This is a genomic window from Salinicola lusitanus (assembly GCF_003206045.1).
In the GTDB taxonomy this organism is placed as follows: Bacteria; Pseudomonadota; Gammaproteobacteria; order Pseudomonadales; family Halomonadaceae; genus Salinicola; species Salinicola lusitanus.
The window spans coordinates 1-57,671 of sequence record NZ_PZJM01000007.1; the positions used below are offsets into that span (position 1 = coordinate 1).

Here is a 57,671-nt window from a genome sequence, read left to right on the forward strand (position 1 = left end):
ATGACCATGTTCATGGGTTCGACGCCGACATCGTTGGTGAAGTTGGTGCCGATGCCGAACGCCATGCCGATACGGTCCTGGCAAAAGGCCTGGATCCGTTCGACCTTCTCCGGTGTCAGGGCGTCGGAGAAGATGATCGTCTTGCTGCGTGGATCGATGCCCAGCTTTTCGTAGTGGGCGATGGTCGAGGCCGCGAAATCGATCGGATCGGCGCTATCGTGCCTGACGCCGTCGAAGAGTTTGGCGAACTTCTTGTCGAAGCTCTCGAAGAAGGCCGAGCTGGTAAAGGTGTCGGTCAGGGCGATGCCCAGATCGCCGCGGTAGACATCGACCCAGTGCTCCAGGGCTAGGCTGTTGGCCATCTTGAAGCCGAACCGGGCACCGTGGAACATGAACCACTCGTGGGCATGGGTGCCGATGGGCTTGACGTCGTGGCGCATCGCCAACAGGACATTGCTGCTGCCACTGAACGCCTCGCCGCCGTGGTGGTGCAGCGCGCCGACCACTCGGTCGTGCACGTCGAACGAAAAACGTCGCCGGGTGCCGAATTCGGCGATTTTCAGCCCCAGCTTCTGGTACTGCTCTATCTTGGCCCGGGTGCGAGCCTCCACCGTCTCGTCGGCATCCCGCTCGACATCGCGCAAGCGGTACCAGAGTTCGCTGATCAGCGCCATCAGCGGGACTTCCCACAGAATGGTGCGATACCACAGCCCCTCGATCGTCACCGAGAGGTCGGCACCCTGCTGGCGGATGGTCACTTCCGCCGGGTCGTAGCGAAAGCCTGCCAGAAAATCGAGGTAAGTCGGATCGAGATAGGGGCAGGTGGCTTCGAGATAGCGCTTTTCGGCGTCGCTCAGGACCAGGTTGGCCATCGCATCCACCTCGCGTCGTAGCGCGTCGCCAAACCCGTCGGGAAACTCATGCTCGCCACGATTGATGAAGGCGTAGCGGGCCTGGGCGTAGGGGAAGCGCTTGATCACGGCGTTCTGCATCGTGATCTTGTAGAAGTCGTTGTCGAGAAGCGAAGTCAGCATGGGAACTCGTCATCAGCGTAGGCAGAACCCGCGGTCGTTGTTTGCCGGCGAGCGTTTCTTCAATGAAATCGGCTACAGGAAAGCCATGACACCGAACATTGTCACGATGAAGCCGCCAAACAGCAAAAGTCCCGCCAGCGACAACAGGATCAACAAATAGCCTAGTATCAAACCGGCCAGGGCCCAGCTATCGCCGGATTCCTGCTTTTGGCGAATCTGGCGTCGAGCGAGATGACCGCACACGACGCCGCCCAGCGCTGCAGGGGGGACGAAGGTGCCCAGCACGCTCAACGCGAACGCCGCCAGTGCCATGGTGTTGGTGGGGCCTGGTGGCGGTGTCGGCTGGCCGGGAGGGGAGGCAGCGGGTGTCATCGTGCTGTACATCTCGCGAGCTGGAACTGTCGGTAGAGTATCGCACGCTTGTCCGCGGCTCTCGAAGTTTTCAACATGAGCAGCGGGCGACGGGAGTTGAATGAACGACGGGAGGAAGGGAATGGCATTGCGGGTCGAGAATATCGGCAGCCTGGCTGCCGTCAGTGCGTCGCGCTGGAATGCCGTGGTCGGTGCCCGCTATCCGTTTCTTCGCTACGAGTTTCTGGCCGTGCTGGAAGCTTGCGGATGCGCCCACACCGAGACCGGTTGGGAACCGGACCATCTGATGGTTTTCGAGGGCGAGCGAGCGGTGGCGGTGCTACCGCGCTACGCCAAGTATCACTCGCGGGGAGAGTACGTGTTCGACTGGTCCTGGGCGGATGCCTGGGAGCGCGCGGGCGGCGATTACTACCCCAAGTCGCTGTCGGCGATTCCGTTCACGCCTGCGATCGGGCCGCGACTGGCGGTGGTCGAGGATGTCGACCGGCGTGCCGTCATCGCCGCACTGGCGCCGCTGATTCGCGACACCGGTCTGCAGAGCTGGCACCTGCTGTTTGCCGATAGCGACGAGGTTGACGACTGGCAGGCCGCGATCGGCGCGCCACTGCTGGAACGCCAGGCGGTGCAGTTCGCCTGGCAGGACGACGGCTTCGGCGACTTCGACGGCTTCCTGGCGCGCATGAGTTCGCGCAAGCGCAAGGAGATACGTCGAGAGCGGCGCAAGCTGTCCGATCAGGGATTCGTGTTCGAGCGCCTGACAGGAGACCGGATCGATGACCAGGTGCTGGCGCAGTTCTACCGCTGCTACTGCATGACCTACCTCGAACGAGGGCAGCGACCCTACCTGTCGCTCGAATTCTTCACTCGACTGCGTGACGGCATGGCCGACTGCCTGGTGCTGGTGCGTGCCAGCATGGCGAGTCGGGCGGTGGCCGCCGCGCTCTGTCTCCAGGGGGGCGACACCCTCTATGGCCGATACTGGGGGAGCGAGGTAGAGGCCGACTTCCTGCACTTCGAGACCTGCTACTACCAGGGGATAGAGCACTGCCTCGAGCGCGGCCTGACAAGGTTCGATCCGGGTACCCAAGGGGAGCACAAGTTGACCCGAGGGTTCGCGCCGGTCATCAGCCGATCGCTTCACTATCTCGAACATGAGGGGTTTCGCGAGGCGGTCGCCGAGTTCTGTCGCGAGGAGCGGGTCTACGTCCACACCTATCTCGAACAGTGTCGGCTACGTCTGCCGTTCAAGGACCCGCCGTCATAGCCCGGTGATCGCGATGGCTGCACCCGGTCGCAGCCCCGGTTAGTGATACTCTGCACCTGGACCCACTTGGGCGGCGCTCCGCCGCGACGAGGATAGAAGGTAGATGGACTTTCTCAATGAGGCGGCCGTTCTGCTCGGGGCGGCCATCATCGCGGTGCCCCTGTTTCAGCGCCTGGGACTAGGGTCGATTCTGGGCTATCTCTGTATCGGCCTGCTGACCGGGCCGTCGGTGACCGGGTTCGTATCCGAGCCGGAGTCCGTGCTGCATTTCTCCGAGTTCGGCGTGGTGATGTTGCTGTTCATCATCGGTCTGGAGCTGGAACCCAAGCGGTTGTGGTCGATGCGCAAGCGGCTGCTGGGACTGGGATCGTTGCAGATGGCCGGCTGCGCAGCCCTGCTGATGCCGATCGGGCTGCTGCTCAATCTACCGCTGAGTATCGCCATCTTCCTCGGCTTGACGCTGGCGCTATCGTCAACCGCCTTCGCGCTGCAGGTCCTCAACGAGCGCCGGCAGCTGGCGACGCCACATGGCCAGAGCGCCTTCGCCATGCTGCTGTTCCAGGATCTGGCAGTGATACCCCTGCTGGCGCTGCTGCCGTTCCTGGCCGGACGCGCGGACGCGGCGCCGGACGATGGCTGGGTCATTGCGCGCAGCATCGGTGTGGTGATCGCCGCCATCGCTTTCGGCCGCCTGGTCTTTCCCCGCGTGCTGGCGTTGATCGCGCGAAGCGACGTGCATGAGATATTTACCGCCGCCGCGCTGTTCCTGGTGCTGGCGATGGCCCTGGTCATGCAGTGGGCGGGCCTGTCGATGGCGCTGGGCGCCTTTCTGGGCGGTGTCATGCTGGCCGATACCCCATACCGGCATGAGCTCGAGGCCAACATCGAGCCGTTCAAGGGGCTACTGCTGGGGCTCTTTTTCATCGCCGTCGGGATGTCGGTCGATCTGTCGCTGGTGTTGGGCAACATCCTGCTGGTCATGGGGCTCGCCGTCGCCATGACCCTGGCCAAGACCGTGGTGCTGGCGATCATCGGCTGGGTGACTCGGTTGCCTCGCACGGAAATTCCCAGGCTGGCGACGATCATCGCCCAGGGCGGGGAGTTCGACTTCGTGCTGCTGACCGCGGCCGTGGCTGCCGGTGTCATCGATCAACGCATCGCCAGCCTCTGCATCGCCGCGGTGACCCTCAGCATGGCCGCGACGCCGTTTCTGTACCAGTTGGGCGAGAAGCTTGGCAACCGACTCAAGGAGAGTCGCCCTTACGACACCGACTTCGGCGATGACACGCCGCCGGTGATCATTGCCGGTCTCGGACGCTTCGGGCAGATGGTGGGGCGCATGCTGAAAATGCAGGGCATCAACTTCACCGCGCTGGATCCCAACATCACCCAGGTCGAATTCATTCGCCGCTTCGGTTCCCGCATCTTCTACGCCGACGCCACGCGTCTCGACCTGCTGCGTGCTGCGGGTATCGACAAGGCCCGGCTGCTGGTAATCGCGGTCGATAGCGAGAGCGCCGCACTGACCATCGCCCGCCTGGCCAAGACCCATTTCCCGGAGCTGTCCGTCTATGCCCGTGCCCGCAACCGCCACCACGCCTGGCAACTGATGGAGATCGGCGTCGACGGCGTGGTGCGGGAAACGTTCGCCTCGAGCATGGAAATGAGCGTCGAGGTACTCAAGGGGCTCGGCTATCCCAGCTCGAACGCCATCAATGCGGTGCGAACTTTCCGCGACTTCGACAACCAGCTGCTCAAGGATACCTATGCCCACCGCAACGACACGGAGCGGTTGATGGCGACCGAGAAGGCGGCGATGGCGGAACTGAGGTCCTTGTTCCAGCAGGAGCTCAACCGGGGCCGTGGCAACAAGGAGAGCGCGCGCGAGGAAGCCGCTGCCAACGATAGCGATGACGTGAACGAGGAGGTAGGTGATGACACAGGTGCTGAGAGAGCGGCTGGCGGCCCTGGGAATGTCCGTTGATGGCGCCGCGATCACACCACTCTCCGGTGGCGACAGTGGGGCAGCGCTATGGCGGGTCGACGGCGCGACGCCCTGTATCGTCAAGCGGGATACGCCCGAGCGTGTCGCCGGCGAGGCCGACGGCCTGCGGGCGTTGAGTGGCGCCTGCCGCAAGCTAATCGTGCCGGAGGTGCTGGCCGAAGACGACGATCTGCTGGTGATGCAGTTCCTGGAGGGCACGGGGAAGCGTGATGGCGCGGCGCTGGGTGAAGGCTTGCGCCAACTGCACCGGGATTCCCGCGACGCTGACGCCGGGCATGGCTGGCCGCGGGACAACGCCTGTGGCTTGACCCCGCAGCCCAACGCCCCGCTGGCCGACGGGCGTGCCTTTCAGCGCGACCGTCGTCTACTGCCGCTGATGAGAGGCTGCCGCGAGCGGGGGCTGCTGGATGCCGCGCTCGCCGGGCGTGTCGAGCGGGCCGCCGATTCGCTGGAGCACTGGCTCGAGCAGGCACCGCCGTCGCTGGTACACGGTGACCTCTGGTCCGGCAACGTGCTGTTCACGCCGCAGGGGCCGGCAATCATCGACCCCGCCGTCTACCGGCACTATCCCGAGGTGGACGTGGCCATGCTGACGCTCTTCGGCGGGCCGGGCGACGCCTTCTTCGAAGCCTACTGGGATGGCGACCGACCCGCGGACTGGGAGCGGCGGGAAGCGCTGTTCCAGCTCTACCCGCTGCTCAACCATCTCTATCTGTTCGGCGGCACCTATCGCCAAGGTGTGGCGCGGGCGGCCGATCGCATTCTGGCCGGCTGACGGCAGTCGCCGATCAGGCGCGTGCCGGAGCGCGAATATCGGTAGGGGCGACGGCCTCGCCGATGACGTGATGCCCTCGGGTATTGAGGGGCACTGCGTAGAGCGACGTGGTGGCGCAGACGTAGAGCCGATTGCGGCTGATGCCGCCGAAGCAGACGTTGGCCACGGTCTCCGGGATCAGGATGCGACCGAGGCGAGTGCCATCCGGGGCATAGCAGTGAACACCGTCGCCGGCGCTGGTCCACAGGTTGCCGGCGATATCCAGGCGAAAACCGTCGAAGAGACCGCAGTCCGACACGGCGAACACCTCGCCGCCCTGCAGGTGATGATTCTGGTCGACGCGGAATCTCCGGAGATGTCGGGGCCCGTCGGCGCGATGCGTCGCGCCGGTATCTGACACGTAGAGCCAGGATTCATCGGGGGAGAAGGCGAGGCCGTTGGGCTTCTCGAAATCGTCGGCCACGCGGCGCAGTTCGCCGCCGGGGGTGAGGCAGTAGACGTGGCAATCCAGCTCGGAGCGTCGCTTGCCACCTTCGTAATCGCTGTCGATGCCGTAGCTGGGATCGGTGAACCAGACCGAACCATCGGACTTGACCGCGACATCGTTGGGCGAGTTGAGCCGGTGGCCCTCGAAGGCATCCGCCAAGGTGGTGATACGGCCGTTGTGCTCGGTGCGAGTGACGCTGCGGCTGCCGTGCTCGCAGGTGATGAGGCGGCCTTCCCGGTCCAGCGTCTGGCCGTTGCTGAAGGCAGCGGGTTGGCGAAACACGGAGACGTGACCGTCATTTTCGTCGTAGCGCAGGATACGGTCGTTGGGGATGTCCGACCAGAGCAGGTAGCGCCCGGCGGCGAAGTAGGCTGGCCCCTCGCACCAGCGGCCGGCCTGCCAAAGTCGCTCGAGCTGGCCGTTGGGCAAGACCAGCGAGGAAAAGCGGTCGTCCTCGACGACTAGCCAGTCTGGATAGGTCATGATCGAAAGCCTCCGGCACAAAGACCGCCCAGTGTCGAGGGTCGAAACGGTGGTGTCTTTGCGACGAAAGTCGTGTCTTCGCCGCCGCCGGCCTGATCGATGGCGCTGCCCGCCCGCGCGGCCGGCATTCAGGAAGAAGAGTGGGGCGGCGAGGTGCAGTGGGGCGTGCATGGCGAGATGCGCTCGAAGAAGGTGTCGATCATGCGCGGGCCGATATCGCCAATATCATAGCGTGTCGGATCGCGCAGCCAGTCGTGCATCAGGCCGCCGAACATCGACATGAGCATGCGGCAGGCGATTTCCGGTTCGATGCTCGCTATCATCGTGCCGGTACGGTTTGCCTCCTCGAAGCGTTCCAGCATGGTCTCGTGGCAGTCGTCGGCGAGCCGTTGATGCAGCTCGAGAATGTCGACGTCGCTGGAGGCCTCGCAGCAGTGAAACAGGATCGTGTGCACCCGCCGGGAGCGTGGACCCTGCAGCCGCTCCAATGCGTGCAGCGCAGCCAACCGCAGACTCTCCAGCGGTGCGCGCGGACGTTCGAGGTCCTCGACATCATCCAGTAACTGACGAAGCGGCATCTTGACGCGATCCAGCATGGCGTGGAACAGGTCGGACTTGTTCTTGAAATGCCAGTAGACGGCGCCGCGGGTCATGCCCGCCTGGCGAGCGATCTGCTCGAGCGAGGTTCTCGAAACGCCGCGCTCGAGAAAAATCACTTCGGCGGCGTCGAGCAGGGCCTCTCGGGTGGCTTCGGCTTCAGCCTTGGTGCGTTTGGGCATGGTGATGTCGTCGCTGGCGTGAGTGAGTCATGGCGAATGGCTTTTCTTATGGGCGGATTAAAGTCGGCAAGATGCAGCATAACGAATTATCGGCAAGTTTACATTCATGTATGTATGCCTGTAAGCTCGCTACATTCCTTTAGGCACCCCTTTCCAGGACGGAGACTCATGCGCCCTAATTTCATGAATGGCACCCTCGGTTTCGGTGGGGCGATGTTGCTGTCGTTGGCATTGGCCGCCTGCGGTGGAGACGATCAGCAGAGTGCTCAGCAAGGTGGGGGGCAACAACAGAAGCCGCCCACCAAGGCTGAAGTGTTGGAGGTCGAGGCCCACGATGTCGCGCTCTCCAAGGAGTATCCCGCCCAGCTTCGGAGTAACCGCGAAGTCACCGTGATGGGGCGCGTGGAGGGGATTCTCGAAGCCCGCCACTATCGCGAGGGGAGCATGGTCGAAAAGGGTGACAAGCTCTTCACCATCGAGCAGGCGCCCTACGAGGCGACGGTCGCTCAGAACCAGGCCGACGTGCAGAGCGCGCAGGCGGAGGTGTATCGCGCCCAGCGCGACGCCGAGCGCTACCAGCGTCTTTACAACCAGAACTCCGTCAGCCAACAGCAGCGCGATCAGGCCCAGGCGGATCTGCGGACCGCGCAAGCCGCCCAGGCCCAGGCCCAGGCGGCGCTGGACAGTGCCCAGATCGATCTCAGCTACACCCAGGTCAATGCGCCGGTCAGCGGCATGATCAGCTTGAGCGAGGTCAATGTCGGTAACCTGGTGCAGCCGCCTCAGGAACTGGCGACCATCACGCCGCTGAATCCGATCGAGGTGCGTTTTTCGCTGCCTGCCGATGATGCGTTTTCCCTCCGTCGCCAGCGTCAACGGGGCGATGCCGAACAGGCCGACGTTGCTGTTTTGACCGCACCGGGCACCGAAAGTGCCAGTCACGAGGCGCTTCAATTGCAGGGCAAGCTCGACTTCCTCGGGTCGAGAGTCGACGAATCCACCAGCACGGTCCAAGCCGAAGCCGTGTTCCAGAACGACGACCAGCTCTTCCTGCCAGGGCAGTTCGTGCGGGTCAAGCTGCCCAACGTGATGCGTTACGACGTCTACGCCGTACCCGCCATCGCGGTGACCGAGGGACTCAAGGGACCCCAGGTCTTCGTCGTCAACGGTGAGGGCAAGGCCGAGTCACGTTTCGTGTCGCTGGGCGAGATCGCGGGAGACTGGCAGATCATTACCGACGGGTTGAATCCGGGCGACCGAGTCGTCGTGTCGGGCATCGGTAGCGTCTCCGCTGGCGACGAGATCGACGCCCAAGCCTTCAACGGCCAAGTGCCGCAGCCGCAGAACAACGCCGGCGAGAATCCCTCCCAGGAGGCCGATGCCCAGGGCGGTGAGGGCGTCGAGGGCGCCCATCGCGATGCGCAAGAGGCGAAAGACGGACAGAACGGGGCCAATTGATGAACTTTTCCAGCGTTTTCATCAGACGCCCGATCTTCGCCACCGTCCTCTCGGTCATCATCACGCTGATCGGGTTGATGGCGATGCGGACGCTGCCCATCGAGCAGTATCCGCCTGTCGTACCACCGACGATCAGCGTCTCCGCGACCTATCCCGGTGCCAGCGCACAGACGGTCTCCGACACGGTCGCCTCGGTGATCGCCCAGGAGATCAACGGTACTCAGGACATGATCTATCTGACCTCGAGCAGTTCGGATAGCGGTCAGATGTCCATGAGTGTCTATTTCAACATCGGCACCGATCCGCAGACGGCGACGATCAACGTCAATAACCGGGTCCAGCGAGCGCTGTCGCAGCTTCCCAGCGAAGTGCAGTCCCAGGGGGTCACGGTCGAGCAGCGGTCATCGAGCATCCTGCTGTTCGTCGGCATCACCTCGGACTCCGATGCCTACGACTCCCTGTATCTGACCAACTACGCCAACATCAACGTGACCGATGAGCTCTCACGCCTTCCTGGCGTGGGGCAGGCCGAAGTACTGGGTAGCCAGGAGTTCGCGATGCGCGTCTGGCTCAACCCGGACAAGCTGGCCCAGTACGATCTGACCCCGGCCGAGGTCTCCTCGGCGATACAGGCGCAGAACGCGGTCGTGGCGGGTGGCAAGCTGGGCGCCGAGCCGCAGAGCGACCCCACCCCCTACACCTATACCATTACCACCCAGGGCCGTTACGAGAGCGTCGATCAGTTTCGCGAGATCGTGCTGCGAACCAACCCGGATGGTTCTTCGCTGCGCCTGAGCGATGTGGCGCGGATCGAGTTGGGGAAAAACAGCTACGGCATTCAGGCCTACGTCAACAACAAGCCGATCGCGCCGATCGCCATCTACCTGCAGCCGGGTGCCAACGCGCTGGATGTGGCATCGGAAGTGAAGACGGCGATGGCGGATCTGAAAACGCGTTTCCCGCCGGGACTGGATTTCGATATCCCCTACGACACGACGCTGTTCATCGACGCCTCCGTGCAGTCGGTGGAGCACACCTTCATCGAGGCCCTGGTGCTCGTGGCGGTGATCGTGTTCCTGTTCCTGCAGAGCTGGCGCTCCACCCTGGTGGCGATGTCGGTGGTGCCGATTTCGGTGGTGGGGACGTTCGCCGGGATGTACCTGCTCGATTTCTCGATCAACCTGCTGTCGCTGTTCGGCATGATACTGGCAATCGGGATCGTGGTGGATGACGCCATCGTGGTCATCGAGAACGTCGAACGCATCATGGAGGAGGACGAGGAGGCTACCCCGTTCAGCGCTGCGCTCGAGGCAATGAAAGAGGTGTCGGGCGCGGTCATCGCGACCGCCTTCATCATGGCCGCGGTGTTCGTGCCGGTCGGTTTCATGAGCGGCCTGACCGGGCAGATGTACCAGCAGTTCGCGATCACCATCGCGATCTCGGTGGCGATTTCGGCCATCGTGGCGCTGTCGTTCACCCCGGCCATGAGCGCGATCTTCCTGAAGAACCAGGATCGCCTCCAGCAGTCCGGCTTCGTCCGCGCCATTCGCAAGCCGTTCGACTGGTTCAACAAGATCTTCGACAAGATCACCGATTTCTTCATGGCGATCACCAACTTCATCATCCATCAGTTGTGGCTGGTGATAGTCGGTCTTGCTGCCGCGGGCATCGTATCCTGGTTGATCTTTGCCCAGTTGCCGGCGGCGCTGCTCCCTTCCGAGGATCAGGGCGTCGCGCTGGCTGCCGTCAACCTGCCCGCAGGATCGTCGGTGGCGCGAACCGATGCCTACGTGCAGGAGCTCAGCCAGCGCCTGCGCGACGAGGTGCCCGGGATCAATTTCGTCACCGGCATACCCGGCTTCGACATCCTGTCGAGCTCGCCCAATACCGCCAAGGGCACGGTCTTCGTGACGATGAAGCCCTGGCAGGATCGTGATATCACCGTCGATCAGTTGACCCAGAAGATCATGCAGATCGGGGCCCAGATCCAGGGGGGGCAGACCGTGGCGTTCAACCTGCCCCCGATTCAGGGCTTGTCGCCGACCGGCGGTTTCACCGGCTATCTGCAATCCTTCGGCGGTGATACGTCGCAGCAGTTGTCGGAGGCCGCCGGCAAGGTGATGCAAGCCGCCGCCAAGCGTCCGGAGCTCGCGGGTGTATTCACGTCGCTCGATGTCAATGTGCCCTCCTACAAGGCCGACGTCGACACGGAAAAGGCGCGCAGCCTGGGGGTCGATATTGCCGACCTGAACACCACCATGGCGAGCACCTTCGGCAGTTCGTTCGTCAACTACTTCACCAGTTCGGGCCGTAACTTCCAGGTTTACCTGCAGTCGGAAGATGACTTCCGCCGCAACCCGGATGACCTGAGCAAGGTCTACGTGCGAGGTGGCGAGGGCCAGCGTATCCCGCTTTCCGAGCTGGTCACGCTGACGCGCGACAAGGCACCCACGGTACTGCAGCGTTACAACACCTATGCGGCCGCTCAGTTCTCGGGTGGGCCGGCACCGGGCTACAGTTCCGGGCAGGCGGTACAGGCGATGCAGGAAGTCGTCACCGATACGTTGGGCTCCAATTACGGAATGGGCTGGAGCGGCGAGGCCTATCAACAGGTCAACGTGGGCACGGCTGCGACACTGGCGCTCTCCTTCGGCGTGATCATGATGTTCCTGATCCTGGCGGCCCAGTACGAGAGCTGGACCTTGCCGCTGGCCGTCGTCTCCGCCGTCCCGTTTGCGTTCATCGGTGCAATTCTGGCCGTTTACCTGGCCGGGTTGAGCACGAGTGTCTACCTGCAGGTGGGGCTGCTGGTGGTGGTCGGCCTGGCGGCCAAGAACGCCATCCTGATCGTCGAGTTCGCCGAGCAGCAGCGCAAGCACGCCGGGTTGTCGGTGGTCGATGCGGCCAAGGTGGCGGCGCGCCAGCGGTTCCGTCCGATCGTGATGACGTCGCTGGCCTTTATCGGCGGCACCCTGCCGTTGGCGCTGGCATCCGGTGCCAGCGCGGCCAGCCGTAACCAGATCGGAACGCCGGTCGTGGGGGGCATGATCTCCATCACCTTGCTGGCCACGGTGTTCGTGCCGGCGACCTACGTGTTGATCATGAAGGTCACCCACGGGCTGCAGTCGAGGCTGGGCCGTGACAAGCGGCGCAACGATCGCCAGCCGACGCCGGACGAAAGTCACTAGCACGCTGTGTCGATGCTGCCGAGAAATCGGCTTTTCAGAGGCAACCTCCCACGGAGGTTGCCTTTTTTAATGGCCGCCGCTTCGAGGGTCGCGGCAGCGAGCCAAACAGGCTTTGACGCTATCCAGCCGGTGGCATATATGTGTAGGAGGGGGCGGCGTCAACGAGCGACGTTCGTCACCCGATCACGCCCGCGAATCATTACCCGGCATTTCGGCACGGGCGACCGACCGTCGGTCTTTGCTATTAACGTCGGTTATGGCCGTCACGGGCTCCCGAGGCGCAGGATGATGTGTCGACGCTGGTTAAACTTGACTGGTGGACTCAATGTTCAGGGAGGCTGAACATGACGCAGGCCGCAGTTCGTGGGAGGCAAAGTCATACGGCTGCGAGATATGGGGAGGACCCCCTTTGGCTCGCGTCGCTATCCGGTCGATCCTCGTCCAGGGCCCCGGCAGGGGCATTGTCACGTCCGCTTCCCTCACCGCCGATTCGTAACCGCCGGGTACTGTTCGTCACCACCGAGATCGCCGACTTCATCAAGGCGGGTGGTCTGGGCGACGTCTCCGCGGCACTGCCCCGGGCATTGAAGCCCAATTATGACGTGCGGGTGCTGATGCCCGGCTATCGCCAACTCCTGACCGCCGGGCGTCCCATCGCCCACGTGGCCAGTCTTCCCGCCCGGCACGATTTGCCGGCCTGCGAGATCGGACGTCTCGTGTGCGAAGACGGCTTGATCATCTACGTCGTGCTGTGTCCCGAACTCTACGATCGGGTCGGCAATGCCTACGGGGACGAACTGGGGGTGGGCTGGCCGGACAACGACATTCGCTTCGCCAGGCTGGCGATGGCGGCGGCCGAGATCGTCAATGACGCGACGCTGCTCGACTGGCAGGTGGAGCTGCTCCATCTCAACGACTGGGCGACCGGTTTGACGGCGGGCTATGTCCGCTGGCTCGGCAAGCGCTACGTTCCCTCGGTCTACACCATTCACAATCTTGCCTATCAAGGGGTGTTTCCACTGGAGCGCATGGCGGCGCTGGGCATTCCGGCATCCGCCTTCCACATTGACGGCGTCGAGTTTTACGGCCAGATATCGTTCATGAAGGCGGCGCTCTCCTACGCCTCCCACGTGACCACGGTCAGCAGCAACTACGCCCAGGAGATCACCACGCCAGCCCTGGGGTGCGGGCTCGAGGGATTGCTCAAGAAGCGCGCCCTGGAAGGGCGGCTCAGCGGCCTGCTCAACGGCATCGACGACCGCTGGGATCCCCGTATCGATCCCCACCTGGCGCCAAATTTCGGCATCAACGACTGGCATGGCAAACGCGCCAACATCCAGCGTGTGCGTCGCATGTTCGGACTCGCGCCCAGTGGCGGTCCGCTGTTTGCCGTGGTCTCGCGGCTGGTGGCGCAGAAGGGGCTCGATCTGACCATCGAGGTCACCGACGCCATCGTGCGGGCCGGCGGCCAGCTGGTCGTGATCGGCCAGGGCGAGCACGCCATCGAGCAGTCGCTCGTCGAGATGGCGACGCGCTACCCGGGCCAGGTGGGCGTCAACATCGGTTTCGACGAGGGCGAGGCGCGTCAGATCTACGCGGGCAGCGACTTCCTGCTGATGCCCTCGCGGTTCGAACCCTGCGGGCTCAGCCAGCTCTACGCTCAGCGCTTCGGTTCGCTGCCGATCGCCCACCGAACGGGGGGGCTGGCGGATACGATACAGGATGGAATCAATGGCTTGCTGTTCGACGACATGAGCCTGGACAGTTATCGCGCCACGGTGCTGCGTGCCTTCGATCTCTTTCGGGCCACCGACCTGTTCTACGCCATGCGCCGCGCGGCGATGGCCGGGCGGCTGCATTGGCGCCAGGCCGTGGTCCCCTATCGCCGGCTCTACGCCGACCTGCTGACCGAGACGTTCGTCCATTCCAAAGAGCAGGTGACTAGCCGATGAAGTACTCCGCAGGAACCAACGGGGCCGGCGCTGGCATGAACTCGATGCCACGAGTGAGCCTCGGGGTTGCAGGCGCTCGCACGAACGATCAGGACGGGACGCTGCCCCGCGCGGCGTCAGGTGTCGGGGGCGCCGCCGATGAGGGGGAGACGGAAGACGCGTGGCCCTGGGACGACGGGGAGTGGATGCGATCGAGAGCGGGGCGTCATGGCGGCGACATGCCATTGTCGCTCTACCGGCTGTGTGGGGCCGATTGGTACGCTTCCCGCTTCCCCCTGCCCCTGAGCTGGAATCAGCTTGCCCAGGAACTGGTGCCTTACGTCGCCGACCTGGGATTTACCCATATCGTGCTCGACGAGGGGATTGTCGCGGTGCCTTACGCGGTGGTCTGCCAGTTCGTCGAGACCTGTCATGTCGCGGGCGTGGGCGTCGTGGTCCAGCGTCCTGCGTCGTTATCGATGTCCGAGGCCGAGTTTGTCGCATGGTGTCAGCGCTGCCATCTCGATGGCATCGACGAAGGCGGCCGCGATGGCGGCTGTCGGTTGTTCGGCAGCGACACCGTCGGGTCGACGCTGACGTTGCATCGCCGACCGCGATGGCAGGTTGCCAGTGCCGACTATCTCGCGCTGGGTCCTACCGGACGCCATCTGCGACACCACGACTGGGTCGAGGCATTGACCCCGCGCGAGAGCTCGCGTGGATTGCTGGAGCAGGTGCCGGATGAGGGCTCGGCGCTAGGCCAGTGGCGACAGACAGTCCACGGAGACGACTGGCAGCGTTTCGCGGCGTTCAGGGCGTGCCTGGCGCTGATGTGGGCGCTGCCTGGTGACAAGCAGGTGGCGATGGGCGTGGAGCTGGGCCAGGTGCTGGCCGGCCCCTGGGAGGCGTCGCTGCATTGGCCACTGCTGTTCGAGACCCGGCATGCGGGGATACTGCGTCTCGTGGCCGATCTCAACCGACTGTACGTCAACGAGCCGGCGCTGCAGATCCGTGCCGACGAGTCGCTCGGATTCGAATGGCTGGTCGACGATGACAGCGACAATAGCGTTGTCGTATTCGCCCGCCATACCGAGAGCGGGCACGCCAGCATGATCTGCCTCTGCAACTTCCAGGCGTGCGTGCACTATCGCTATCGGTTTGGTGTTACCGGCGCGGGCCGGTGGCGGGAGATATTCAACAGCGACAGCGTCTTCTACGGAGGGAGCAATGTGGGTAATGGCCATGGCGCGACGACCGAAGCGATTCCCAGCCACGGCCATGCCCAGTCGCTTGCCGTGACGGTACCGCCCATGGCCGCGCTGTATCTGCGTCACGAGACCTGGTTCGAGGAGGCACCATGAGCGCCAGCACCGAGGTGACCCGTGACGAGGCGCCGACACCCTGGGCGCCTTTCTACGGCGCGACGCCAATGGCCGATGGCCGTACGTGCTTTCGGTTGTGGGCGCCCAGCGCCCGGCGGGTGATGCTGGAGTGCGAGGGCCTGGCACCGCAGCCGATGGATCCGGTTGGCGAGGGCGGATTCGAGCTCGAGCTCGAGTGTCCTTCGCAAGCGGCCTACCGCTATCGTGTCTTCGTCGGGGATGACGATGACGGGATGCCGGTGCCCGATCCCGCCTCGAGAGCACTGCGGGGTGGTGTCGACGGCGCCTCCCTCCTGGTCGACCGCAATCACGAGTGGCGCCATGACGACTGGACGGGCCGTCCTTGGGAAGAGACGGTGATCTACGAGGTCCATCTGGGCGCCTGCGGTGGCATCGATGGCCTGCGTCGGCGCCTGCCGGCACTGGTCGAGCTGGGCATCACCGCCATCGAGCTGATGCCGGTCGCCGAGTGTCCCGGGCAGCGCAACTGGGGCTACGACGGCGTCCAGCCCTATGCCGTCGCGTCCTACTACGGCTCGCCGGAAACACTGAAAGCGCTGGTTGACGAGGTTCACGGGCACGGCCTGATGATCTTTCTCGATGTGGTCTACAACCACTTCGGGCCGGACGGCAACTTCCTGCCCCACTACGCCGAGTCTTTCTTTCGTGACGACCTGCAGACACCCTGGGGCGGGGCCATCGATTTTCGTCGTCCGCAGGTGCGGCGTTTCTTCATCGACAACGCGCTGATGTGGCTGCTCGAGTACCGTTTCGACGGACTCCGGTTCGATGCCGTCCACGCCATCAGCGAACGGGATTTCCTGGTCGAGCTGGGGCAGACCCTGCGCGAGCGCGTCGGCCCGACCCGCCATTGCCACCTGATCCTGGAGAACGAGAACAATCAGGCCAGCCTGCTGGCACCGGGCCTGTTCGACGCCCAGTGGGCCGATGACTGGCATAACGTGATGCATGTGCTGCTGACCGGCGAGCACGAAGGCTATTACGCCGATTTCGTCGAGAACGCCACGACGAAGTTGGCGACGGCGATGGCGGAAGGGTTCGTCTATCAGGGCCAGCGCTCGCGCAAGGGAGAGGCCCGGGGAGAGCCCAGCGGGAACCTGCCGCCCACGGCGTTCGTCAACTTCCTCCAGAATCACGACCAGATCGGCAATCGCGCCCTTGGCGAGCGTCTGTCCCGGTTGAGCGAGCCCGACGCGCTCGATGCCGCGACGCTCCTGCTGCTGCTCTCTCCCGCCATCCCGTTGCTGTTCATGGGCGAGGAGTGGGGGTCGCGGAGACCGTTTCTCTTCTTTACCGACCATCGAGACGATCTGGCCGATGCGGTGCGTGAGGGCCGTCGTCGCGAATTCGCGGACTTCAGCGCATTCGAGGATCCGGCCCAGCGCGAGCGGATTCCCGACCCCAATGCGGCGGCCACTTTCGCGGCTTCGCAGCTCGACGATCAGGAGGCGGCCATGCCCGAGCATCGCGACTATCGGGCGCGCTTCGCAGCATGGCTGGCGCTGCGTCACCGCTTCATCGTCCCCTGCCTGGCGGGCTGCCATGCGCTCGGCGCTCGGGTCCTCGGCGACAAGGCCGTGGAGGCCGTCTGGCGGATGGGCGACGGTCAAGAACTGACCGCCGCGATCAACCTCTCGCCAGGTCCGGTTGGCTTGGGCCTTCGTGGCGACCCGCTGGCCTGCTCGCGACCAGGCGTCATCGACTCTCTCGGCGAGGGCCAATTGCCGGCCCGCGCGAGCGCGGTGTGGCTTGCCCCGGCGGATGCCAAGAGGGTAGCCGATGACGTGGCGGGAGCGCCCCATTCATGACGGACCAGGGTCAGCCTGTGATCGAACGTTCAGATTCGCTGCAACAGCTCGCCGAGTCGGTCGGGCTGCTGGTCGAGTGGACCGGTAGTGACGACCGCCGCCAGTCGCTCTCCGAGACTCGTCAGCGCCGCATGCTCGACTGCCTCGGCTGGCCGGCCGCCGATGATAAGGCGGTTGCGGCCAGCCTGGCTCGCTGGCGAGCCCGCCACCATCCGGTCGCTTTCGATCAACTGCCGCCGTTGCTAATTGCCGACCAGCACCGGCCCTTCCCGGTCCCGGTGGCCGAGGCAGGCGAGTGCGGCTTCGCTGTCCGACTCGAGAGCGGCGAAACGTTGGACGGTCATCTCGATGCCGGTGGGCAGCTGCCCGCCATTCACGAAATCGGCTACCACCGTGTGAGCTTTCTCACCGGCCGGGGCGACGACAGCGTCACCCGTCTGCTGGCGGTGACGCCAGCGCGCTGCTTCACCCTCTCCGATATCGCTGACGAGCGGGGAGAGGCGCGTCCGAGCTACTGGGGGGTTGCCGCGCAACTCTACGGGCTTCGGCGTGATGGCGATGGCGGGATTGGGGGGCTGGCCGCGCTAGATGAGCTGTGCAGCGCGGTGGCCCAGGCCGGGGCGGATGCCGTTGCCATCAGTCCCGTGCATGCGCTGTTCGCGGCGCACCCCGAACGATTTAGTCCCTATTCGCCCTCCAGCCGGCTGTTTCACAACGTCTGGCACGCCTCGCCGGAGAGCCTGTTCGACGACGAGATACTGGATCGGGCAAGAGCGCCCTTCGTCGAGAGCATGACGCGGCAGGAGTCGCTGGCACTGATCGACTGGCCCGCCAGTGCCCGTCTCAAGCTGGCGATGCTGGAGCGGTTATTCCAGTACGTCGAGCATGACGAGAGCGCACTGGAGTGGCGCTCTCGACTGGTCGCCTTCCGGCGTGACGGGGGGGAAGGGCTGGAGCGTCACTGCCGCTTCGAAGTGCTGCAGGCGCATGCCGACGAGGCCGACTGGCGCCAGTGGCCCGAGGAGTGGCGTGATCCGGACAGCGAGGCGGTCGAGGCGTTCGCCGAGCAGCACCGGGAGGCGATCACCTTCGCCGTGTTTCTGCAGTGGCTGGTGGCCGCCGGGCTCGAACGGGTACAGCAGAACGCGCGACGCGCCGGTATGGCGGTTGGATTGATCGCCGACCTGGCGGTGGGTGTCGATCCCGCCGGCAGCCAGGCCTGGAGCGATCCCGCTGAACTCCATCGGGGCTTGAGCGTCGGCTCGCCGCCGGATGCGTTCAATGCCCACGGCCAGAACTGGGGGGTGGCGGCGTTCTCTCCGGAGGGGCTGGTCGATTCCGGGTATCGTGGCTTCCTCGCCATGCTGCGGGCCAGCCTGGCCCACGCCGGCGGCCTGCGCATCGATCATGTACTGGGACTATCGCGGCTATGGCTGGTCCCCGAAGGTGAGTCGTCCCAGCAGGGGGCCTATCTACGCTACCCGCTGGATGATCTCCTGCGCCTGGTCTCGCTGGAATCCTGGCGCCACCGGGCCATCGTCATCGGCGAGGACCTGGGAACGGTCGAGGATGGGCTTCGCGACACCCTGGCGGATCGCGGCGTGCTGGGCATGAGCGTGATGTGGTTCGAACGCGAGGGGGATGCCTTCCTCCCGGCCGGTTCATGGCGCGAGGGCACGATGGCGACGACCAGCACCCATGATCTTCCCACGGTGGCGGGCTGGTGGCTCGAGAACGATCTGCAGTGGCGCGACCGCCTGGGACTGCTCGCCGAAGACGAGACGCTAGCCGAACTCAGGCAGGCGCGAGGCGAGGAGCGGCGACGGCTGGCCACTGTCTGCGGTCTTGGCGTCGACACTGACACCAGCCAGCCCCTGGGCTCCGGTGCCGTTGAGGTCAACGACGTCATCGATGCGGCGCTGGCGCACGTGGCGAGAACGCCGACGCCGCTGGCGCTGTTCCCACTGGAGGATCTGCTGGGCTTGCTGGAGCAAGCCAATTTGCCGGGTACCCTCGATGAGCATCCCAACTGGCGGCGCCGGCTACCGGTCCCGGCGCCCCAGGCGCTCGAGACTCGGACCGTACGGCAACGGCTGACGCGCATAGACCGCATCCGGCGGGGAGATCGATCATGAGAGCCGTTCGCGCCACCGTCAGATTGCAGCTGCACGCCGACTTCACCTTCGATGACGCTCGACGGCAGGTGGACTACTACGCCGCGCTGGGTGTCAGCCACTTCTATCTGTCGCCCTTCCTGACTTCGAGAAAAGGATCGACCCACGGTTACGACGGCGTCGACCCGACCCGGATCGACCCGGAGCTGGGCGGCGAGGCTGGTCTTGCCCGCCTGGTCGAGGCGCTGCATGCCGCGGAGATGGGAATCGTGGCCGATATCGTGCCCAATCATCTGGCGGTGGGGGCAGAGAACCCCTGGTGGCAGGACATGCTGGCTCTGGGGCGCGCCAGTGACTACGTCCGCTGTTTCGACATCGACTGGGAGCAGCCCGGTGCCGACGGCAAGGTCCTGCTGCCTTTTCTGGGGGATCGTTATGTACGGGTCCTGGAAGATGGCGAACTGGTGCTGGCCTGGGACGCGACCCACAGCGCCTTTTTCGTCGCCTACCACGAGCATCGGTTTCCGATCGACCCCGACCAGACCGAAGCGCTGCTGGCGGCCTCGTCAACGGACGCTCGTGAGGCAACCGCCCTCCCGCCGAGGGAGGCGCTAGCCGAGGACCATCCGCTGGTTGCGGCGGTCATTGCGGACCACGATGCCAAGACTCGGGCGGGATGCTCGCGCCTGCACGCACTGCTGGAGCGTCAGCCCTATCGGCTTCTCCACTGGCGTACCGCCAACGATGCGCTCAACTGGCGCCGATTTTTCGATATTACCGAGCTGGCGGGGGTGCGGGTCGAAGACGAGAGCGTGTTCGATCTCTCTCATGCATACATCCTGGCGCTGGTGGAGCGCGGCTGGATCGACGGACTGCGTATCGACCATATCGATGGCCTGGCCGATCCGCGCGGTTATGCGCTGCGGCTGCGCGGTCGTCTCGATGCGATCTCGGAGCGGCAGGGCGCCGGGAGCCAGCGATTGCCGATCTATGTCGAGAAGATCCTGGGGGATGGCGAACGACTCCACGCCGACTGGGGCGTCGACGGCACCACGGGCTATGAATTTCTCGATCTCGTCTCGGGTGTCCAGCACGACCTGGCAGGTCGCGAGCCGTTGACTCGGCTGTGGCGGGAGGTCAGCGGTCGCACCGCGGATTTCGCCGCCGAGGTCGAGATTGCGCGTCAGGAAATGCTGCACGGGTCGCTGACTGCCGAATTCGAGCGTTGCGTCAGGGCGATGCGGGCCCTGGCTGACGCCAGTCCCGCCACCCGCGAATTCAGCCTGCCCGCGATTCGACGTGTCGTTACGGCGCTGGCGATCGGCTATCCGGTCTATCGCAGCTATACCGATCGCAACGGTCGTCCCGAGGCGGATGTCGGCGCGTTCGATCACGCCATGCAGGCGGCGCGGTCGCGGTTATCCGCCGCCGACGCCTCGTGGCTGCCGCTGGTGGATGACTGGCTCGGCGGCAAGGCTCCCGACGCGTTCGATTCGCCACAGCGCGAGTTGCGCTTGGGTGCGATCACCCGCTTCCAACAGCTGACATCGCCACTCGCGGCGAAGGCCGTCGAGGACACTGCCGGCTATCGCTCGGCAGTACTGCTGTCGCGTAACGACGTTGGCTGCGAGGGGGCTCACTTCGCTTATCCGGTCCAGCACTTTCATCAGGAAAACCGGCAGCGTCTGGCGACATTCCCCCATGCCATGCTGACGACCGCGACACACGATCACAAACGTGGCGAGGACGTCCGTGCGCGATTGGCGGCATTGAGCGAATGGAGCGATGTGCTGGCCCCCAAACTGCGTGCCTGGGCCAGAGACTCGCGTCTTTATGACAGTCACGCCGCACCCTGCGGCGGGGACCGCCTGATGATGCTCCAGTTGCTGCTGGCGGCATGGCCATTGGAGTTGGCCCCAACGCAGGCGCGCAGCGAGGAGTCCGCTTCCCGCGAGCGAGAGGCACTACATGAGTACGCCGATCGTCTCGTCGCCTGGCAGCGCAAAGCGATGCGCGAGGCCAAGCTCGCAAGTCACTGGCTGGCCCCCGACGAGCACTACGAGCAGGCGGGCGAGGACGCCATACGGCGTGCGTTGACCGGCGATGCACTGACCCGCGAGCTGGCCTCGGCAGCGGCGGTGCTCGACATGCCCGGCGCGGTCAATGGCTTGGCGCAGACGGTTCTCAGACTCTGCTCACCGGGCATTCCCGACCTCTATCAAGGCACCGAGTTCTGGGACCTTTCCCTGGTCGATCCCGACAATCGTCGCCCGGTCCACATGGCGGCGCGCCGGGAGGCCCTGGATAACGCCGAAACGCCAGTGGCGGCCTGGCGCCACTGGCGGGACGGCGCCGTCAAGCAGGCCGTCCTGCAGCGGTTGTTGAATTTGCGCCGTGACCACCCCTCACTTTTCGACGACGGGGAATATCTGCCACTGCAGGCGACGGGGGCCCACGCCGACCGCGTCATCGCGTTTGCACGCCGAGCGCAGGGCATGACCTTGCTGGTGGTCGTCACCCGGCTCTCTGCGGAGCTGATGGACGAGACCCTCGAGGGTCGGCTCCAGTGGTCGGATACGGCGTTGTCGCTTGAAGCATTGAACCTGAAAGGTGTCGGTCAGGGCTGGCTGACGCCGGCGCCGGTAGCGGCCGAAGCGGAGCTGCCGCTGCATCGCCATTTGTCGGATTTCCCCTGCGGAGTCTGGGTGTGGGCGTCTTGAACCCGCTATCTTGAAGTGAGGCGCCGGCCCTGTCGGCGCTGGTATCGAATGAATCCGGTGGGGTAGGGATGCCCCGTCGAGCCACGCAAACAGAAAGGAGCGCATCATGATGACCGGTCGTGAACAACGTATACGGATGCTGGCTTATCGCATATGGGAGTCGGAAGGGCGCCCCGGCGGTCAGGAGGCGCGTCACTGGGAGATGGCCGAACGTATCGTCGAGGCCGAGAACGCCCGAGAGGAAGAGCAGGAGTGGCGCGCGGCGTCCGACGAACCCTCGCCGCTGGAGGGAGAGGATCCGCCCGCCGAGCCTGACGAACTGGGTATAGACGAGCCGCGTCTGCCGCTGGACGATCCCGAGACCGAGGCGCGCAAGGAGGCGGATACGGGGGTCGAGATACCGCCAAGCCAGCCTCGACCCCGGGCCCCGGCGCGGCGCAAGGCGGCGAGTAGCGACGAAAGCGCCTCGCCGGCGCGTAAACGGAGTCCGGCCAAGGCCACCGAGGGCAGTAGCAGGAAAACGGTTGCCAAGCCGCGCAAGCCCCGCGGGACGAACGGCGACAAGAGCGAATAACCGACCCACACTGGGTATCACAGGGTGACAGGGATGAACCTGGCTCGCCCGGAGGGTAGTCGATGACCGATATGCGTTGGGGACGGGATGGAACGATGGGGCAGGTCGTTCAGGAGGCAGGAACCATGCGGTCTCGGATCCGGGAGGGGCTGCCCTACCCGCTGGGGGCGACATGGGATGGGCTCGGCGTCAACTTCTCGCTGTTTTCGGCCAATGCGACTCGAGTCGAGCTCTGCCTCTTCGATGAATCCGGACAGGAGGAGCTGGAGCGGGTCGTGCTGCCGGAATACACCGATGAGATCTGGCACGGCTATCTGCCGGATGCCCGTCCAGGCCAGCTCTATGGCTATCGGGTCTACGGCCCCTACGATCCGGAAGCCGGCCATCGTTTCAATCATCACAAGCTGCTGATCGACCCCTACGCCAAGCAGCTGGTCGGCGAGTTGATCTGGGACGATGCCCTTTATGGCTACACCATCGGCCACGAGGATGGCGATCTCAGCTTCGACGAGCGAGACAGTGCGCCGTTCATGCCTCGCTGTCGTGTCATCGATCCCGCCTTCACCTGGGGGCGATCCACCGAGATCCGGGTGCCGTGGAGCGACACCGTCATCTACGAGACGCATGTGCGCGGTTACACCATGCGCCACCCGGCGGTACCGGAAGCGCTGCGTGGCACCTTCTCGGGGCTAGCCGTGCCGGAAGTGATCGACTATCTCGTCGATCTGGGCGTCTCCTCCCTCGAGCTGATGCCGATTCACGCCTTTGCCGACGACCGGCACCTGCAGGAGAAGGGGCTGCACAACTACTGGGGTTATAACACCCTGGCTTTCTTCGTGCCGCACCCGAACTACATGTCGACCGAGACCGTCAGCGAGTTCAAGCAGATGGTGGCGCGCTACCATGCTGCCGGCATCGAGGTGCTGCTGGACGTCGTCTACAACCACACGGCGGAAGGCAACGAGATGGGGCCGACGCTGTCGTTCAAGGGCATCGACAACGCCTCCTACTATCGCCTGATGCCGGATGAGCCGCGCTTCTACATCAACGACACCGGCACCGGCAATACGTTGAACCTCTCCCATCCCCGAGTCCTGCAGATGGTGACGGACTCGCTGCGCTACTGGGCCGACGAGATGCGTGTCGACGGCTTCCGTTTCGACCTGGCCACGATCCTCGGGCGCGAGGCCGATGGCTTCGACGAGGGTGGCGGGTTCCTCGACTCCTGTCGCCAGGATCCGCTGCTGTCCCAGTGCAAACTGATCGCCGAACCCTGGGACTGCGGTCCGGGTGGCTATCAGGTCGGCAAGTTTCCGCCCGGTTGGGCGGAGTGGAACGACCGTTTTCGCGACGACATGAGAGCGTTCTGGCGGGGAGACGAGGGTCGCCTGCCTGCCTTTGCCAACCGCCTGACCGCCTCGGCCGATCTGTTCAACCATCGCGGCCGCAAGGCGTTCTCGTCGATCAACTTCATTACCGCCCACGATGGATTCACGCTCCGCGACCTGGTGAGCTACAACAACAAGCACAACGAGGCCAATGGCGAAGACAACAAGGATGGCCACGACGACAACGTGTCCTGGAACCATGGCGTCGAGGGGGAGACCAGCGATACCGCCATCCGCGAGCTGCGCATGCGCCAGATGCGCAACCTGCTCGCCACGCTGATGCTGTCCCAGGGCACGCCGATGCTGCTGGCCGGAGACGAGTTCGGCCGCACGCAGGGCGGTAACAACAACGCCTACTGCCAGGATGGGAACATCGGCTGGGTCGACTGGAACCTGTCCGATGAGGGACGCGGTCTGCTCGCGTTCACTCGCCAGCTGATCCGGTTGCGGCGCCAGTATCCGATCCTGGAACGCGGACGTTTCATGACCGGCAAGCTGGACGAAAACCTGGGCATCAAGGACGTCTCCTGGCTCACGCCAAGCGCGGAGGAGATGACGGTGGACCATTGGCACGACGAGGAGGCCAAGGCGATTGGCGTCATCCTCAACGGGCATGCGCAACCCACCGGGATCTGCCGCTTCGGTTCCGATGTCACGGTGTTCCTGGCACTCAATGCCTCCGACCAGGACGTCGATTTCGTGCTGCCGGACGTCCCGGGGGGGAGCGAGTGGCTGAGACGAGTCGAAACCTTCGATCCAGCCGCCGGGGACGTGCGCTGTCCCATGGAGAGTGGCTACCGGGTCAAGTCGCGTAGCCTCTCGCTGTTCGAACTGATCGAAGAGGAGACATCGGATGATTGATCGCTCTCTCGACATCCTGCGATCGGCAGGTGGCTCATGACACCGACTCACGTTCGCGGCGCGGTCGGCGAGAACGATGCCGAGCTTCCCGTTACACCTTCGCCCAGCCTGGCGGGAGTGAGTGCCTCTCGCCTCAGCGTGGCGGATCTCGAGTCGCTCGCGCATGCGACGCACGCCAACCCTTTCGCCGTACTGGGGCCCCATGTCACGGCCGGCGGCGAGCTGGAAGTCAGCGCCTACCTGCCAGGGGCGCTGTCGGTATCGCTGGTGGAGCGCGACAGTGATCGCTTACTGGGGGAGTGTACACTCGGCGCCATCGATGGATTTTTCGTCGGAAAAATGGCAAAGCCTTGTGCCTACCGGCTGCATGTCCGGTGGCCTGACGGGGAGCAGATCGTCGCCGATCCCTACGCCTTCCCGCTGTTGCTGGGCGACACCGATCTCTACCTGATTGGCGAGGGAAGCCATCGGCGCCTGGGTGAATGCCTCGGGGCCCGCGCAATGACGGTCGAGGGTGTCGAGGGTGTACGCTTCGCGGTATGGGCGCCCAACGCGCAGCGGGTGGCAGTGGTTGGCGACTTCAACGGCTGGGATTCGCGTCGTCACGGGATGCGCTGCCGTTACCCCTCGGGGGTGTGGGAGATTTTCATCCCCGGGATCGGCGCCGGTGAGCGCTACAAGTATGCCTTGATCGACATCAACGGCGAGCGTCTGCTCAAGGCCGATCCGATTGCGCTCTCCACCGAGCCGCCGCCACTGACGGCGTCGGTGGTGGCCGACGCGACGCCGTTTGCCTGGCATGACCAGACCTGGATGGCCGAAAGGCCCGGACGCCATGCCCCCACGGCGCCGATCTCGATCTACGAGGTGCACGCTGGCTCCTGGCGCAAGCATGGCGGCGACGACGGCGGGATCTATGGCTGGCGGGACCTGACCGAATCGCTGATCCCGTACGTGCTCGAGATGGGCTTCACCCATATCGAGCTGATGCCGGTCATGGAGTATCCCTTCGGCGGCTCGTGGGGGTATCAACCGCTATCGCTGTTCGCGCCCAGTGGACGCTTCGGTTCGCCGCAGGAGTTCGCGGCGTTCATCGATGCCTGCCACATGGCGGGTATCGGCGTGATCCTCGATTGGGTCCCCGGGCATTTCCCCTCCGATCCTCACGGCCTGGCGCGTTTCGATGGCACTGCGCTCTACGAATACGCCCATCCCTTCGAGGGCTATCACCAGGATTGGAACACCTACATCTACAACCTGGGGCGGCGCGAGGTCCACGGCTTCATGCTGGCCTCCGCGTTGCACTGGTTGCGTGACTTCCATATCGACGGCCTGCGGGTCGATGCGGTCGCCTCGATGATCTATCGCAACTACTCCCGCCGCGAGGGGGAGTGGATTCCCAACCATCTCGGCGGGCAGGAGAACCTCGAGGCGGTGGCCTTTCTCCAGCATCTCAACCAGGTCGTTCAGGACGAGGTGCCTGGCGCGATCGTCATCGCCGAGGAGTCGACGGCCTGGCCCGGTGTCACGGCGCCGGTCGAGCAGCATGGCCTGGGTTTCAGCTACAAGTGGAACATGGGCTGGATGCACGACAGCCTGAGCTACATGAGTCACGATCCACTCTATCGCCGCTATCATCACGATCAATTGACGTTCGGCCTGATCTACGCCTTCAACGAACGCTTCATGCTGCCGATTTCGCATGACGAGGTGGTACACGGCAAGGGATCGCTGCTGGACAAGATGCCTGGCGATGACTGGCAGCGATTTGCCAACCTGAGGGCTTACCTCAGCTTCATGTGGTTGCATCCCGGCAAGAAACTGCTGTTCATGGGCTGCGAATTCGCCCAGGGCCGAGAGTGGAGCCATGACCGTGAACTCGACTGGTGGCTGTTGCAGGAAGCGCCCAACGCCGGCATTCGGCACCTGGTGGGTGATCTCAATGCCCTCTACCGCTCGCATCCGGCGCTTCACGCACTGGACTGCGAGGCGGATGGCTTTCAATGGGTCATCGGTGACGACAGCCACAACAGTGTCTTCGCCTGGTGGCGTCGGGACCGCCACGGTCGCGAGGCCCTGGCGGTGGCGAACATGACGCCGCAACGGCTCGGCGGCTATCGCATCGGGGTGCCTACCGCCGGGAGCTGGCAGGAGCGTTTCAACTCCGACGCGGCATGCTACGGCGGCAGTAATGCAGGCAACGGTGGCGGTTTGCAGACCGAGGCGGTCGCCGCCCACGGCGAGCCTCAGTCGCTGGTGCTGACGCTGCCGCCGCTGGGGGTGATCCTACTGATGCCCGGCGCGCTGGGCGAGTAGCGCCCGGGTGACGCCATTGGTCCAGCCGAAGCCGTCCTGAAGCGGATATTCGCCGCCGGTGGCGAAATCCGCACCAGGGTAGAGGATGTATTTTTCCACCAGCTTGCTTTCGCGGCGGTAGAGCTCCTCGACCAGGGCCAACCAGCGGTCGGCGATGGTGTCGGCGAGTTCGGTGAAGCCATAACGTCGCAGTCCCTCGATCGCCATCCACTGCAGCGGTGCCCAGCCATTGGGATGATCCCACTGCTGCTGGCTATCGGTGATCTCCGTGGTGGCAAGACCGCCCGGCGTCACGAGTCGGTTGGCGATGATGTTGGCGACACGTTCGGCCTGGGCGTCGGAGGCCGCGCCGACGAACAGCGGAGCGACGCAGGCGGCCGTCAGGTGAACGCTGCTCTGGCCGCGCACGAAGTCGTAGTCGTAATACGCGCCTCGGGTATCGCTCCAGAGATACTTGTCCATTGCCGCTTGCCGGCGCAGCGAGCGGCGGCGGAAATCTCCGGCCTTGGCGTCGTCACCCGTGGCGGTATGGAGGCGACACAGTGTCTGCTCGAGATGGAAGAGCAGCGCGTTGAGTTCCGGCGTGATGAAATGAGTCGTGCGAATGGTGCTGAGATCCGTCACATCCTCCAGCCATCGCCCGCTGAAATCCCATCCGCTCTCTGCGCCGGCGCGAAGATCCCGGAACAGCGCCTCCGCGGGGCGGGCAGCGCGCTGGGATATCTCGATGTCCTCCCGGAACGACTCTTCACGGGGCGTGGCGCGATCGTCCCAGTGCCGATTCAGCCGGTTTTCCTCGTCGAGGCGCACGCAACGTCGATGGCTCTCCCCGGGGGCCAGCGTCTTCTCTCCATCCATCCAGAAAGCGTACTCCCGCTCCAGTTGGGGTAGATAGTCGACCGCCTTGCGCAGACCCTGGCGCTCGGTCAGTTCGACCATCATCGAGAACAGCGGTAGTTGGGACCGGCTGAGATAGTAGGTGCGGTTGCCATTGGGCATATGGCCGTAGCGCATGATCAGATCGGCGCAGTTATCGGTGACCGCGCACATCAGGTGGTTCTCGCCGCTGGCGGCGAGCCCCAGCATGGTGAAGTACGAGTCCCAGTAGTAGTACTCGCGAAACCGCCCGCCGGGCACCACATAGTCGTGGCACAGGGCGAGCAACGAGGACCAGCGCGGATGCTGACGCGAATTGCGGGTCAGCACCGGCCACAGGTTGTCGATATGTTCGATCAGGTCGTGCTCGGGGCGGGCTTCGTAGCCCCTGCCCGGAACCATGTCGCTGTAGAAGTGATCGGAGACGAAGACGGCGAGATCGAATCCCACCTGCCGTCGCTGCTGTTCGTAGGCCTCCATGATCTCCTCGGGCGGCTGTCTCGGAATCGAGTCGGCGAAGGTCTTGGAGTCCTCGAAGATATGCGCCAGCGCGACCGCCTCGAACAGCTCGCCGAAGCGGTCGTGGGGGGTGATCGCCGCTTCGTCGATCGAGCAGGCGCTCCCGGATGACACCTGAAAGCTGTCGAGCATGTCGGTTTCCCTGCATAACGTGGAGCGTACCGGAGACGACATGGCCCCCTGGTTATTCTTCATATTGCCACAGTAGCCCGCCATCCACCGGTAGTGATGCGCCAGTCATGTAGGCGGCATCGTCGGATGCCAGAAATTCGACCACGCCCGCCACGTCCTCGGGCCTGCCCAGACGGTTGAGCGGAATGTTGCCGAGAAGATGGCGCAGTTTCTCCGGGTCCTCTTCGAGCGCCGAATTCATCGGGGTCTTGATGGCGCCGGGCGCCACACTGTTGACGGTGATGCCCAACGGCGCCAGTTCGATGGCCAGGTTGCGGGTCAGCATGCGCATGCCGCCCTTGCTCATGCAGTAGCTGGTGAAGCCTGGGAAGGGTAGGTCCTCGTGAACCGAACTCATGTTGATCACGCGGCCGCCACGGCCTTCGTCGCGCAGATGGCGGACGAAGGCCTGGGTAGTGAAGAAGACGCCCTTGAGATTGGTGCGCATGACGTTGTCGTAGTCGGCTTCATCGACGTCAAGGAAGGGGGAATCTATCTCGAGGCCGGCATTGTTGACGAGAATGTCCAGGCGGCCCAGCGCCTCGACGCTCTCCGCGATCAAGCGGCGATTGGTATCGATATCGCCGATGTCTCCGGTCACGATCGCAGCCCGACGGCCATGGGCGCGGACACTGCGTGCGGTCTCCTCGGCGCGCTCCGAGGGCCGGCTACCGCTGACGACGACATCGGCGCCGGCCTGGGCGAGACGCTCGGCAATGGCGCGACCAATGCCCTGGGTGCTGCCGGTCACCAGGGCGACTTTACCTGAAAGGCGCATCTGTCTCTCCTTGCGTGATTTCGCTGGCCCTGCGTGAGCGCCCGAGCGAGGTATGGGAAATGATGATGGAGTCGATGACGGCGGCGGCTGGGGTCGGTCAGACCTCCGTGCCGAGCGCGCCCGTGAGGCAACGTCTCCATTGAAGATAGAGCAGCTTCGACCTTTGGACCAAAGAGTCGAAGCGTTGTTCTGGCCTCGCGTGGATAGCATGATGTCTGGCGACAAGCCCTCGAAGGCTCGATATTGATGCGGACAGGAGTCAACGTGACGGGATTGAGAAAGCTGGGATGGATCTTGGGGCTGGTCCTGACACTGCTGGTCAGCCTGCCGGCATCGGCGCAGTCCTTGACCTCGCTGATGGGCGGCAAGCAGAGCAGCGGTACTCAGTCGGCGCCCGCCCCCACCCCGCAGGAACTGAGTAGCTCGCTCGATCAGATCATCACCACGCTCGAGAACAGCGACCAGCGCCAGTCGCTGCTGGAGCAACTCAAGCAGCTGCGTGATGCTACGGCGGCGGATGCCAGGCAGGAGGGGAGGTCGGAGGGATTGCTGGGCGCCCTCGCTCAGTCGTTCTCTTCCCTGGAAACCGACGGACTCGACAATCCGATCCGCTACTGGTCGACCCGCGCCGACCAGGCCGGAGACGATCTCTCGACGCTGGTCAGCGAACAACGGCATTGGCCTAGAGTCTTTTTCGAACTGGCTTGGGTCACCGCACTCTGGGTCGGGGTGACGTTGCTCGTGGCAACGCTCTGGCGTTGGGGTGTCCGCCAATTGGGGCTGACGTGGCATTTACCGGCGGAGCCGACGACCTGGACGCTCGTTCGCCATATCGTGCGGCGCGTGGTGCCTCTGGCAATCGGCTTCGTTGCCGCGCTGGTGACCGTACATCAGGTCACGACCGGCACGGTGGGCCTGACATTGGCCATGGTCGCGGCGTACGCCACGCTTTGCGGCGCGGTCTTCTCGGCGATCTGTGAAATCGTGTTCTCGCTTTTCGGCAGCGGACACCGTCACACCGCGCTGCGCATCCTGCGGCGGCGCGGAGCCCGCTGGCTGTTTGTGCTGGGGGCGCTGGTCGCGCTGGGCGATGCGGCCAATGCCGAGGCGATGGTCAAGCCGCTGGGCGCAGGGGTCACGACCTTCCTGTCGCTGATCGCCAATGTGTTGGCGGCATCGCTGCTGGGCGCTTTCGTTCTGGTGTTCCGGCGACCCATACGACATTTGATTCGCAACCGCCCCTATTCTCAACGTCAGCAGCGTCGCGCGACCACCGAACTGATCCGGGCGTTCAGCCGGATCTGGCACATCCCCATTCTGGTCATGGTGGCGGTATCGCTGATCGCGATGATCATGTCGGCAGAGGATTCGCGCAGTGCGTTCTTCCGGGCGGTGGTGACGGCTGGGCTCATGATAGCGACCCTGGTGGTTACCGGCCTGATACATCGGCGAGGCGCCAACGTTCGCGAGAACCCCTCCTCGGAATACTCAGCACGCCTGGCGCGCTTCGGCTTCACCCTGGCCCATCTGGCCAGTTGGATGGTATTCGCCGAGCTGGCGATGCGGGTCTGGGGCTCGTCGCTATGGGCGGTGGGCGCTTCCGCCGGCATCGGGCAGCAAATCGTCAAGGGCGTGCTCGGGCTGGGCGCGACATTCCTGTTGGCTTGGCTGGTATGGATTCTGGCGGATACCGCGATCAAGCATGCGCTACTGCGCAGTAGCCGTCGCCACGGCCGGCGGGTCAACGCCAGCGCCCGCGCCCAGACCATCACGCCGTTGCTGCGCAACACCGTGTTCGTGACCATCGCCGTGATCGCATTGATCATCGCGCTGGCCAATCTGGGCGTGAACGTGACGCCGCTGCTGGCGGGTGCCGGTGTCATTGGCCTGGCGGTCGGCTTCGGTGCGCAGACGCTGGTCCAGGATCTGATCACCGGCCTGTTCATCCTGATCGAGGACTCACTGGCGATCGACGATTTCGTCAATCTGGGAACGCACAGCGGCACGGTGGAGGCGTTGAGCATTCGCACCGTCAAGCTGCGAGATCTCGACGGCATCGTGCACATCATCCCGTTCAGTCAGATCCAGGGGATCCAGAACTACTCCCGCGAGTTCGGCATTGCCCTGCTGCGGATTCGGATCGCCCATCACATGAAGATCGACGACGCGATCGAGATCGTGCGCGAGATAGCCGACGATCTGCGCAGCGACCCGATGATGCGCCACCACATCTGGTCGGCACTGGAGGTTCAGGGCATCGAGAGCTTCGATGCCGGGGCGGCGATTCTGCGCGTGCGGATGCGTACCGCGCCGATCATGCAGTGGGACGTGGCCCGCGCCTTCAACCTGCGTCTGAAGCAGCGCTTCGACCAGGATGGGTTGGACCTGGCAATGCCGCGAATGAGTGTGGTGATGGAGCAGACGCCGGTGCCTGCCCGCGGCGAGACAACCCGTGAGTCGGTAACGGCCCCCGGCGAGCCGGACGCCCAGTAGAGTCGAGATACCGTGGGCTTCCCCGGAGGGTGAGATACAGTCGCGCATCTGGCGGCCGATAACGCTTCTAATGAACAATATCATGTGACCAACAACAACAAGAATACGGACCAGGAGCGTTACGATGAGCGAATCGGTGGCGGCGGTCGATGCGCTGTGGGTCACCCTTGGCGCCATACTGGTATTCATGATGCAGGCCGGATTCCTTTGCCTGGAAGCCGGCGTCACGCGCAGCAAGAATGCCATCAACGTGGCGATGAAGAACGTCTGCGATTTCGCGGTGGCGATGCTGGTGTTCTGGTGTGTCGGTTTCGGCGTCATGTTCGGCAGCAGCCAGAGCGGCTGGTTCGGTACGACGTTCTTCTTCCCCGAGTTCGAGGGCACCTTCTGGCTGGCGCTCTACTTTCTCTTCCAGGTCATGTTCTGCGCCACGGCGGCAACCATCGTCTCCGGTGCGGTCGCGGAGCGCATGCCGTTCCAGTCCTATCTGATCATCACCCTGATCGTCAGTGGCCTGATCTACCCGGTCTTCGGCCATTGGGCCTGGGGCGGTGGTTACACCGGTGAGCCGGGCTGGCTGGCCGCGCTCGGCTTCATCGATTTCGCTGGCTCCACCGTGGTCCACAGCGTTGGCGGTTGGGTGGCGCTGGCCGCCGTATTGCGGATCGGGCCAAGACGTGGGCGCTTCGTCTCCGGGCAAGCCACCAAGCTGATGCCGGCGGGCGATCTGCCGCTCGCCATGCTGGGCGTGCTGGTGCTGTTCATCGGCTGGTTCGGATTCAACGGCGGCAGCACGCTGGCGTTCGATGCCAGCGTGCCGGGCGTCCTGATCAATACCGTGATCGCGGCCGTCTCCGGCGTCATGTCGGCCTTGCTGCTGGGCTGGAAACTGCGCGGTTTCGCCGAGGTGCTCTACGCCCTGAACGGTGCGATCGCCGGGTTGGTCGCGATCACTGCCGGCGCTCATGATCTCTCGGTCGATGCGGCGGTGGTGACGGGTGCCGTGGGCGGAGTGCTGATGGTCCTGGTGAGCGAATGGCTGCTGCGATGGCGTATCGACGATGCCGTCGGCGCCATCCCCGCCCACCTCGCTCCCGGTATCTGGGGCACGTTGGCCGTGGGGGTGTTTGGCGACGCCGATCGTCTTGGCACTGGCCTGGGTTGGGCCGCGCAGTGCGGCGTGCAGCTCTTGGGCGTGGTGGTGTGCGGGCTCTGGGCGTTTCTGGTGAGCTGGCTGCTGTTCGGCATGCTGGGGCGGTGGCTGCCGCTGCGAGTCTCGGCCGAGGCCGAGGAGATAGGGCTGAACATGGCTGAGCACGGCGCCCGTACCGAGCTGTTCGAGTTGCTCGACGCCATGCGCCAGCACGAGGAGCATGGCGAGATCGGCGCGCGGGTCGCGGCCGACCCGTTCACCGAGGTCGGCCAGATCGCGGCCAGCTACAACCGGGTGTCGGCGGCGCTGGAGCGGGCGATGACACGCACCCAGGTGATCATGCGCAACCTGCGCGACGGCATGCTGACCTGGCGAAGCGATGGCGTTCTGACCGCGATCAATCCGGGGGCGGAGGCGCTGTTCGGTGTCAGCGCCGAGGCGGTGATGGGGACCTCCGTCGAGGCCTTGATTCGTTGCCGGGTTCCGGCGCCCGGTCAACGTCGCGAGCTGCGTGTCCGCACGGCAGCGGGGACACGCTCTCTGGAAATCCAGGTCAGCGAGGGAGCGTCCGGCTCGGAAGCGGAATTCGCCGGTATGGTGCGTGATATCACCGAGCGCAAGCGAATCGAGGAGCAACTGAGCCGCGAGCGGGAGCTCGCCCTGGTGACACTGGCGTCGATCGGTGATGGGGTGATCACCACCGACCACAGCGGTCTGGTCACCTTCCTCAACGCCGAGGCGGAGCGTTTGACCGGCTGGACGCTGGAGGCTGCCCGGCAACTGCCGGTGGGCCAGATCTACAGCCTCATCGACGAGGCGTCGAACACCCAGGTCGACAATACCGCCCGCCAGGTGCTCGCCAGCGGCAAGGCGATCGCCAGTCTCGAGACGCGCCTGCTGGTCGCGCGCGACGGCAGTCGCTGGCCGGTGCAGGACTCCGCCGCCCCGATTCGCAGTCGCGGCGGCTATACGGTGGGAGCGGTCGTCGTCTTCCAGGACAAGACGCTGACCCGTGAACTGACCCGTAAGCTCAACCATCAGGCCAGCCACGATGCGCTGACCGGGCTGGTCAATCGGCGTGAATTCGAGCAACGACTGCAGGCGGCGCTGCTCGATGCGCTAGGTTTCCATGTGCTCTGCTATCTGGATCTCGATCAATTCAAGATCGTCAACGATACCTGTGGCCACGGGGCGGGAGACGAGCTGCTGCGCCAGCTATCGATGCTGCTTCGCGCCCGGGTTCGGGATACGGACCTGCTGGCGCGACTGGGCGGCGACGAATTCGGCATCGTGTTCTTCGAGTGCGATCTGGACGATGCGCTACGGGTCGCCGAGGGTATTCGTGAGACGATCGACGATTTCCGTTTCAGCTGGGAAGGGCGGACGTTCTCGCTGGGCGCCAGCATCGGCCTGGTTGCGCTGGACGTGGGCCGCTCGGTCGTTCTGAGCGACGCGCTGAGTAGCGCCGATGCCGCCTGCTATGCCGCCAAGGAGGCGGGACGCAATCGCGTTCATGTCTACCAGCCGGACGACCGTCAGCTGCTCGATCGTCATGGCGAATTGCAGTGGGTGCCGCGCCTGCAGGCGGCGCTGGACCAGGATCGCCTCCGGCTTTACGCACAATCGATCGCCTCGGTGGCCAATCCCGGCGACATCCATCATCACGAGATTCTGGTACGGCTGGAGGAGAACGGCAGACTGTATGCGCCGGGTAGTTTCATGCCCTCGGCGGAGCGCTACAACCTGATTGTGCGGATCGATCGCTGGGTGGTGCGCAACACGTTGGCGTGGCTGTCGGATCGGTATCGTCACAAGGCGCGCGCTGGTATCGACACCTGGTCGATGAACCTGTCCGGCGCATCGCTCTCCGACGAACGCTTCTGCGAGGAGCTGGCGGTGTGGGTGCAGCAGGCGGCACTGCCGGCCGGTACGCTCTGCTTCGAGATTACCGAAAGTGCGGCGATCTCCCAGCTATCCACGGTGACACGGTTGATCCATCGTCTCAAGCAGTGGGGCTGTCGGTTCGCACTGGACGATTTCGGCGCTGGCCTCTCCTCGTTCGCCTATCTGAAACAGCTGCCGGTGGATTACCTGAAGATCGATGGTGCCTTCATCAAGGATATCGATACCGACCCCATCAATCGGGCCATGGTGGAAGCGATCAACACGGTGGGACATACCGTGGGGCTGAAGACGATCGCCGAATTCGTCGAAACGCCCGAGATCATGGCGCAGTTGTCGCAGCTAGGCGTCGACTTCGCCCAGGGCTACCTGATCGATCGTCCGCAGCCGCTGGAGAACCTGTCCGATGTGAGAGTCATGCCGCGCTAGACGTCTCTTCGCTTTTTGGCAGAAGTCTGGCTCCACGGCAGGTTTTCGGTCGCCGCGATCCCATAGCCATTGGTCTGACCCACCAATCGCTAATGGCTGATCAGCATCCGTTAATTTATAATTTGTGTTATTAGGTAACTTTAAAGTATCAATTGATTTTTTGTGCATCGGATTGTAAATTTGCCGGGTAGCCTCGAAGTACGCTGCCGACACAACCGATACGAGCAGGGCAGCGCGATCTGAACCAGGCAGGCATGACCAAAAAGTGACGTCGATCGCGCCAGAGCGGCGTCGAAAAACCGGATAGCGGACACCGAATCTCACAAGCCTCGAATTCGGGGCATTGCGGTCCAGCCCGGTAGACAACGATTTCGATACGTGGGGTGCGCAATGAGTCTATTCAGTGTGGGTTGTATTGCCGTCGGCTTCGTCGCTTTCGGGTTGTTCGTCGCGCTGCGTCTGTGCAGCAGCGACAAGTCCCCGCCCGAGGCGCGAGACCGCCTGCAGGAGCCGAATCCGTCGCACAAGGCGGGCGCCGGGCACCGCGCCTGATCGACTATCTGCGGAATGAATGGATGAAAACCGGCAGCGTCAGCGCTGCCGGTTTTTTGCATTCTGGCCCGGGAAATGGAGCGATTCAGGCGCAGGGCGCGATTGGCGCCGTGAGCCCTGACGTTGGGGATCCCGGCGGAACGCCGGCCTCGTTGATCTCCTGGCGATGGAAGGCAGGCACGCCGCGAATGAAGGCGCTGGTCAACCAGGCCAGCGGAGCGAGCTCGGCACCGAAGGCGTTGAAGCAGCCCCAGCGCAGGGCAATGAAGGGCCGCATGAAGATCGGCAGGCGCCGATGGGCACGCAATCCGACGATACGGCGGGTGCGCGTCACCAGCAGATCGACGCGACCGCGCTCTCCCCGAGTGAGCGCTCGGTAGTCGGCGGTGTCGGTAGCAGAGGGAATCTGCCCCTTGGCCGGGTCGCAAGGCTCCAGCAGCAGTCGGGCCAGTTGCTTGACGCTTTGATGTCGCATCCGTTTCTCAGTGTAAGTTCGTGTAGTCTGATGGCTGATTGTCTCTCCCGAAGGCGCGATTGAAAACCGGAGCAGGCATGGAGAAGCGCTGCAATTCGCAAGACGATCCGGCTTCGCTGTGGCAAGGTCCCGATCCGATCCTTTTCTTCGTTCAACTCCCTTCCAAGAGAGAGCAGAGTCCATGCAGCTCGACGACATACCTTTCGCTACGACGGACTGGTCGACGATCACGCCGACCGAGCACGCTGGCGAGACCGGCAAGGCACTCTGGCGAACCCGGCAGTTCGGCGCTGTCCGCGTGCGAATGGTCGAATACACGCCGGGTTACCTGGCGGATCACTGGTGTTCCAAGGGCCATGTGCTGTTGTGTCTCGAAGGTGAGCTCGTCACCGAACTGGAGGACGGCCGAGTCTTTCGACTACTGCCGGGACAGAGCTACCAGGTTGCCGATCAGGCCGAACCGCACCGCTCCTCGACCGAGAGCGGCGCCAAGCTGTTCATCGTCGACTGACTCCGCGGGTGGCGCTCAGCCCAGCACCCACTCCCGGAACGCGCGCATCGGTTCGGTAAGATGTCGGTGCTGCGGCGTCAGCAACGAGAGCCGGCCGCGACTGGGGATCTTGTGCGGGAGGGCGTGAACGAGATTGCCCTGGGCGATCTCGGCAGCGAGAAGGCGGGTCCAGCCGAGCGTGACGCCCTGGCCGGCCAGCGTCGCGTTCATCAGCAGCTGGAAGCTGTTGGCGCGCAGGGTATGAAGGGGTGGCTGCCAGTCGAGTTCCAGCGCCTGGAACCAGAGTTCCCAGGTCAACCAGTCGTGATAGTGATCCTCGACCACCATCAAGGTGTGTCGGTTCAGCAGGTCCTGCGGATCGGCGATGCCCCCGTGACGCTCGAGATAGATCGGGCTGCAGACGGCGGCGACGTCTTCCTGGGCGAAGATGGCATCGGCGGTGAGGCCCGGCGGGTCGACCTCCCGGGGCACGTGGTAGTAGATGCCGAGATCGAATTCGGCCAGGTCGAGGCGGTGAGGGTCCTCGACGGTGAGAATGCGGATCTCGATATCGGGATGGGCGCGCTGGAAGTCCGGCAGTTGCCGGGCCAGCCAGATCGAGGCGATGGTCGGGCTCGACGCCAGCGTCAACTGACGATCGTCGCCGCGACGCCGCAGGCGAGCGGTCTCGTCGCGGAGCTCACGCAACAGGCGTTGTACCACGCGGAAATAGTGCTCGCCGGCCGGGGTCAGTCGCAGGCCGTCATAGTGGCGCTCGAACAACGGGCGCCCCAGGTCCTCCTCGAGCCGCTTGATCTGCCGGCTGACGGCGCTCTGGGTCAGGCTGAGTTCGCTCCCCGCCTGAGTGAAGCTGCCATGACGGGCGGCCGCTTCGAAAGCGCGCAGGCAGGTGAGGGGTGGCAGGGCATCGCGCGTGGACATGGAGGCTTCCGCAACCGTGGAATGACGGCTGCGGAGCATAACATGGGCGTCGTGCGATGCCCCGAGAGGCACGATCAGATGGCGGTTCGCGGAATCTCCCGCTCCCATGATCTATCGCTGATCAACGTTTCACCTTCGAACGCACGCTGCTCGGCACTCAGGTAGAAGGTGGTCTCGTCGCAATGCAGGTGATAGCGGCTGGTCACTTCCACGGAGAACCGACCCTCGCCCTGCTCACGGCTGGCACGATAGACCCACTCGATATCGGCACGGGTACGGGTGGCATCGGTGGGGTGGCTCGAATAGACCTCTTTCGCGCGCTGCTCGACACGCAGGCCGTGGCTCTCGAAGCGCATGTCGCCCATGTCGTCCTCGATGGTGACGGTCACCTCGCCGCTGCCCACGTCTTCATGGATCGTGCGCCTGGGTTGACCGGCGCGCAGCGTCTCGACCCGGCACGGCGTGGCGCTCTCCGGCGGTTCGAACGGCATCGGGATGGTTTCGGCTCGGCATAGCGGTAGTGCCAGTGTCGGCTTGCCAGCCTTGAGCGTCAGGTCGGCACGCTTTTGGGGTGACCAGATCAGCGGAAAACTGGCGCTGGAGAGCGCCAGACGCAGGCGGTGTCCCTTGGGCAGGCGGTAGCCGATCAGATCCAGCGGTAGCCGCACGTCCATCGGCTCGCCGGGAATCGGCGGAGTGATCCTGCCCGCATCGTCGCGGAGGTTGAGGTTGAGCGTGCCGTAGGTGATCAGCGCGCTCTCGCCGCTCGGCGCGACATCGCACAGACGCACGTGGAACTGACCACAAGCTTCGGCGCTGGAGATCGTCGCGGCGACCGTCGGCTGGCCCAGGATATCCAGGCCCTCGGCGTAGGGTTCGGAGTCGAAGGTCAGCGACAGACCATCGTCGCGACGCTGATCCGGCGGAAAGTCGGCGCCGAACCACAGCGGGATGTACTCGCCCTGCAGCGAGCCTGCCGTCAACGGCGAGGCGATCAGACGATCGCCGCTCAATTCGCCGTCGGGGTTCAGGCCACGCTCGCTCAGCGCGAGAATCGTCGTCTCGATCTCGTCGGTTGGCGCGGGCCAGTTTGAGGTGCGTACCCACTCGCCCGGCCGTTCCAGATATTTGGGCGCCGGCGGGACACCATCCTGCAGATAGAAGGTGCAGGGTGGCTCGTCCATGATTCCGGTGTCGATGCCCTTGAGCCAGTAGTCCCACCAGCGCAGCGCCTCCTGCAGAAAGCCGATGGCCGGATCGGGAATCGCGAAGTGGGGGTACTTGTGCATCCAGGGCCCGAGCAGCGCCTTCTTCGGGCAGGAGAGATTCTCCATCATCCGCGGGATCGTATTGACGTAGGAGTCACCCCAGCCGCTGATCATGTAGACCGCGGCTTCGATGTCGCCGTAGTTCTCGCAGATCGAGCCATGCTGCCAATAGGCGTCGCGCTGCTGGTGGCGCAGCCAGGGCTCGGCCAGCAGCGGCATGTTGTCGAGACGATGCTTCCACATCTCTCGCCAGCGTTCGCCGACCAGCAGCGGATCGGGCACCGCGGCGGAGAAGCTCAGCATGGTGGCGGCCCAGCCGAGATTCTCGAGCAGCATGTTGCCGCCCTTGTAGTGGATATCGTCGGCGTAGCGATCGTCGGTGGAGCAGAGGGTGATGATCGCCTTGAGGGGGGCGGGTCTGAGCGCAGCCACCTGCAGGCCATTGAAGCCGCCCCAGGAGATACCCATCATCCCGAGCTTGCCGTCGCACCACGGCTGCCGGGCGATCCAGTCGATCACCTCCAGCGCGTCGGCCTGCTCCTGCGCCGCGTACTCATCCTCCATCAGTCCGTCCGATTCGCCGTTGCCGCGCATGTCGACGCGCACGCTGGCGTAGCCGTGGCCGGCGAAGTAGGGGTGGGTCAACTCGTCGCGCACCGCCGTGCCGTCCCGCTTGCGGTAGGGCAGATACTCGAGGATCGCCGGCACCGGGGTCGTTTCGGCATCCTCCGGTAGCCAGATTCTGGCAGCCAGGCGGGTACCGTCGGCCAGCACGATCCACTGGTTCTCGATTTCGCGCACGCGGTGCGGAAAGTCCTGCTTGATCTTCATGCCTTGTCCTTGGCTGTGGAAGGGGGTGGAGATGTCGGTACGCTGTCGAGTCGCTCGGGATGCTTGAGCCAGGCCCACAGCGAGCCGGTGGCCAGCAGCACGATCAGCATCGCCGGGAGGCCGCCGAGGTTGGAGAGCATCTTGATGCCGTCGATTCCCACGAAACTGACCATGACCCAGGAGACCACGCCGACGATCACGCCCCAGATCACCTTCATCGGGACACCGGCGTTGAGGTCGGAGTCGGCGGTCAGGCCGCGGGTGCAGAGGTTGCCGATGGCGTCGGTCTGGGAGTCCGCCGCGGTGACGTAGGAGATGTAGGCGATGAACAGCAGCAGCGGTATCCACACCTGGGAGAATGGCAACTGACGGAACAGCGCATAGAGCACGTTTTCGACGCCACGATCGTTGAGCACGGCATAGAGGTCGGCGCCGCCCGTGCCGGCATGAGCCTGGAAGTAGAGCGCGGTGCCGGAGAAGATCAGGATCCAGACGCTGGCGAACAGTGCCGGATAGAGCAGATTGACGCGCAGGAACTCGCGCACCGTGTAGCCGCGGGAGATCTTGCCCAGAAACAGCGCCGCCACCGGTGCCCAGGCGAACCACACCGCCCAGTAGAAGATCGACCACCACTGCGGCCACGGGTCGTTGCCCGCGGCGCCGGTGAACAGGCTCTTGGTGAAGAAGTTGTCGAGATAGACGCCGAACGATTCGACACCCAGGGCCAGACAGAAGACCGTCGGGCCGACGATGAACATGAAGACGCCGAGAATCGCGAGCAGCACGGCATTCAACGACGACAATCGGGCGATGCCCTTCTGCAGGCCGCTGGCGGCTGAAATCACGAAGGTCACCACGATGATGGCGATGATCACGCCGAGTCGCAGCGGACTGGTCTCGCCGCCCAGATACTGGCCCGCGCCGCCGGCCAGGGTCAGCGCGCCGGTGCCCAGCGACGAGGCCATGCCGGCCACCAGCGCGTAGAGCGAGATTGCATCGATCAGGCCGCCGAAGCGCTTGATCCTGGGACCGAAGACCGGCTCCAGCATGCTCGAGATCGAGAAGCGCAGGCGCAGATTGTAGAACGCCAGCGCAAAGATCAGCGCCGGCACGGCGTAGATCGCATAGGGCGTGAACGACCAGTGCAGGAACATGGTCGACATGGCGAACAGCATGGCGTCGCTCGATCCCGCTTCCAGCCCGCTGGAGTCGGGTGGGCCCATGTAGTGGTAGAGCGGTTCGGCGGTGGTCCAGAACAGCACACCCACGGCGAGCGTGGTGCACAAGGTGATCGAGAACCAGCGCAGGCGCGACAGCAGCGGCGTGGCATCCCGGCCGCCGATGCGGATACGGCCGAGCGGAGAGAAATAGACGATCACCGCCATGACCAGCAGATAGAGGCTGCCCAGGCTGAACAGCCATGAGAAATTGGTCAGGACCGCATCGTTGAGCGCGCTGGCCGTGGCCAGAAACCCGTCCAGGTCGACATAGCTGGCAATGACCGCGACCAGCAGTATCAAAAAGGTCGGCCAGAATACCAGTGGCCGCAGCGAAGTCTGCATACCCGTCTCCCGTTATGATTGTCGTAGGCGTCGAGGCGCCGTGCTTATGGCGCTATAACCTAACGCCTTTACTGTCCGGTGGAGCAAGCGGCCGCTGGGAATGACGGTATGCATCTGGGTCATGGGGTGGTGGCGGCGACTGTCATCGAACCCTGTAGAATGCGGCCGGGAATCGACGAAGGAGGCACAATGGAGCCCGAAGACCTCACCAGACTGGTCACCCGCAAGATGCCTTTCGGCAAGTACGAGGGGTGGCTGATCGCCGACCTGCCGGGCCCATATCTGAACTGGTTCGCCCGGGAGGGCTTCCCCGACGGGGAGATCGGGCGGCTGCTGGCGCTGATGCACGAGATCGATCACAACGGCTTGAGTTCGCTACTCGAGCCGTTGCGCTGAAGATGTCCTTCTTGCGCTCGAGCGGAAATGGCAGATCGGCGTTGTGCTAACTCAGCCAGCGGCCAACGCCATAAGCGGCGAGCCATCCGATCAGTACGACCAGGGCAAGCCAGGACCAGCGCCTCCAGCGCGTCTGATGGCGGCTGAGTGCGATTTGCAGCTGTTGCGTCAGCAGTTCCTGGCGAACCACGATGCGTTCGGGTGACGAGGAGAAATCGTTGGCGGTGTCCCCTTGCCAGTGGGGGGCATGGGTCATGCCCAGACCCGCCCGCAGCCTGCCGAGGTCGTCCAGCAGGTCATGCAGATCGTCATAGGCTTCGCGATGCGCCGCGTCGCCGAGAGCGCTCAGCGCATCGGCCTTCAGCGTCCGATTGTTGCAGCGTTCTGCAGCCCGGACGATGGTTTTGGGCGCTGCGTCCTTGGCGATGCCGAGTCGGCGATAGAGGTCACGCATGTTGCATCAACAGGTCGTAGGCGTTCTTGATCCGCTGGAAACGCTGCGAAGCTAGGGATATTCGCAAGTCGCCCTGGCCGTGGAAACGATCGGGATGGTGGCGCTGTGCCAAGCGACGGTAGGCTCGTTTGATATCGGTCGAGGAGGCATGCTCGTCGAGTTCCAGGACCTGCAAGGCCAGCCGAATTCGAAAGTGGGGTTGGGGGATGCCGGCCGCCTGTCGCCACTGGCGTTGTCGTCGCTGCTGTTCTTGACTTGAGGCTTCTTCCTGACGCGCTCGCTCTCGGCGCTGGGCGTCGGCCTGACGCTCCTCTTCCTGGCGCTGGGCTTCGGCCTGGCGTGCCCGTTGCAGGCGTTCTTCTTCCTGGCGCCGCCGCTCCGCTCGTTGACGTGCCTGCTGGCGCAGGCGGTCACGCTCAAGGCGATTCTCCCGTCGCCGCGCATGCGCGGCCAGGATTCGGGCTCGCCAGCTTAGCCAGCGGTGAGTCCTGCGCGGGGAGGGAGCCGTGGTGTCTGCCTCGGCTGCCGGCTCGGCCTGTTCTTGCTGCTGCCAGTACGCCTGTCGGCTGGGGTCGCCGGGAGACGTCAGGGCGCGGCCGGCCACCTCGCGGAACAGCCGTGCAAAAGCAGCGGGCGTCACGCCGGAAAGATCGGAGAGAAAGCGCAGAATGTGGTGATTTCGCAAGCTGAGATCGCCCTCGCTCGTGGCCAGCCCGATCGCGCGCCGCAGGAAGGGGTGCGACTGTTCATCGACGCGTTCGCGTAACACCACCTCGGCGGCCAGTTGGATGGCCTTCAGATCGGCTCTGGCGATCGCCAGCAATGTGTCGAGATCCCGGGAATGGCGATAGCCGTTGGCCAGCACTTCGAGATAGCGCCGGTCCTCGGCAAGCACGGCTCGCTTGTTGACGTAGACCCACGTCAACAGCAGCAGAGCCGCGGTATCCGGCGGGTAACGACTTTTCAGCAGCAGAATCTCGAAAGCGGAAAAGCGCGCTGGGGCCATCGATGAATCCAAGCGGAAAAAGGGGTGTTGTCATCATTGATTGGATTCCGAGTATACCCAAACTCGACGAAGAGTCGTCACCGCTGCGTCACGCCGATAGTTTCTGCTGAAGCATAAGCCAGTGCTGCAAGTCGAGACACCGAGCTGCTCATGCGTTGGTGGTGAACGACCCGGTAAGGTCGAGAATGGCCTGGGCCAGACTGCGGTCGACAATGAGCGTATTGAACAGTCCAGCCTTGGCTGCGGCGATCGTTGCCTGGGCTCGATAAGCACCGGCACCGGTACCGATGACACGGGGCACCCTGCGTAATTGGTCCACCGAGATACCGAGAACGCGCCGGTCCAGTTCGCTTTCTATGGCCTGTCCATGCTGATCGAAGAGTCGACCGCTGATTTCGCCGCAGGCGCCTTTGTCGGCTATCTCCTCAGCCTCGCTCGCTGTCAGCAAGTTGTAGAGCGCCGAGCCGGAGGGGCGCCAGGCACCGACCGATACGACGGCGATATCCAATTCCTCGATGCGGGCCAGCGAGCGGGCGATATCGGGTTGGCGCGCCAACGCCCTTGCTGTTTCGGCTTCCTGCAGTACCAGTGGTGCATAGATGGGGTATGCCGTGCCATTGGCGGCTTCTGCGATGATGCGAATGATCTCCACCGATCCGAGTCGGTTGCCGGTGAGGTGGATGGCTCCGGCGAGCTGCACGACCTCACAGGTGGGCAACTGGCGGATCTGGCGTGCCATCGACTCGATCACACGACTCCAGGTCATGCCGACGGTCTGGCCGGGTTTGATCTCGTCGTCGAGCACTATGGCAAGGCGATGGGCTACGGCTTCGATGGTGGATTGGTCGCTACCCGGTGTGCGGTCCACAACGATGGCGTGTTCGATCCCCAAGGCCGCGGCCACGTCCAAGCCCATTTCCGGTGAGAGTTGCGCGGGATGGCGAATGCTGATCATAACCAACCCCGTTTCCCGGGCTTCCTTCAACAGTCGCGCGACCTGAAAACGGCTGATACCGAAGTGACGCGCCAGGTCGCTCTTGGATTCGTCTTCCAGGAAATAACGACGAACCATCTCAAATATTTGATCCTCGCCGACAGAAGCCCTTCGTGGCCGAGTTTTGCTGGCGTCCGTCATAAAGACTCCCTGTACATCCTTAGTTGTAGTCGTCGGTCGAAAACTTGCCCTGAGCGATAGTACCAGCATACGCTTTTGCTCGTTTGAGACGTTTATTGCTCATTCGAGCATCTTCATGGGCGTCTCTTAGTGACTAGATCACCAACGACAACTTGGGTCATGGGTCCGCTGCCTCCTGCCGGAGCCCGCCAAACGAGAGGAATGTCATGAGCGTCGATGATCGGCAGGACCCCACACGGTCAGAGGGCAAATCCAGGAAAGCAGCATTTGCGGCGTTCAGCGGTGCCTTCATCGAATGGTATGACTTCTATCTCTACGGCATCGCCTCGGCGCTGGTGTTTCCGCAACTATTCTTCGCCGATGCCGATGCTTCCGTCAGCCTGATGGCCTCGTTCGGCGCCTTTGCCGCCGGTTTCATCGCCCGCCCCATTGGGGCTTTGCTGTTCGGCCACTTCGGAGACCGGCACGGTCGCAAGACGATGCTGATCATCACCGTTCTCATCATGGGCGTATGCACGCTGTTGATGGGGCTCGTGCCGACTTACGAATCGATCGGCTGGTGGGCGCCCGCGGCGCTGATTACCCTCCGTATCGTGCAGGGGCTGGGAATAGGCGGTGAATTCGGCGGCGGTGCGCTGGTTGCACTGGAGAACGCGCCGAGCCGAAAGCGCGGGCTGATGGGCAGCTTTCACCAGTTGGGTACGCCGATGGGGTTGCTGGTCTCTACCGGGGTCTTCTCCCTGGTCCAACTGTTGCCGGAGTCGAGCTTTCTGGCGTGGGGCTGGCGGATTCCGTTTCTGTTGAGCGGTGTCTTTCTCGTCTTCGCCCTGTTCCTCCGCAGTTCGCTGCCAGAGACGGAAGTCTTCCGCAAGCGGAAGACTCAAGAGCCCGCGCGCCACATCCCGTTGATGAGCCTGCTTCGCGAGCAACCGGGCCATCTGTTGCTCGGGCTCGGCGCACGCATGGCCGATGCGGTGACCTTCAACGTCATCAATGTCTTTGGTATCGCCTACGCCACGTCGACGCTGGGATTGTCGCAGCAGATGATGCTGACCGGTTTCGTCATGTCCGCCGCGGTGCAGGTCTTCCTGACACCGCTGATCGGCATGTTCTCCGACCGGGTGGGGCGCCGTCCGGTCTACATGGCGGGCATCGTCGTCTGCGCCATCGGGGGGCTTGCCTATTTTCCCCTGCTGTCCACCGGAGAGGCCTGGGTCGTCTGGCCGACCATCATCGTGGTGCAGGCGGTGGGCACTGGGCTGATGTTCACCATTCAGGGCACCTTCTTCGCCGAGATGTTCTCGACGCGCGTGCGCTACACCTCGCTCGGCATGATCTATCAGGGCTCGGCGCTGTTGGGCGGTGCACCGACGCCGTTGATCGCCGCCGCGCTGGCCAGTGCCTTCGCCGGTAGTTACTGGGGGCCGGCGCTCTATCTGTTCGCCATGACATTGGTCAGCCTCGCCTGCGTCATCGCGATCACCGAAACCTATCGCAGCGAGCTGTGAAATCGCCATCAATGGAGCAAGGAGCCGCGTCCATGTCAGAGAGGAAAGTTCCCAATATCATGTTCGTGATCACGGACCAGCAGCGATTCGACACGATCCACGCACTGGGACATGAGCACGCGATCACTCCGAATCTTGATCGGCTGGTTCAGGAGGGCACTACCTTCGCGAGAACCTACGTCACGGCGCCATCCTGCGCACCGTCACGAGCCAGTCTGTTCATGGGCCTCTATCCGCACAGCACCGGTGTGTTCCGAAACGACGAGCCGTGGCGGCATTCTTGGGTCGAACAACTGGCGCAGGCGGGCTACCGCTGCGCCAACATCGGCAAGATGCATACCTTCCCGTACGAGACGCCGCTCGGCTTCCACGAGCGCCACGTGGTCGAGAACAAGGATCGCGACCATCCCAACCTGCCGTTCTTCCTCGACCAGTGGGACAAGGCGCTGTGGGCCCGGGGCGTCGACAAGCCGAGCCGGGTGACCTACCGTCACCGCGCCGACTATGACGATTGCCTGGGAGCTTTCGTCTGGGAGGCGCCTGCCGAGCTGCATGCCGACAACTTCGTCGGTGACTTCGCGGCCATGTGGCTCGAGCGTTATCCCGGTGACGAGCCGTTCTTTCTGCAGATTGGGTTTCCCGGACCGCACCCTCCCTACGATCCCACGCCTGAATACCTCCAACCGTTCGAGACGCGTGACGTGCCGATGCCGGTCGGCGACGCGGACGACATCGCCGGTCAGCCGGCGCCGCTCAGGGCGCTGCGCCAGAACCATCTCGACAGCGATCATGACGCGGTCAAGCATCTGGAGCATCCGACCCCCGAGCAGATGGTCCGCCAGCGGCGCCACTATCATGCCAACGTGACGATGATCGATGCGCAGGTCGGGCGGCTGCTCGACGCCTTGGAGAGGCGGGGCGTCCTCGAGGACACCATCATCGTATTCACCTCGGATCACGGCGACTGCCTCAACGACCACGGTCATAGCCAGAAATGGAATATGTACGAGTCGAGTGTGCATGTCCCCGCGATCGTCTGGGGGCCGAAGTTCGTGCGAGGGAGCCAGCACATCGAAGGTTTGACCTCGCTCATGGATCTGGGGCCGACCGTTCTCGAGTTGGCGGGTGTCGAGCCGCCGGCCTGGATGGAAGCGCAATCACTGTTGCCGGCGCTGCAGGGCAAGGCGTGGGCGGGTCGCGAGCATGTCTTCGCCGAGCACGCCCGCGATTTCATCCTGACCGACACCGAATTGATGACCATGGTGCGTGACGACCGCTGGAAGCTGGTGACCTTCGTCGACAGTGACGAGGGGCAGCTCTTCGACCTGGAAAGCGATCCCGACGAGCTCGACAACCGCTGGGACGACCCCTCCTGCCGGGCGCTGCGCGATCACCTCCAGCAGGTGATCGCGCGTTGGCGGGCCGAAAGCGCGACCCATACGTCGACATGGGCGGCGCCTTGGCGCTGAAGGGGGCGTCTCGAATGGCTTCGAACGGTCGTGCCTGCTGTACCCCGCCCTTGGCACGAAAGAACCCGGAGGCCGGGGCCGCCGGGCTTCCGCGTCGACTGGCGGGAGCCGGTAACCATTCGATCGAGCAGGTGGCCATTCCCGCCGGTTCGTTCGTCATGGGGGAAGGTACCGATATCGCCAACCGTCGCGATGGCGAACACCTGACGCATGCGGTCTATCTCGACGCGTTCGTCATCGATGCGACCACCGTTACCAACCGCGATTTCGCGCGTTTCGTCGCCGCCACGGGATATCGCACCGATGCCGAGCGGTGGAGAGTCTCGGCGGTGTTTCGCCATCAAGTGCAGGCAACGACGGAGGACCTGCTCGGCGCCCTCGACGGCATGGCGTGGTGGGTCGCGGTACGGGGTGCGCATTGGCGCGCCCCGGGCGGAGCGTTGTCGACGGTGGATGACCTGCTGGATCATCCGGTCGTGCACGTCAGCTGGCGCGATGCCGTGGCGTACTGTCAATGGGCGGGGCGCTGGTTGCCCAGTGAAGCACAATGGGAGTACGCCTCGCGTGGCGGACTGGCGGGATGCCGCTATCCCTGGGGGAACGAAGTGACGGACGACTGCGGGGCATGGCGCTGCAACATCTGGCAAGGCGACTTCCCCCACACCAATCTCATCGAGGATGGCTGGCGTTTCACCGCGCCGGTCGAGGCCTTCCCGCCCAATGGTTATGGCCTGTATCAGACGGTCGGCAATGTCTGGGAGTGGTGCGGCGATGGCTTCGACCCCGATTACTACGCGCGCTCGCCGTTGAGCAACCCGCCGGGACCGCCCGACGTCGCGCGCCGCGTGATGCGAGGCGGCTCGTTTCTGTGCCACGACTCGTACTGCAATCGCTACCGGAACGCGGCGCGTACCTCGAACACACCGGCAGCTTCGAGCAGCAATATCGGGTTCAGGACGATCGGCGTGAGATCTTGAGCGACTTCTGCATCACCCCGCGCTTCAACCTCACCCCGCTGCGATGAGCGTAGTCATCGATGGCGAGCAGTTCGTAATCGTGGGCGAGATAGAAGTCGATGGCGTTGAGCGCGGCGGAGAGCGTCAAGGTGACGATGCCTTCCTGGCTGGCCAGCTCCTCGGCCCGGGCCAGCAACTGCGAACCACAACCGCGCCGGAAATGGTCCGGGGCGACGAACAGCGCTTCCAGCTCCCGTTCGCCGACGTCGACGACGGTGTAGCCAACGATGTTCCGCCCTTGTTCCGCCACGATCGCGTGACCCTGTCGAAGGAGATGTCGGAAACCGTCGCTCGGTGCGGCAGCGAGCCAGGTCTCCAGTGCGGCGGGCGGGTAGTGCCCCGCGCACTGAACCCTTGCCGCCAGGTTACGGATCGACCAGAGCGCCGGCAGGTCGTCGGGCGCTGCCACGCGAAAGGCGAGCTCGTTGCACATCGCTCAGCGCATCCCTGAGGTCTTGTTCAGGTTCTCCGGACCGAAGGAGTCGGGCAGCAGTTCGTCCATGGTATAGCGCTTGAGCGGGCGGCCCTCGCCGTCGAGAACCACGATCCGGGTCTCCGGCGTGGCAAATTCGCGAATGCGCTGACGGCAGTCGCCGCAGGGCGTGCAGAGGTGCTCGCCGGGGCCGATGACGTAGATCTCATGTATCTCGCGCTCGCCGCTGGAGATCAGCCCGGCGATGGCGCTGGTCTCGGCGCAGAGTCCCTTGTAGTTGGCGCTCTCGACGTTGCAACCCGCGTGGGTCTGGCCGCTCTCGCTGATCAACACTGCGCCCACCGGATGGCCGGAATAGGGCACGTAGGCGTTGTCGCGGACGTGTAGCGCCATCCGCCGGACTTCATCGGATACCTGGATATCGGTCGCGGCCGGTTTCATCGATTCGTCTCCCGATCATCGCGCAACAGCCCTTCCAGGGTGATCGCCATCATCTCGGAAAAGCCGGTCTGGCGCGCCTGGGCATCGAGGGCTTCGCCGGCGAGGATGTGGTCGGAGACGGTGCACACGGTCAGTGCGCGGGCGCCGAATTCGGCGGCGACCCCATACAGGCCGGCGGCCTCCATCTCGACGCCGAGAATCCCGTGGCGCTTCATGGTCTGAAAGAACTCGACGTTCGGCGTGTAGAATAGATCCGCCGAGAACAGGTTGCCGACCTTGATCTTCGTGCCGCGTTCGCGGGCGGCGTCCGCCGCATGGCGGACCAAGTCGAAATCGGCGATGGCGGCAAAATCGTGACCGCCGAAGCGCGCCCGGTTGACGCTGGAGTCGGTGCTCGCCCCCATGCCGATGACGATATCGTTGACCGCGACGTCGTCGCGCACCGCACCGCAGGAGCCGACCCGAACCAGTCGCTCGACGCCATACTCGGTGATCAGCTCCTTGGCGTAGATGGAGCAGGAGGGAATGCCCATGCCGCTACCCATCACCGAGATCCTGCGGCCCTGGTAGGTGCCGGTGAAGCCGAGCATGTTGCGCACCCGGTTGACGCACTCGACATCGTCGAGAAAGGTTTCGGCGATGAACTGGGCGCGCAGCGGGTCGCCAGGCATCAATACGGTGTCGGCGAAGGCGCCCGGTTGGGCGTCGATATGCGGGGTTGCCATCATTTGTCTCCCTGGGGCGATTCCGTCAGTAGTGAACGCCCATGGTCCATCGAGGTCAGTCCGAAATGCTCGGCCAGCGTCTGGCCGATATCGGCGTAGCTTTCGCGGCGGCCGTAGTTGCCGGGGGCCAGCCTGTCACTTGCGATCAGGATGGGCACCTGCTCACGGGTGTGGTCGGTCCCGCGCCAGGTCGGGTCGTTGCCGTGATCGGCGGTGAGGATCAGCAGGTCGCCGGGCTCGAGTCTTGCCATCACCTCCGGCAGACGCCGGTCGAAGGCCTCCAGGGCGCCGGCATAGCCTTCCGGGTCGCGGCGGTGGCCGTAGAGCGTGTCGAAATCGACGAAATTGGTCATCACCAGCGTCCGGTCTCCGGCGTCGCCGATCGCCTTCAGCGTGGCGTCGAACAGCGCCTCGAACCCGTGCGCCTTGCGTACCTCGCTGACGCCGCAGTGGGCGTAGATATCGCCGATCTTGCCGACACCGAGTACCCTGCCACCATCGTCGTGCAGCTTCTGCAGTACGGTCGGCGTCGGCGGTTCGATGGCATAGTCGCGGCGATTGCCGGTACGTTCGAAGGTTTTCGGCGTTTCGCCGATGAAGGGGCGGGCGATGACGCGGCCGATGTTGTAGGGCATCAGCAGTTCGCGGGCGATCTCGCACAGCCGATAGAGGCGGTCGAGACCGAAGTGGGTTTCATGGGCGGCGATCTGGAACACGGAATCCGCCGAGGTGTAGACGATCGGCTTGCCGCTGGCGACATGTTCCTCGCCCAGCGCCTCGATCACCGGCACCCCGGAGGCGTGGCAGTTACCGAGCACCCCGGGCAGCTCGGCGCGCTCGATCAATGCTTCGAGCAGTTCCGGCGGAAAGCTGTTCTCGCGGTCGGTGAAGTAGCCCCATTCGAACAGTGCCGGCACGCCGGCGATCTCCCAGTGGCCAGAGGGGGTGTCCTTGCCGGAGGAGATTTCGCGGGCACAGGCCCAGGCACCCTCGACGGTGTCGGGAACGTCGACGCCGGCCGCCCACTCGCCGGTACTCAGCCGATGGGCGTGATAGAGCCCGAGACGAGCCAGGTTGGGTAGCGCGAGCGGCCGGCCGGCATCGGCGCGATAGTGGGCGATATGTCCCAGGGTGTCGGCACCGGCATCGCCGAAGTCCGCGGCGTCCGGGGCGTTGCCGATGCCGAAGGAGTCGAGGACCAGCAGAATCGCGCGTTTCATCTCTTTGCCTCGTTCATGACAGATCTTCCTGGCGCAGCGTGGCGTGAACCAGCGGGGGCGGCTCGACGGGTGCATCGCCGAGGTCGAAGGCGTGACGCAGGCGTTGGCTGACGGCGTCGGCATCGGCCCGATCCGCGGCATGGATGCGCAGCAGCGGCTGTCCCGGTTCGAGGTGCTGGCCGAGCGGGGCGATGTGTGACAGGCCGACTCGGTGATCGATGGCGTCACCCGCGTTACGTCGGCCGCCGCCCAGCTCGACCACGCCCAGGCCCAGGGCGCGTGTGTCGATGGCGCGGAGGAATCCCGTCCGATCCGCCTCGAGGTCGAGCGTGACCGGGGCGGTGGGGAGATAGTGGCCGGCGCGCTCCGCCAGATCGCCAGGGCCGCCGAGACCCTGCACCATGCGCGAGAAGCGCTCGAGCGCCTCGCCGGAGTCGAGCGCGCGATCCAGGCGCTTGTCGGCATCACCGGCATCGCTGGCCAGGCCGGACTGGATCAGCATCTCCTGGGCCAACGACCGCGTCACCTGATAGAGGCGGCTCTCCTTGCCATGACCGCCAAGCAGCCGCAGTGCCTCGAAGACTTCCAGTGAATTGCCGGCGCAGTCGGCCAGCGGCTGGTTCATGTCGGTCAACAGTACGCAGGTCCGGGTGCCCGCGCCGCACCCGATGGCGACGATCGCCTCGGCCAGCTCGCGCGACGCTTCCGGCGTCGGCATGAAGGCGCCGCTGCCGACCTTGACGTCCATCACCAACGTCTCGAGGCCGCAGGCGAGCTTCTTGCCCAGAATCGAGGCGACGATCAGCGGGATCGACTCCACCGTGGCGGTGACATCGCGAACGCCGTAGAGACGCTTGTCGGCCGGCGCCAGCGACCCGGTCTGGCCGATGATCGCCACGCCGACCTCTTTCACCAGGCGGCGGAAAACGGCGTCGGGCGGGGTCACGTCGTAGCCGGGAATCGATTCGAGCTTGTCCAGGGTGCCGCCGGTGTGGCCCAGGCCGCGACCGGAGACCATCGGCACGTGGCCACCGCAGGCGGCGACCCAGGGGCCGAGGACCAGCGACACCAGATCGCCGACCCCGCCGGTGGAATGCTTGTCGAGCACTGGGCCGTCAAATGCGAGGTCGTCCCAGCGCATCACCTGCCCGGAGTCGCGGATCGATTCGGTCAGCGCCACCGCCTCGTCCCGGTTCATGCCGTTGAGATAGACGGCCATGGCGAACGCGCCGATCTGCGCGTCGCCGATGCTGCCGTCGGCGATGCCGCCCATGACCAGGTCGAGCATCTTGCGGTCGAGGGTCTGTCCATCGCGCTTACGTCGAATGATTTCCTGCGTCAGCATGGCGCTCTCCGCTCATGATCGACCGTGTCAGTATCCGCCGCGGGTCGGTTGGGTGTCGTCGCCCGAGAGTGTCGCGAGCAGCGCGTCCAGTAGACCGGAAGCGCCGAAGCGGAAGCGCGCGGGCGTGAGCCACGCCTCGCCCATGATGCCGGCGGCCAGGTCCAGATAGGCCTTGGCATCGTCGCTGGAGCGGATGCCGCCGGCGGCCTTGAATCCGACGTCACGGCCACTGTCGCGAATGGCGCCAAGCAGTATCTCGGCGGCTTCCAGCGTGGCGTTGGTCGCCACCTTGCCGGTGGAGGTCTTGAGGAAGTCCGCACCGCACTCGAGGGCGATGTCTGCCGCCTGACGGATCAGCGCCGGGTCCTTGAGTTCGCCGGTTTCCAGTATCACCTTGAGCAGGCGGTCGCCGCAGGCGTCGCGGCAGGCGGAGACCAGGGCGCGTCCCGACTCGGCATCGCCGCCGATCAGCGCCTTGTAGGGAAAGACCACGTCGACCTCGTCGGCGCCGGCCGCGACGGCTGCCCGGGTCTCCCGGCAGGCGCGCTCGACGTTGACGCTGCCGTCGGGGAAATTGGTCACCGTGGCGATCCGCACCCGGTCGCGGATTCCCATCGCCGTCAGCTCGCGATCAGCAGCGTCGATGAAGGCGGGGTAGAGGCAGACCGCGGCAGGGGCGCCGTATGGCGTGTCGGTACGACGACACAGGGCTCGAATGGCACCCTCGTCGTCGTCATCGTTGAGCGAGGTGAGGTCCATCATTGCCAGCGCCTGGCTGGCGGCGTGCTCGAGACTGCTCATCCATTTATCTCCTTGTCCGGCGTCTTGCGCCGGTTTCCTGCCGGGCCCGGCTCCCGGCGCGATTCCGTCCAGTCTGCCGGGGCTTCGTGGTGATTGTGCGTCAAGCACTCCGGGTCAGGCGGTACCGGCCAGCGACAGAAAGATCCCGGCCAGGGTGGCCGACATCAGGTTGGAAAGGGTGCCGGCGAGTACGGCCTTGAGGCCGTAGCGGGCGATCTCGGGCCGGCGACTGGGCGCCAGCGTGCCGAGGCCGCCGAGCAGGATCGCGATCGACGAGAGGTTGGCGAAGCCGCACAGCGCGAACGACAGGATCGCGGCGGTGTGGGGGGACATCGCCTGCCCGGTCGACTCGACCACGGTGTCCCCGCTGATATAGGGGGCCAGGTTGATGTATGCCACGAATTCATTGACCACCAGTTTCTGGCCGATGAACGAACCTGCCAGCGTCGCTTCATGCCAGGGAATGCCGAGCACGAACGCCAGCGGCGAAAACAGCCAGCCGAGGATCATCGACAGGCTCAGCGAATCCATCCCGAACCAGCCGCCGACGCCACCGAGGATGCCGTCGATCAGGGCGATCAGACCGATGAAGGCCAGCAGCATCGCGCCGACGTTGGCGGCCAGCATCAGCCCCGACGAGGCACCGGAAGCGGCGGCATCCAGCACGTTGGCCGGCTTGTCCTCGGCTTCCAGGACCTCCTTGGCCTGCTGGGTGCGATCGTCGGGCGTCTCCGTTTCCGGCATCAGAATCTTGGCAAACAGCAGGCCACCGGGCGCCGCCATGAACGAGGCGGCAATCAGGTACTCCATGGGGATGCCGAGTTCCGCGTAACCGGCGAGCACCGAGCCGGCGACGGACGCCAGGCCGCCGCACATGACCGCGAACAGCTCGGAGCGCGTCATGCTTGCCAGGAACGGCCTTACCACCAGCGGCGCTTCGGTCTGGCCGACGAAAATGTTGGCCGTGGCGGAAAGCGATTCGGTGCGCGAGGTGCCCAGCACCTTCTGCAACGCGCCACCCAGGATGCGCACGACCCACTGCATGATGCCCAGGTAGTAGAGCACCGCCGTCAGCGACGAGAAGAAGATGATGATCGGCAACACCTTGATGGCGAAGACGAAGCCGACATTGGTCGGGTCGGCCAGGTTGCCGAACAGGAAGCCGATGCCGTCGTTGGCGTAGCTGATGACCTGGCTGACGGCGCTGGAGACGGAGCCCAGCACGCTCTGGCCGACAGGTACGTAGAGCACGAAGGCGCCGATACCGGCTTGAATGGCGAAAGCGCCGATGACGGTCCGCAAGCGAATCGCCTTGCGGTCGCTCGAGAAGATCAGCGCGATCAGCAGTAGCACGATGACGCCGACCAGACCCATGAGGAGTGTCATGTTGTTGTCCTTGGTGTTGGCCTTTGTGGGTAGGAAGCGCACATGAAGGGCATCGGCGAGCGGGGAGAGGATCCCGTGGCCTGGCGCCTGCGGTCATGGACCGATATGACGGTGGCCGACACTCGAGTAGCGCAGTTCCTGAGATATTTTTAACATTTTTGGGTTTTGCTCGTCACTTATTGTTTTTCTTTTAACAAGCCCATAAAGTAGTTTTGGGCCGTGGGTAGGCCTATATATGGTGTTTTTCAGGCTACTTCGTTACCAGACTTGCTTGTGTCAAGCCGGTGTCGGTCGACGGTGTAGATGAAAAAATAGTCACAAAATCAAGACGGCCATGCCGTAGGCCCTGTTTGAAAAATCGATGAGCGTCGTTCAGCCAAGGCAAGAATCGGCGCGAAGACGCCGTGTGGGTGAGCGCAGGGATTTTTCAGACCAATCGAACAACGATGTCACAACAAACAAGGTAGGGGGATCGCATGATAGAGCGACTTGCATGGCCGAGGGTGGATTCGGTGCGGCCGGCAGACGGGGGAATTCGTCATTCGCGACTGACACTGGCGGCAGGGTTGGGGGCGATGCTGCTCGCCGTCTCTCCGGCCTGGGCCGCCGATGACCAGGGCGGTGCGCCGGTCATCGAGCAGGAGACGCCGGACGAGGGGCCGACCGCCGAAGGGCAAACCGCCGATGGCCCCTATCTTTCCGACTGGTATCATCAGAACCTCACCGTCATCGGCAGCAAGAATATCCGATTCGGGCCGCAGCAGGTCGACGATATCTATCTGGAGTACGAGTTCTTCGGTCGCAAGGGGCCGCTGGATCTCTACGGCTATATCGATTTTCCGAAGTTCTTCGGCGTCGGCAACGCGGCGGACAGCGGCATCTTCGACAAGGGGTCGCCGGTGTTCATGGAGCTGGAGCCGCGCCTCTCCATCGATGACATGACCGGCCAGGACCTCAGCTTCGGCCCGTTCAAGGAGTGGTTCGTCGCCTTCGACTACATCTTCGACTGGGGGCACACCACCGAGAGCCGCCAGAACACCCTTTATGCCGGCCTGGGCACCGATATCGACACCGGCTCGCCGCTCGGGCTCTCGTTCAATCTCTACAAGCGTCGCCAGTGGGAAAACTACGGCGCCGCCAACGAGCACTCCTGGGATGGCTATCGCGCCCAGTTGAACTACTCCTACCCGCTGGGCAGCTTCGATAACGGTGCGTCGCTGGTCTACGTCGGTTTCACCAACCACGACTTCGGTTCGGACCTGGGCGACAACGACCCGACCCGTACCAACGAATCGACCGTGGCGACCAACGTGCTGCTGTATCAGTTCACGCATCTGCGGTTCATGGCAGTGGCGCGTTACTTCCACAACGGCGGCCAGTGGAACGATGGCGAGATGGCGCCGTTCCCCAACAGTCACGGCGACAGTTTCGAGTTGCGCTCCACCGGCTGGGGTTACTACTTCGGCGTCGGCTGGCAGTTCTAACCTGGCGGGGAGGGATTCGCCGACGGGGAGCCTGCGGGCTCCTCGCTGCGTTACAGGGTATGATCATCGACCGACGGCAATACCGCGCTGCCTGCTGCGCCTCCAAGGAGGAGTCCTGCCGTGCGAGACACTGTCGCGACACCCTGATCTGGAAGATGATGTCGGGAGAACCCCATGAATGGCCGCAGCGCCGTAAGGCTCGAGAGACTCCGTGAAGCGATTCGGCGTCACGGTGCGCTTCCGTTGGCGGACGCGGCGACGCTGTGCGATGTCTCCGAAATGACGGTGAGGCGGGATATCGCCGCCAGCAATGGCGCTATCGTCTCTTTCGGCGGCCATCTGGTGATGGCCGATAACCCCCAGTTCGCGGTCGCCTACAATCTCGATGCGCAGAGAGACCGCTACGCGAAGGCCAAGCAACGTCTCTGCGAGGCGGTCGTGTCGATGATCGAGGAGGGTGATACCGTCTTTGTCGATTGCGGCACGACGTTGATGCCGTTCTGCGCGTTGCTGCCGCGCGAGATGAACGTGACCATCGTGACCTACGCCCTCAACGTGGCCAACGCGTTCAGCCAGCGCGACATGCCCAACATGCGCTTGGTGGTGCTCGGGGGGCTCTACTACGCCGCTTCCGACTCCTTCGGCGGGCAGGACGTCACCACGGCGATTCGACGCCTGGGCATCAACAAGGCGTTGATCTCCGCCGCCGGCGTCCATGCCGAAAAGGGAGCCAGCTGTTTCCACTTCCATGAAGTGGCGCCCAAGCAGGCCGCCATCGAGCATGCGGAGCGCAGGATCCTGGTCGCCGACGAGAGCAAGCTCGACGTGATGCGTGCGGCATTTTTTGCCGAACTGTCGGATTTCGACACCCTGCTGACCAGTGGCGATCCCGGCCGGACCTGGCGCGACCGGATGCCCGCAGAGGTGGGCGCGAAGATCGACGTGGTCTAATCATCCTGCTTTTGGTAGAGATATCTGGCGGATAATACCTGTTTTCAGTAGGAGGAATTCGTGTCGGCCTAGGGGTAGGATGGCCAGACTTCCTACGTTTCGAACAGGTGCCCGGATCGATGTCTGCTACCTCACCGTCTTCTCAGAATCCCGCCGTATCGCTTCGCCCACCCGCCGACGCCAGCTACTACGCCGCCTCGATCGTCGGCTTCGATGCCGCTGATGCCGGCCGCTACGCCTTGCGTTCCCCCGCCACCGGGGAGGTGATCGCCGAGGTCGCCGACTGCGGCGTGGCGCAGGCGAAGCTGGCTGTCGACAACGCCCAGCGCGGCTTCGAGGCGTGGCGCAGGACCACCGCCTTCGAACGGTCAGCTCTGCTCAAGGCGTGGCACCAGGCGATGATGGAAGCCAAGGAAGTCCTCGCCGTCACCATGTCCCGGGAGATGGGCAAGCCGATCCGCGAAGCCCGCGGTGAAGTGGACTACGCAGCCAGCTTTCTG

44 protein-coding genes (1 of these 44 running past the window's edge) are annotated in these 57,671 nt (G+C 64.3%); 24 read left to right on the plus strand and 20 right to left on the minus strand.

The genetic code is table 11. The features are described from left to right. A partial coding sequence (gene pncB, locus DOM45_RS12845; protein WP_110601135.1) for a nicotinate phosphoribosyltransferase occupies window positions 1–1,034 on the minus strand: 1,034 nt, incomplete at its 3' end. A 72-nt stretch (window positions 1,035–1,106) separates the two neighbouring features. Next, window positions 1,107–1,406, minus strand: a complete 300-nt coding sequence (locus DOM45_RS12850; RefSeq protein ID WP_232822170.1) for a DUF4190 domain-containing protein — start codon at window positions 1,404–1,406, stop codon at window positions 1,107–1,109. 121 nt (window positions 1,407–1,527) lie between these two features. On the opposite strand from DOM45_RS12850, the gene DOM45_RS12855 reads away from it, so the two are divergent. From DOM45_RS12855 to DOM45_RS12865, 3 genes are all read left to right on the plus strand, one after another. Beyond that, window positions 1,528–2,670, plus strand: a complete 1,143-nt coding sequence (locus DOM45_RS12855; protein ID WP_110601138.1) for a GNAT family N-acetyltransferase — start codon at window positions 1,528–1,530, stop codon at window positions 2,668–2,670. Between the two features lie 103 nt (window positions 2,671–2,773). After that, on the plus strand, window positions 2,774–4,654 hold the full coding sequence (locus DOM45_RS12860) for a monovalent cation:proton antiporter-2 (CPA2) family protein (protein ID WP_110601140.1): 1,881 nt from the start codon (window positions 2,774–2,776) through the stop codon (window positions 4,652–4,654). Next, window positions 4,605–5,450, plus strand: a complete 846-nt coding sequence (locus DOM45_RS12865; RefSeq protein ID WP_110601141.1) for a fructosamine kinase family protein — start codon at window positions 4,605–4,607, stop codon at window positions 5,448–5,450. Before DOM45_RS12860 ends, DOM45_RS12865 begins: the two co-directional genes overlap by 50 nt. A gap of 13 nt (window positions 5,451–5,463) precedes the next feature. On the opposite strand, the gene DOM45_RS12870 is transcribed toward DOM45_RS12865, so the two are convergent. Further along, the gene (locus DOM45_RS12870; protein WP_110601143.1) at window positions 5,464–6,420 is read right to left on the minus strand and encodes an SMP-30/gluconolactonase/LRE family protein; all 957 of its coding nucleotides are present in this window, start codon (window positions 6,418–6,420) and stop codon (window positions 5,464–5,466) included. 128 nt (window positions 6,421–6,548) lie between these two features. Further along, entirely contained in the window at window positions 6,549–7,199 is a 651-nt protein-coding gene (locus DOM45_RS12875; RefSeq protein ID WP_110601144.1) for a TetR family transcriptional regulator, read from the minus strand. Between the two features lie 168 nt (window positions 7,200–7,367). On the opposite strand from DOM45_RS12875, the gene DOM45_RS12880 reads away from it, so the two are divergent. From DOM45_RS12880 to glgB, 10 genes are all read left to right on the plus strand, one after another. After that, entirely contained in the window at window positions 7,368–8,657 is a 1,290-nt protein-coding gene (locus DOM45_RS12880; protein ID WP_240612391.1) for an efflux RND transporter periplasmic adaptor subunit, read from the plus strand. Further along, a complete protein-coding gene (locus DOM45_RS12885; RefSeq protein ID WP_110601147.1) occupies window positions 8,657–11,845 on the plus strand; it encodes an efflux RND transporter permease subunit in 3,189 nt (1,062 codons plus the stop codon). The genes DOM45_RS12880 and DOM45_RS12885 overlap by 1 nt, the downstream gene beginning before the upstream one ends. A 461-nt stretch (window positions 11,846–12,306) precedes the next feature. Continuing rightward, window positions 12,307–13,797, plus strand: coding sequence for a glycogen synthase GlgA (glgA, locus tag DOM45_RS12890; protein ID WP_240612392.1), 1,491 nt, complete (start codon window positions 12,307–12,309; stop codon window positions 13,795–13,797). Further along, a complete protein-coding gene (locus tag DOM45_RS12895) occupies window positions 13,794–15,137 on the plus strand; it encodes an alpha amylase C-terminal domain-containing protein (protein WP_157958419.1) in 1,344 nt (447 codons plus the stop codon). Before glgA ends, DOM45_RS12895 begins: the two co-directional genes overlap by 4 nt. Beyond that, on the plus strand, window positions 15,134–16,987 hold the full coding sequence (gene treZ, locus DOM45_RS12900; protein WP_205909457.1) for a malto-oligosyltrehalose trehalohydrolase: 1,854 nt from the start codon (window positions 15,134–15,136) through the stop codon (window positions 16,985–16,987). The genes DOM45_RS12895 and treZ overlap by 4 nt, the downstream gene beginning before the upstream one ends. A gap of 17 nt (window positions 16,988–17,004) precedes the next feature. Continuing rightward, the gene (malQ, locus tag DOM45_RS12905) at window positions 17,005–19,122 is read left to right on the plus strand and encodes a 4-alpha-glucanotransferase (protein ID WP_205909458.1); all 2,118 of its coding nucleotides are present in this window, start codon (window positions 17,005–17,007) and stop codon (window positions 19,120–19,122) included. Next, window positions 19,119–21,821, plus strand: a complete 2,703-nt coding sequence (gene treY / locus DOM45_RS12910) for a malto-oligosyltrehalose synthase (RefSeq protein ID WP_110601153.1) — start codon at window positions 19,119–19,121, stop codon at window positions 21,819–21,821. Before malQ ends, treY begins: the two co-directional genes overlap by 4 nt. A 106-nt stretch (window positions 21,822–21,927) precedes the next feature. Continuing rightward, window positions 21,928–22,395: a DUF2934 domain-containing protein gene (locus DOM45_RS12915; protein WP_205909459.1), complete on the plus strand. Its 468-nt coding sequence runs from the start codon at window positions 21,928–21,930 to the stop codon at window positions 22,393–22,395. Between the two features lie 125 nt (window positions 22,396–22,520). Continuing rightward, window positions 22,521–24,644, plus strand: a complete 2,124-nt coding sequence (gene glgX / locus DOM45_RS12920; protein ID WP_240612393.1) for a glycogen debranching protein GlgX — start codon at window positions 22,521–22,523, stop codon at window positions 24,642–24,644. A 36-nt stretch (window positions 24,645–24,680) separates the two neighbouring features. After that, a complete protein-coding gene (glgB, locus tag DOM45_RS12925) occupies window positions 24,681–26,960 on the plus strand; it encodes a 1,4-alpha-glucan branching protein GlgB (protein ID WP_110601157.1) in 2,280 nt (759 codons plus the stop codon). On the opposite strand, the gene treF is transcribed toward glgB, so the two are convergent. Beyond that, complete coding sequence (treF, locus tag DOM45_RS12930; RefSeq protein ID WP_157958420.1) at window positions 26,931–28,487, minus strand: alpha,alpha-trehalase TreF; 1,557 nt, start codon at window positions 28,485–28,487, stop codon at window positions 26,931–26,933. The two genes, glgB and treF, sit on opposite strands and share 30 nt — an antisense overlap. Window positions 28,488–28,539: 52 nt before the next feature. Next, window positions 28,540–29,304: an SDR family NAD(P)-dependent oxidoreductase gene (locus tag DOM45_RS12935; RefSeq protein WP_110601160.1), complete on the minus strand. Its 765-nt coding sequence runs from the start codon at window positions 29,302–29,304 to the stop codon at window positions 28,540–28,542. A gap of 264 nt (window positions 29,305–29,568) precedes the next feature. Between DOM45_RS12935 and DOM45_RS12940 the strand changes: the two genes are divergently transcribed. From DOM45_RS12940 to DOM45_RS20060, 3 genes are all read left to right on the plus strand, one after another. Further along, complete coding sequence (locus DOM45_RS12940; RefSeq protein ID WP_240612394.1) at window positions 29,569–31,797, plus strand: mechanosensitive ion channel domain-containing protein; 2,229 nt, start codon at window positions 29,569–29,571, stop codon at window positions 31,795–31,797. 124 nt (window positions 31,798–31,921) lie between these two features. After that, complete coding sequence (gene amt / locus DOM45_RS12945) at window positions 31,922–35,281, plus strand: ammonium transporter (protein ID WP_110601163.1); 3,360 nt, start codon at window positions 31,922–31,924, stop codon at window positions 35,279–35,281. 390 nt (window positions 35,282–35,671) lie between these two features. After that, entirely contained in the window at window positions 35,672–35,833 is a 162-nt protein-coding gene (locus DOM45_RS20060) for a hypothetical protein (protein WP_157958421.1), read from the plus strand. Between the two features lie 85 nt (window positions 35,834–35,918). Here the strand turns inward: DOM45_RS20060 and DOM45_RS12950 are convergent, their stop codons facing one another. After that, a complete protein-coding gene (locus tag DOM45_RS12950) occupies window positions 35,919–36,308 on the minus strand; it encodes a hypothetical protein (RefSeq protein ID WP_110601164.1) in 390 nt (129 codons plus the stop codon). 181 nt (window positions 36,309–36,489) lie between these two features. Here DOM45_RS12950 and DOM45_RS12955 point away from each other — a divergent pair, with 181 nt between their 5' ends. Continuing rightward, a complete protein-coding gene (locus DOM45_RS12955; protein WP_110601165.1) occupies window positions 36,490–36,819 on the plus strand; it encodes a DHCW motif cupin fold protein in 330 nt (109 codons plus the stop codon). Between the two features lie 15 nt (window positions 36,820–36,834). Here DOM45_RS12955 and DOM45_RS12960 read toward each other — a convergent pair whose 3' ends face one another. From DOM45_RS12960 to DOM45_RS12970, 3 genes are all read right to left on the minus strand, one after another. Then, complete coding sequence (locus DOM45_RS12960) at window positions 36,835–37,740, minus strand: LysR substrate-binding domain-containing protein (protein ID WP_110601167.1); 906 nt, start codon at window positions 37,738–37,740, stop codon at window positions 36,835–36,837. 74 nt (window positions 37,741–37,814) lie between these two features. Further along, entirely contained in the window at window positions 37,815–39,839 is a 2,025-nt protein-coding gene (locus DOM45_RS12965; protein ID WP_110601168.1) for a CocE/NonD family hydrolase, read from the minus strand. Next, window positions 39,836–41,401 carry a BCCT family transporter gene (locus DOM45_RS12970; RefSeq protein ID WP_110601169.1) on the minus strand — a complete coding sequence of 522 codons (1,566 nt, stop codon included), beginning with the start codon at window positions 41,399–41,401 and terminating at the stop codon, window positions 39,836–39,838. The genes DOM45_RS12965 and DOM45_RS12970 overlap by 4 nt, the downstream gene beginning before the upstream one ends. A gap of 189 nt (window positions 41,402–41,590) precedes the next feature. Here DOM45_RS12970 and DOM45_RS12975 point away from each other — a divergent pair, with 189 nt between their 5' ends. Then, window positions 41,591–41,797, plus strand: a complete 207-nt coding sequence (locus DOM45_RS12975) for a DUF3820 family protein (RefSeq protein WP_110601171.1) — start codon at window positions 41,591–41,593, stop codon at window positions 41,795–41,797. A 46-nt stretch (window positions 41,798–41,843) separates the two neighbouring features. Here DOM45_RS12975 and DOM45_RS12980 read toward each other — a convergent pair whose 3' ends face one another. The 3 genes from DOM45_RS12980 to DOM45_RS12990 form a co-directional block, all read right to left on the minus strand. After that, on the minus strand, window positions 41,844–42,251 hold the full coding sequence (locus DOM45_RS12980; protein WP_110601173.1) for a hypothetical protein: 408 nt from the start codon (window positions 42,249–42,251) through the stop codon (window positions 41,844–41,846). Continuing rightward, complete coding sequence (locus tag DOM45_RS12985) at window positions 42,244–43,257, minus strand: J domain-containing protein (RefSeq protein WP_110601174.1); 1,014 nt, start codon at window positions 43,255–43,257, stop codon at window positions 42,244–42,246. Before DOM45_RS12985 ends, DOM45_RS12980 begins: the two co-directional genes overlap by 8 nt. A gap of 148 nt (window positions 43,258–43,405) precedes the next feature. Continuing rightward, window positions 43,406–44,392 carry a sugar-binding transcriptional regulator gene (locus DOM45_RS12990; RefSeq protein WP_157958422.1) on the minus strand — a complete coding sequence of 329 codons (987 nt, stop codon included), beginning with the start codon at window positions 44,390–44,392 and terminating at the stop codon, window positions 43,406–43,408. 206 nt (window positions 44,393–44,598) lie between these two features. Here DOM45_RS12990 and DOM45_RS12995 point away from each other — a divergent pair, with 206 nt between their 5' ends. Genes DOM45_RS12995 through DOM45_RS13005 form a run of 3 tightly spaced genes read left to right on the plus strand, consistent with a single transcriptional unit; the run spans window position 44,599 to window position 48,346 of the window. After that, window positions 44,599–45,900 (plus strand): MFS transporter, encoded by a 1,302-nt coding sequence (locus DOM45_RS12995; RefSeq protein ID WP_110601177.1) that lies wholly within the window; start codon window positions 44,599–44,601, stop codon window positions 45,898–45,900. A 32-nt stretch (window positions 45,901–45,932) separates the two neighbouring features. Continuing rightward, window positions 45,933–47,369, plus strand: coding sequence for a sulfatase family protein (locus DOM45_RS13000; RefSeq protein ID WP_110601178.1), 1,437 nt, complete (start codon window positions 45,933–45,935; stop codon window positions 47,367–47,369). 14 nt (window positions 47,370–47,383) lie between these two features. Then, window positions 47,384–48,346 (plus strand): formylglycine-generating enzyme family protein, encoded by a 963-nt coding sequence (locus DOM45_RS13005; RefSeq protein ID WP_205909460.1) that lies wholly within the window; start codon window positions 47,384–47,386, stop codon window positions 48,344–48,346. Here the strand turns inward: DOM45_RS13005 and DOM45_RS13010 are convergent. The 7 genes from DOM45_RS13010 to DOM45_RS13040 form a co-directional block, all read right to left on the minus strand. Beyond that, complete coding sequence (locus tag DOM45_RS13010) at window positions 48,321–48,818, minus strand: GNAT family N-acetyltransferase (protein WP_110601180.1); 498 nt, start codon at window positions 48,816–48,818, stop codon at window positions 48,321–48,323. The two genes, DOM45_RS13005 and DOM45_RS13010, sit on opposite strands and share 26 nt — an antisense overlap. Before the next feature lie 3 nt (window positions 48,819–48,821). Then, the gene (locus DOM45_RS13015; RefSeq protein ID WP_110601181.1) at window positions 48,822–49,259 is read right to left on the minus strand and encodes a cytidine deaminase; all 438 of its coding nucleotides are present in this window, start codon (window positions 49,257–49,259) and stop codon (window positions 48,822–48,824) included. Next, complete coding sequence (gene deoD / locus DOM45_RS13020) at window positions 49,256–49,984, minus strand: purine-nucleoside phosphorylase (RefSeq protein ID WP_110601183.1); 729 nt, start codon at window positions 49,982–49,984, stop codon at window positions 49,256–49,258. Before deoD ends, DOM45_RS13015 begins: the two co-directional genes overlap by 4 nt. Then, the gene (locus DOM45_RS13025; RefSeq protein WP_110601184.1) at window positions 49,984–51,204 is read right to left on the minus strand and encodes a phosphopentomutase; all 1,221 of its coding nucleotides are present in this window, start codon (window positions 51,202–51,204) and stop codon (window positions 49,984–49,986) included. Before DOM45_RS13025 ends, deoD begins: the two co-directional genes overlap by 1 nt. Window positions 51,205–51,217: 13 nt before the next feature. After that, window positions 51,218–52,549 carry a thymidine phosphorylase gene (gene deoA / locus DOM45_RS13030; protein ID WP_110601186.1) on the minus strand — a complete coding sequence of 444 codons (1,332 nt, stop codon included), beginning with the start codon at window positions 52,547–52,549 and terminating at the stop codon, window positions 51,218–51,220. 27 nt (window positions 52,550–52,576) lie between these two features. After that, the gene (gene deoC / locus DOM45_RS13035; RefSeq protein ID WP_110601188.1) at window positions 52,577–53,350 is read right to left on the minus strand and encodes a deoxyribose-phosphate aldolase; all 774 of its coding nucleotides are present in this window, start codon (window positions 53,348–53,350) and stop codon (window positions 52,577–52,579) included. Between the two features lie 114 nt (window positions 53,351–53,464). After that, the gene (locus DOM45_RS13040; RefSeq protein WP_110601189.1) at window positions 53,465–54,736 is read right to left on the minus strand and encodes a NupC/NupG family nucleoside CNT transporter; all 1,272 of its coding nucleotides are present in this window, start codon (window positions 54,734–54,736) and stop codon (window positions 53,465–53,467) included. A 476-nt stretch (window positions 54,737–55,212) separates the two neighbouring features. On the opposite strand from DOM45_RS13040, the gene DOM45_RS13045 reads away from it, so the two are divergent. From DOM45_RS13045 to DOM45_RS13055, 3 genes are all read left to right on the plus strand, one after another. After that, a complete protein-coding gene (locus DOM45_RS13045) occupies window positions 55,213–56,220 on the plus strand; it encodes a nucleoside-specific channel-forming protein Tsx (protein ID WP_240612395.1) in 1,008 nt (335 codons plus the stop codon). Window positions 56,221–56,394: 174 nt separating this feature from the next. Continuing rightward, window positions 56,395–57,171 carry a DeoR/GlpR family DNA-binding transcription regulator gene (locus tag DOM45_RS13050; protein WP_110601193.1) on the plus strand — a complete coding sequence of 259 codons (777 nt, stop codon included), beginning with the start codon at window positions 56,395–56,397 and terminating at the stop codon, window positions 57,169–57,171. A gap of 119 nt (window positions 57,172–57,290) precedes the next feature. Beyond that, window positions 57,291–57,671 carry the beginning of an NAD-dependent succinate-semialdehyde dehydrogenase gene (locus tag DOM45_RS13055; RefSeq protein WP_110601195.1) on the plus strand. 1,104 nt of this gene lie beyond the right edge of the window, so only the first 381 of its 1,485 coding nucleotides appear in the window; the start codon lies at window positions 57,291–57,293; the stop codon falls past the right edge of the window.

Coding starts and splice junctions, on each gene's coding strand:
- DOM45_RS12850 (WP_232822170.1), bottom strand. CDS start 1,406: ATGACACCCGCTGCCTCCCCTCCCGGCCAGCCGACACCGCCACCAGGC.
- DOM45_RS12855 (WP_110601138.1), top strand. CDS start 1,528: ATGGCATTGCGGGTCGAGAATATCGGCAGCCTGGCTGCCGTCAGTGCG.
- DOM45_RS12860 (WP_110601140.1), top strand. CDS start 2,774: ATGGACTTTCTCAATGAGGCGGCCGTTCTGCTCGGGGCGGCCATCATC.
- DOM45_RS12865 (WP_110601141.1), top strand. CDS start 4,605: ATGACACAGGTGCTGAGAGAGCGGCTGGCGGCCCTGGGAATGTCCGTT.
- DOM45_RS12870 (WP_110601143.1), bottom strand. CDS start 6,420: ATGACCTATCCAGACTGGCTAGTCGTCGAGGACGACCGCTTTTCCTCG.
- DOM45_RS12875 (WP_110601144.1), bottom strand. CDS start 7,199: ATGCCCAAACGCACCAAGGCTGAAGCCGAAGCCACCCGAGAGGCCCTG.
- DOM45_RS12880 (WP_240612391.1), top strand. CDS start 7,368: ATGCGCCCTAATTTCATGAATGGCACCCTCGGTTTCGGTGGGGCGATG.
- DOM45_RS12885 (WP_110601147.1), top strand. CDS start 8,657: ATGAACTTTTCCAGCGTTTTCATCAGACGCCCGATCTTCGCCACCGTC.
- DOM45_RS12895 (WP_157958419.1), top strand. CDS start 13,794: ATGAAGTACTCCGCAGGAACCAACGGGGCCGGCGCTGGCATGAACTCG.
- treZ (WP_205909457.1), top strand. CDS start 15,134: ATGAGCGCCAGCACCGAGGTGACCCGTGACGAGGCGCCGACACCCTGG.
- treY (WP_110601153.1), top strand. CDS start 19,119: ATGAGAGCCGTTCGCGCCACCGTCAGATTGCAGCTGCACGCCGACTTC.
- DOM45_RS12915 (WP_205909459.1), top strand. CDS start 21,928: ATGATGACCGGTCGTGAACAACGTATACGGATGCTGGCTTATCGCATA.
- glgX (WP_240612393.1), top strand. CDS start 22,521: ATGCGGTCTCGGATCCGGGAGGGGCTGCCCTACCCGCTGGGGGCGACA.
- glgB (WP_110601157.1), top strand. CDS start 24,681: ATGACACCGACTCACGTTCGCGGCGCGGTCGGCGAGAACGATGCCGAG.
- treF (WP_157958420.1), bottom strand. CDS start 28,487: ATGCTCGACAGCTTTCAGGTGTCATCCGGGAGCGCCTGCTCGATCGAC.
- DOM45_RS12935 (WP_110601160.1), bottom strand. CDS start 29,304: ATGCGCCTTTCAGGTAAAGTCGCCCTGGTGACCGGCAGCACCCAGGGC.
- amt (WP_110601163.1), top strand. CDS start 31,922: ATGAGCGAATCGGTGGCGGCGGTCGATGCGCTGTGGGTCACCCTTGGC.
- DOM45_RS20060 (WP_157958421.1), top strand. CDS start 35,672: ATGAGTCTATTCAGTGTGGGTTGTATTGCCGTCGGCTTCGTCGCTTTC.
- DOM45_RS12950 (WP_110601164.1), bottom strand. CDS start 36,308: ATGCGACATCAAAGCGTCAAGCAACTGGCCCGACTGCTGCTGGAGCCT.
- DOM45_RS12955 (WP_110601165.1), top strand. CDS start 36,490: ATGCAGCTCGACGACATACCTTTCGCTACGACGGACTGGTCGACGATC.
- DOM45_RS12960 (WP_110601167.1), bottom strand. CDS start 37,740: ATGTCCACGCGCGATGCCCTGCCACCCCTCACCTGCCTGCGCGCTTTC.
- DOM45_RS12965 (WP_110601168.1), bottom strand. CDS start 39,839: ATGAAGATCAAGCAGGACTTTCCGCACCGCGTGCGCGAAATCGAGAAC.
- DOM45_RS12970 (WP_110601169.1), bottom strand. CDS start 41,401: ATGCAGACTTCGCTGCGGCCACTGGTATTCTGGCCGACCTTTTTGATA.
- DOM45_RS12975 (WP_110601171.1), top strand. CDS start 41,591: ATGGAGCCCGAAGACCTCACCAGACTGGTCACCCGCAAGATGCCTTTC.
- DOM45_RS12980 (WP_110601173.1), bottom strand. CDS start 42,251: ATGCGTGACCTCTATCGCCGACTCGGCATCGCCAAGGACGCAGCGCCC.
- DOM45_RS12985 (WP_110601174.1), bottom strand. CDS start 43,257: ATGGCCCCAGCGCGCTTTTCCGCTTTCGAGATTCTGCTGCTGAAAAGT.
- DOM45_RS12990 (WP_157958422.1), bottom strand. CDS start 44,392: ATGACGGACGCCAGCAAAACTCGGCCACGAAGGGCTTCTGTCGGCGAG.
- DOM45_RS12995 (WP_110601177.1), top strand. CDS start 44,599: ATGAGCGTCGATGATCGGCAGGACCCCACACGGTCAGAGGGCAAATCC.
- DOM45_RS13000 (WP_110601178.1), top strand. CDS start 45,933: ATGTCAGAGAGGAAAGTTCCCAATATCATGTTCGTGATCACGGACCAG.
- DOM45_RS13005 (WP_205909460.1), top strand. CDS start 47,384: ATGGCTTCGAACGGTCGTGCCTGCTGTACCCCGCCCTTGGCACGAAAG.
- DOM45_RS13010 (WP_110601180.1), bottom strand. CDS start 48,818: ATGTGCAACGAGCTCGCCTTTCGCGTGGCAGCGCCCGACGACCTGCCG.
- DOM45_RS13015 (WP_110601181.1), bottom strand. CDS start 49,259: ATGAAACCGGCCGCGACCGATATCCAGGTATCCGATGAAGTCCGGCGG.
- deoD (WP_110601183.1), bottom strand. CDS start 49,984: ATGGCAACCCCGCATATCGACGCCCAACCGGGCGCCTTCGCCGACACC.
- DOM45_RS13025 (WP_110601184.1), bottom strand. CDS start 51,204: ATGAAACGCGCGATTCTGCTGGTCCTCGACTCCTTCGGCATCGGCAAC.
- deoA (WP_110601186.1), bottom strand. CDS start 52,549: ATGCTGACGCAGGAAATCATTCGACGTAAGCGCGATGGACAGACCCTC.
- deoC (WP_110601188.1), bottom strand. CDS start 53,350: ATGAGCAGTCTCGAGCACGCCGCCAGCCAGGCGCTGGCAATGATGGAC.
- DOM45_RS13040 (WP_110601189.1), bottom strand. CDS start 54,736: ATGACACTCCTCATGGGTCTGGTCGGCGTCATCGTGCTACTGCTGATC.
- DOM45_RS13045 (WP_240612395.1), top strand. CDS start 55,213: ATGATAGAGCGACTTGCATGGCCGAGGGTGGATTCGGTGCGGCCGGCA.
- DOM45_RS13050 (WP_110601193.1), top strand. CDS start 56,395: ATGAATGGCCGCAGCGCCGTAAGGCTCGAGAGACTCCGTGAAGCGATT.